The sequence below is a fragment of the Kitasatospora sp. NPDC101447 genome, assembly GCF_044767225.1.
Classification (GTDB): domain Bacteria; phylum Actinomycetota; class Actinomycetes; order Streptomycetales; family Streptomycetaceae; genus Kitasatospora.
In genome coordinates this window covers 78,835-136,505 of record NZ_JBIWNL010000024.1, presented here as the reverse complement: position 1 = coordinate 136,505, position 57,671 = coordinate 78,835, and the positions used below count along the sequence as shown (strand labels likewise).

The 57,671-nt window shown below is 73.8% G+C and carries 48 protein-coding genes and 2 riboswitches (1 of these 50 running past the window's edge); of the genes, 27 read left to right on the top strand and 21 right to left on the bottom strand.

Annotated elements, in window-relative coordinates:
* The 10 genes from ACIRST_RS28715 to ACIRST_RS28670 all read left to right on the top strand — a co-directional run.
* Window positions 1–1,936 carry the 3' portion of a mannose-1-phosphate guanyltransferase gene (locus ACIRST_RS28715; RefSeq protein ID WP_350526591.1) on the top strand. 560 nt of this gene lie to the left of the window's left edge, so only the last 1,936 of its 2,496 coding nucleotides appear in the window; the start codon falls outside the window, past its left edge; the stop codon is at window positions 1,934–1,936.
* A gap of 195 nt (window positions 1,937–2,131) precedes the next feature.
* Entirely contained in the window at window positions 2,132–3,223 is a 1,092-nt protein-coding gene (locus ACIRST_RS28710) for a DUF881 domain-containing protein (protein ID WP_350526590.1), read from the top strand.
* Window positions 3,220–3,552 carry a small basic family protein gene (locus tag ACIRST_RS28705; protein ID WP_030062488.1) on the top strand — a complete coding sequence of 111 codons (333 nt, stop codon included), beginning with the start codon at window positions 3,220–3,222 and terminating at the stop codon, window positions 3,550–3,552. The genes ACIRST_RS28710 and ACIRST_RS28705 overlap by 4 nt, the downstream gene beginning before the upstream one ends.
* Window positions 3,553–3,913: 361 nt before the next feature.
* Window positions 3,914–4,825, top strand: a complete 912-nt coding sequence (locus ACIRST_RS28700) for a DUF881 domain-containing protein (protein WP_402805438.1) — start codon at window positions 3,914–3,916, stop codon at window positions 4,823–4,825.
* 226 nt (window positions 4,826–5,051) lie between these two features.
* A complete protein-coding gene (locus tag ACIRST_RS28695) occupies window positions 5,052–5,933 on the top strand; it encodes an FHA domain-containing protein (protein ID WP_396546177.1) in 882 nt (293 codons plus the stop codon).
* A 179-nt stretch (window positions 5,934–6,112) separates the two neighbouring features.
* Window positions 6,113–6,808: a MerR family transcriptional regulator gene (locus ACIRST_RS28690; protein ID WP_350526594.1), complete on the top strand. Its 696-nt coding sequence runs from the start codon at window positions 6,113–6,115 to the stop codon at window positions 6,806–6,808.
* A gap of 97 nt (window positions 6,809–6,905) precedes the next feature.
* Window positions 6,906–7,382 (top strand): bifunctional nuclease family protein, encoded by a 477-nt coding sequence (locus ACIRST_RS28685; RefSeq protein ID WP_030062493.1) that lies wholly within the window; start codon window positions 6,906–6,908, stop codon window positions 7,380–7,382.
* 224 nt (window positions 7,383–7,606) lie between these two features.
* A complete protein-coding gene (locus tag ACIRST_RS28680) occupies window positions 7,607–8,248 on the top strand; it encodes a MerR family transcriptional regulator (RefSeq protein ID WP_402805424.1) in 642 nt (213 codons plus the stop codon).
* Between the two features lie 93 nt (window positions 8,249–8,341).
* The gene (locus tag ACIRST_RS28675; RefSeq protein WP_402805421.1) at window positions 8,342–9,070 is read left to right on the top strand and encodes a vancomycin high temperature exclusion protein; all 729 of its coding nucleotides are present in this window, start codon (window positions 8,342–8,344) and stop codon (window positions 9,068–9,070) included.
* A gap of 66 nt (window positions 9,071–9,136) precedes the next feature.
* Window positions 9,137–10,582, top strand: a complete 1,446-nt coding sequence (locus ACIRST_RS28670; protein ID WP_350526588.1) for a DNA polymerase IV — start codon at window positions 9,137–9,139, stop codon at window positions 10,580–10,582.
* A 194-nt stretch (window positions 10,583–10,776) separates the two neighbouring features.
* On the opposite strand, the gene ACIRST_RS28665 is transcribed toward ACIRST_RS28670, so the two are convergent.
* Window positions 10,777–12,273 (bottom strand): MFS transporter, encoded by a 1,497-nt coding sequence (locus tag ACIRST_RS28665; protein WP_350526587.1) that lies wholly within the window; start codon window positions 12,271–12,273, stop codon window positions 10,777–10,779.
* A gap of 214 nt (window positions 12,274–12,487) precedes the next feature.
* Window positions 12,488–13,606 carry a PRC and DUF2382 domain-containing protein gene (locus tag ACIRST_RS28660; protein WP_402805417.1) on the bottom strand — a complete coding sequence of 373 codons (1,119 nt, stop codon included), beginning with the start codon at window positions 13,604–13,606 and terminating at the stop codon, window positions 12,488–12,490.
* Between the two features lie 223 nt (window positions 13,607–13,829).
* Window positions 13,830–13,932: riboswitch (glycine riboswitch) on the top strand.
* Window positions 13,933–14,171: 239 nt separating this feature from the next.
* Between ACIRST_RS28660 and gcvP the strand changes: the two genes are divergently transcribed.
* Complete coding sequence (gene gcvP / locus ACIRST_RS28655) at window positions 14,172–17,072, top strand: aminomethyl-transferring glycine dehydrogenase (protein WP_350526585.1); 2,901 nt, start codon at window positions 14,172–14,174, stop codon at window positions 17,070–17,072.
* Between the two features lie 121 nt (window positions 17,073–17,193).
* Here the strand turns inward: gcvP and ACIRST_RS28650 are convergent, their stop codons facing one another.
* A complete protein-coding gene (locus ACIRST_RS28650) occupies window positions 17,194–17,385 on the bottom strand; it encodes a DUF5999 family protein (protein ID WP_030256473.1) in 192 nt (63 codons plus the stop codon).
* 536 nt (window positions 17,386–17,921) lie between these two features.
* Window positions 17,922–18,494 (bottom strand): hypothetical protein, encoded by a 573-nt coding sequence (locus tag ACIRST_RS28645; protein ID WP_350526584.1) that lies wholly within the window; start codon window positions 18,492–18,494, stop codon window positions 17,922–17,924.
* A 382-nt stretch (window positions 18,495–18,876) separates the two neighbouring features.
* On the opposite strand from ACIRST_RS28645, the gene ACIRST_RS28640 reads away from it, so the two are divergent.
* Window positions 18,877–20,382, top strand: coding sequence for a glutamate--cysteine ligase (locus ACIRST_RS28640; RefSeq protein WP_350526583.1), 1,506 nt, complete (start codon window positions 18,877–18,879; stop codon window positions 20,380–20,382).
* A gap of 175 nt (window positions 20,383–20,557) precedes the next feature.
* Window positions 20,558–21,346, top strand: coding sequence for a CPBP family intramembrane glutamic endopeptidase (locus ACIRST_RS28635; protein ID WP_350524810.1), 789 nt, complete (start codon window positions 20,558–20,560; stop codon window positions 21,344–21,346).
* Here the strand turns inward: ACIRST_RS28635 and ACIRST_RS28630 are convergent.
* The 6 genes from ACIRST_RS28630 to ACIRST_RS28605 all read right to left on the bottom strand — a co-directional run bounded on the left by ACIRST_RS28630 (window position 21,324) and on the right by ACIRST_RS28605 (window position 27,056).
* Window positions 21,324–21,854, bottom strand: coding sequence for an HAD domain-containing protein (locus ACIRST_RS28630; protein ID WP_396546173.1), 531 nt, complete (start codon window positions 21,852–21,854; stop codon window positions 21,324–21,326). The genes ACIRST_RS28635 and ACIRST_RS28630 overlap by 23 nt on opposite strands.
* 98 nt (window positions 21,855–21,952) lie before the next feature.
* Window positions 21,953–23,221 (bottom strand): MFS transporter, encoded by a 1,269-nt coding sequence (locus ACIRST_RS28625; protein ID WP_402805411.1) that lies wholly within the window; start codon window positions 23,219–23,221, stop codon window positions 21,953–21,955.
* A 140-nt stretch (window positions 23,222–23,361) separates the two neighbouring features.
* On the bottom strand, window positions 23,362–24,063 hold the full coding sequence (locus ACIRST_RS28620) for a dienelactone hydrolase family protein (protein WP_402805409.1): 702 nt from the start codon (window positions 24,061–24,063) through the stop codon (window positions 23,362–23,364).
* Window positions 24,064–24,120: 57 nt separating this feature from the next.
* Entirely contained in the window at window positions 24,121–25,533 is a 1,413-nt protein-coding gene (locus ACIRST_RS28615) for a sugar porter family MFS transporter (RefSeq protein ID WP_350524805.1), read from the bottom strand.
* Between the two features lie 118 nt (window positions 25,534–25,651).
* Complete coding sequence (locus tag ACIRST_RS28610) at window positions 25,652–26,371, bottom strand: FMN-binding negative transcriptional regulator (protein WP_402805406.1); 720 nt, start codon at window positions 26,369–26,371, stop codon at window positions 25,652–25,654.
* A gap of 13 nt (window positions 26,372–26,384) precedes the next feature.
* A complete protein-coding gene (locus ACIRST_RS28605; RefSeq protein ID WP_350524803.1) occupies window positions 26,385–27,056 on the bottom strand; it encodes a pyridoxamine 5'-phosphate oxidase family protein in 672 nt (223 codons plus the stop codon).
* Between the two features lie 34 nt (window positions 27,057–27,090).
* Between ACIRST_RS28605 and ACIRST_RS28600 the strand changes: the two genes are divergently transcribed.
* Together ACIRST_RS28600 and ACIRST_RS28595 are read left to right on the top strand one after the other, a co-directional pair.
* Complete coding sequence (locus ACIRST_RS28600) at window positions 27,091–28,428, top strand: aminotransferase class I/II-fold pyridoxal phosphate-dependent enzyme (protein ID WP_402805403.1); 1,338 nt, start codon at window positions 27,091–27,093, stop codon at window positions 28,426–28,428.
* Between the two features lie 293 nt (window positions 28,429–28,721).
* Window positions 28,722–29,924, top strand: coding sequence for a GDSL-type esterase/lipase family protein (locus ACIRST_RS28595; RefSeq protein WP_402805400.1), 1,203 nt, complete (start codon window positions 28,722–28,724; stop codon window positions 29,922–29,924).
* Between the two features lie 122 nt (window positions 29,925–30,046).
* Here the strand turns inward: ACIRST_RS28595 and ACIRST_RS28590 are convergent, their stop codons facing one another.
* Window positions 30,047–31,405: an NAD(P)/FAD-dependent oxidoreductase gene (locus ACIRST_RS28590; RefSeq protein ID WP_350524800.1), complete on the bottom strand. Its 1,359-nt coding sequence runs from the start codon at window positions 31,403–31,405 to the stop codon at window positions 30,047–30,049.
* Between the two features lie 167 nt (window positions 31,406–31,572).
* Here ACIRST_RS28590 and ACIRST_RS28585 point away from each other — a divergent pair, with 167 nt between their 5' ends.
* The 3 genes from ACIRST_RS28585 to ACIRST_RS28575 all read left to right on the top strand — a co-directional run bounded on the left by ACIRST_RS28585 (window position 31,573) and on the right by ACIRST_RS28575 (window position 33,375).
* Window positions 31,573–32,328, top strand: a complete 756-nt coding sequence (locus tag ACIRST_RS28585) for a HipA family kinase (protein WP_402805398.1) — start codon at window positions 31,573–31,575, stop codon at window positions 32,326–32,328.
* The gene (locus ACIRST_RS28580; protein ID WP_350524798.1) at window positions 32,325–32,741 is read left to right on the top strand and encodes a DUF3037 domain-containing protein; all 417 of its coding nucleotides are present in this window, start codon (window positions 32,325–32,327) and stop codon (window positions 32,739–32,741) included. The genes ACIRST_RS28585 and ACIRST_RS28580 overlap by 4 nt, the downstream gene beginning before the upstream one ends.
* A 178-nt stretch (window positions 32,742–32,919) precedes the next feature.
* On the top strand, window positions 32,920–33,375 hold the full coding sequence (locus tag ACIRST_RS28575) for a MarR family transcriptional regulator (protein ID WP_350524797.1): 456 nt from the start codon (window positions 32,920–32,922) through the stop codon (window positions 33,373–33,375).
* Window positions 33,376–33,471: 96 nt separating this feature from the next.
* Here ACIRST_RS28575 and ACIRST_RS28570 read toward each other — a convergent pair whose 3' ends face one another.
* On the bottom strand, window positions 33,472–35,613 hold the full coding sequence (locus tag ACIRST_RS28570) for a HelD family protein (protein ID WP_402805396.1): 2,142 nt from the start codon (window positions 35,611–35,613) through the stop codon (window positions 33,472–33,474).
* A 109-nt stretch (window positions 35,614–35,722) separates the two neighbouring features.
* Here ACIRST_RS28570 and purB point away from each other — a divergent pair, with 109 nt between their 5' ends.
* Window positions 35,723–37,162, top strand: a complete 1,440-nt coding sequence (gene purB / locus ACIRST_RS28565; protein ID WP_350524795.1) for an adenylosuccinate lyase — start codon at window positions 35,723–35,725, stop codon at window positions 37,160–37,162.
* 39 nt (window positions 37,163–37,201) lie between these two features.
* On the opposite strand, the gene ACIRST_RS28560 is transcribed toward purB, so the two are convergent.
* Window positions 37,202–38,740 carry an MFS transporter gene (locus ACIRST_RS28560; protein WP_402805394.1) on the bottom strand — a complete coding sequence of 513 codons (1,539 nt, stop codon included), beginning with the start codon at window positions 38,738–38,740 and terminating at the stop codon, window positions 37,202–37,204.
* 312 nt (window positions 38,741–39,052) lie between these two features.
* Window positions 39,053–39,233: riboswitch (cyclic di-AMP (ydaO/yuaA leader) on the top strand.
* A 2-nt stretch (window positions 39,234–39,235) separates the two neighbouring features.
* Between ACIRST_RS28560 and ACIRST_RS28555 the strand changes: the two genes are divergently transcribed.
* Complete coding sequence (locus ACIRST_RS28555; RefSeq protein WP_402805391.1) at window positions 39,236–40,219, top strand: peptidoglycan DD-metalloendopeptidase family protein; 984 nt, start codon at window positions 39,236–39,238, stop codon at window positions 40,217–40,219.
* Between the two features lie 291 nt (window positions 40,220–40,510).
* Here the strand turns inward: ACIRST_RS28555 and ACIRST_RS28550 are convergent, their stop codons facing one another.
* The 4 genes from ACIRST_RS28550 to ACIRST_RS28535 form a co-directional block, all read right to left on the bottom strand.
* The gene (locus ACIRST_RS28550; protein ID WP_402805389.1) at window positions 40,511–41,230 is read right to left on the bottom strand and encodes a DUF2470 domain-containing protein; all 720 of its coding nucleotides are present in this window, start codon (window positions 41,228–41,230) and stop codon (window positions 40,511–40,513) included.
* A gap of 126 nt (window positions 41,231–41,356) precedes the next feature.
* Window positions 41,357–41,821 (bottom strand): RidA family protein, encoded by a 465-nt coding sequence (locus ACIRST_RS28545; RefSeq protein ID WP_402805386.1) that lies wholly within the window; start codon window positions 41,819–41,821, stop codon window positions 41,357–41,359.
* Window positions 41,822–41,886: 65 nt separating this feature from the next.
* Entirely contained in the window at window positions 41,887–42,636 is a 750-nt protein-coding gene (locus ACIRST_RS28540) for an IclR family transcriptional regulator (protein ID WP_350524790.1), read from the bottom strand.
* Between the two features lie 31 nt (window positions 42,637–42,667).
* Entirely contained in the window at window positions 42,668–43,861 is a 1,194-nt protein-coding gene (locus ACIRST_RS28535; protein ID WP_402805382.1) for a sugar kinase, read from the bottom strand.
* 202 nt (window positions 43,862–44,063) lie between these two features.
* On the opposite strand from ACIRST_RS28535, the gene ACIRST_RS28530 reads away from it, so the two are divergent.
* The 5 genes from ACIRST_RS28530 (at window position 44,064) to ACIRST_RS28510 (ending at window position 50,874) form a co-directional block, all read left to right on the top strand.
* Window positions 44,064–45,395 (top strand): amino acid deaminase, encoded by a 1,332-nt coding sequence (locus tag ACIRST_RS28530; RefSeq protein ID WP_402805379.1) that lies wholly within the window; start codon window positions 44,064–44,066, stop codon window positions 45,393–45,395.
* Between the two features lie 71 nt (window positions 45,396–45,466).
* Entirely contained in the window at window positions 45,467–47,110 is a 1,644-nt protein-coding gene (locus tag ACIRST_RS28525; protein WP_402805376.1) for an amidohydrolase family protein, read from the top strand.
* Window positions 47,107–47,727, top strand: a complete 621-nt coding sequence (locus ACIRST_RS28520) for a bifunctional 4-hydroxy-2-oxoglutarate aldolase/2-dehydro-3-deoxy-phosphogluconate aldolase (protein WP_402805373.1) — start codon at window positions 47,107–47,109, stop codon at window positions 47,725–47,727. The genes ACIRST_RS28525 and ACIRST_RS28520 overlap by 4 nt, the downstream gene beginning before the upstream one ends.
* 272 nt (window positions 47,728–47,999) lie before the next feature.
* A complete protein-coding gene (locus ACIRST_RS28515) occupies window positions 48,000–49,613 on the top strand; it encodes an alpha-amylase family glycosyl hydrolase (RefSeq protein ID WP_402805370.1) in 1,614 nt (537 codons plus the stop codon).
* Between the two features lie 208 nt (window positions 49,614–49,821).
* Entirely contained in the window at window positions 49,822–50,874 is a 1,053-nt protein-coding gene (locus tag ACIRST_RS28510; RefSeq protein ID WP_402805367.1) for a hypothetical protein, read from the top strand.
* Between the two features lie 111 nt (window positions 50,875–50,985).
* Here the strand turns inward: ACIRST_RS28510 and ACIRST_RS28505 are convergent, their stop codons facing one another.
* Together ACIRST_RS28505 and ACIRST_RS28500 are read right to left on the bottom strand one after the other, a co-directional pair.
* Entirely contained in the window at window positions 50,986–52,227 is a 1,242-nt protein-coding gene (locus ACIRST_RS28505; protein WP_402805365.1) for a CaiB/BaiF CoA transferase family protein, read from the bottom strand.
* Complete coding sequence (locus ACIRST_RS28500; RefSeq protein WP_402805363.1) at window positions 52,224–53,855, bottom strand: APC family permease; 1,632 nt, start codon at window positions 53,853–53,855, stop codon at window positions 52,224–52,226. The genes ACIRST_RS28505 and ACIRST_RS28500 overlap by 4 nt, the downstream gene beginning before the upstream one ends.
* A gap of 266 nt (window positions 53,856–54,121) precedes the next feature.
* Here ACIRST_RS28500 and ACIRST_RS28495 point away from each other — a divergent pair, with 266 nt between their 5' ends.
* Window positions 54,122–54,874: a FadR/GntR family transcriptional regulator gene (locus ACIRST_RS28495; RefSeq protein WP_396546147.1), complete on the top strand. Its 753-nt coding sequence runs from the start codon at window positions 54,122–54,124 to the stop codon at window positions 54,872–54,874.
* A gap of 51 nt (window positions 54,875–54,925) precedes the next feature.
* Complete coding sequence (locus tag ACIRST_RS28490) at window positions 54,926–55,681, top strand: hypothetical protein (protein WP_402805359.1); 756 nt, start codon at window positions 54,926–54,928, stop codon at window positions 55,679–55,681.
* A gap of 93 nt (window positions 55,682–55,774) precedes the next feature.
* On the opposite strand, the gene ACIRST_RS28485 is transcribed toward ACIRST_RS28490, so the two are convergent.
* A complete protein-coding gene (locus ACIRST_RS28485) occupies window positions 55,775–56,563 on the bottom strand; it encodes a (2Fe-2S)-binding protein (protein WP_402805357.1) in 789 nt (262 codons plus the stop codon).
* Between the two features lie 199 nt (window positions 56,564–56,762).
* Entirely contained in the window at window positions 56,763–57,317 is a 555-nt protein-coding gene (locus ACIRST_RS28480; RefSeq protein ID WP_350524778.1) for a hypothetical protein, read from the bottom strand.
* Between the last annotated feature and the right edge of the window lie 354 nt (window positions 57,318–57,671).

Here is a 57,671-nt window from a genome sequence, read left to right as displayed (position 1 = left end):
TGAGTCCGTCGACTGGTCGAGCGACGTCTTCCCGCAGCTCCTGAAGGAGGGCAAGCGGGTCTACGGCTACGTCGCCGAGGGCTACTGGGAGGACGTGGGCACGCACGAGAGCTACGGCAAGGCCCAGGCGGACGTCCTGGAGGGCAAGGTCGAGGTCGAGCTGGACGGGTTTGAGATCTCGCCCGGCGTGTGGGTCGCCGAGGGGGCCGAGGTGGACCCCGAGGCGGTGCTCCGCGGGCCGCTCTACATCGGGGACTACGCCAAGGTCGAGGCCGGCGTCGAGATCCGCGAGCACACCGTGCTGGGTAGCAACGTCGTCGTCAAGCGCGGTGCGTTCCTGCACAAGGCCGTGGTGCACGACAACGTGTACGTCGGGCCGCAGAGCAATCTGCGGGGCTGCGTGATCGGCAAGAACACCGACGTGATGCGGGCCGCGCGGATCGAGGACGGGGCGGTGATCGGGGACGAGTGCCTGGTCGGCGAAGAGTCGATCATCGGGGCGAACGTCCGCGTCTACCCGTTCAAGACCATCGAGGCCGGCGCCGTCGTCAACACCTCGGTGATCTGGGAGTCGCGCGGTCAGGAGCACCTCTTCGGCGTCCGTGGCGTCTCGGGGATCCTGAACGTCGAGATCACCCCGGAACTCGCCGTCCGGTTGGCCGGGGCGTACGCGACGACGCTGAAGAAGGGGGCGACCGTCACCATTGCGCGTGACCACTCGCGTGGTGCGCGTGCGCTCAAACGGGCGATGATCTCGGCGCTGCAGACCTCGGCGATCGACGTCCGCGACCTGGAGAACGTGCCGATGCCGGTGGCGCGGCAGCACACGGCCCGGGGGAGTGCGGGCGGGATCTTCCTGCGGACCACGCCGGGGGTGCCGGACTCGCTGGACATCCTCTTCTTCGACGAGCGCGGTGCGGACCTGTCGCAGGGCGGGCAGCGCAAGCTGGACCGCGTGTACGCGCGCCAGGAGTACCGGCGGGCCTTCCCCGGCGAGATCGGGGACCTGACCTTCCCGTCCAGCGTCTTCGACTCCTACGCGGGCAACCTGCTGCGGACGGTGGACACCACCGGGGTCCGGGAGGCCGGGCTGAAGGTGGTGGTGGACACCGCGCACGGCAGCGCGGGCCTGGTCCTGCCGAGCATCCTCGGGCGGCTCGGGGTGGAGGCGCTGACCGTCTCCAGCGGGCTCGACGAGGCGCGGCCGACGGAGGACGCCGAGACGCGGCGGGCGGGGCTGGCCAGACTCGGTGAGCTGGTGGCCTCCTCGCGGGCGGCCTTCGGGGTCCGCTTCGATCCGGTCGGCGAGCGCGTCGCGTTCGTGGACGAGCTGGGCCGGGTGATCGACGACGACCGGGCGCTGCTGGTGCTGCTGGACCTGGTGGCGGCCGAGCGCCGCAGCGGGCAGGTGGCGCTGCCGGTGACCACGACCAGGATCGCCGAGCAGGTCGCCGCGTACCACGGCACCCAGGTCATCTGGACCACGACGACGCCGGACGACCTCGCGAAGGCGGCCTCCGCGGAGGGCACGGTGTTCGGCGGGGACGGACGCGGCGGCTTCGTGGTGCCCGAGTTCAGCGGAGTGCTGGACGGCGCCGCGGCCTTCGTCCGGCTGGTCGGCCTGGTCGCGCGGACCCAGCTCACGCTGAGCCAGATCGACGCGCGGATCCCGCAGGCGCACATCCGGCGCCGCGACATCGCGACGCCGTGGGCGGCGAAGGGCATGGTCATGCGCTCGGTGGTGGAGGCGGCCGGCAGCCGGCGGCTGGACACCACCGACGGCGTCCGGGTGGTCGAGGCGGACGGGCGCTGGACGCTCGTGCTGCCGGACCCGGCCGAGGCGATCACCCACCTCTGGGCGGAGGGCCCGGACGACGAGGCCACCGAGGCGCTGCTTGACGAGTGGGCGGCGGTGGTCGAGGGCGCCGGGCGGTGACGGCCCGGGTCTGAGGACCGAACCGGCCCGAGGACGGAACGACCCCGATCGGCGGGGCGCACGGCATCGTTCGTGCGCCCCGCTGTCCGTTTTCACATCAATCGGAACAATTCGTCACTTCCGCCTTGTGTGCAGCGTGTGTGCAGCTCAGGGGCCGTGCACGGACCCCCTCGCCGTCATGGGACGATGGTCCGCATGCCAGCGACGCCGACACCGAGTACCCCGAACGGGCGGTACAACCGCCCGGACGCCTCGATGTCCCTGCTGACCAACGTGATGGACCACAGCCTGGACGAGGGCTACGCCGAGGCGGCCGCGGCCCGCGGTGGCGCCCGCGACAGCCGGATACCCGGGACGCTCCAGGGCCTGCTCACGCTGGGCGCCGGTCTGGCGCTGGTCGGAGCGGTGGTGACGGTGGGCGCGGTGAACGCGCACAAGGCCGAGCCGACACTGGCCAAGGAGCGGGACGCGCTGATCCACCGGATCAACGACAGCAACACCTCGGCCGACCAGCTGCAGAAGCAGGTGCAGGAGCTGCGGCGGAAGGTCGACAACACGCAGCAACAGGCGCTCGCCTCGGGGGACGGTGACACGGGGGGTCTGAGCGGCGCCGTGGGCCTGGGCGAGGTCACCGGGCCGGGAGTGAAGCTGGTCCTGGAGGACGCCGCGGGGACGGGCCTGGGCGGCAACGTCGACCCGCGGGCGGGGCAGGGCTTCTCCAACAGCGGCCGACTGCGGGACCGCGACCTGCAACTGGTGGTGAACGGCCTCTGGGGATCCGGTGCCGAAGCCCTCGCGATCAACGGCCAGCGGCTCACCGCGCTCTCCGCGATCCGGGCCGCCGGCGAGGCGGTGCTGGTGGACAACCGGCCGCTGGTGCCCCCGTACACCATCCAGGCGATCGGGGACGGGCCGAAGCTCCTCACCGCCTTCGAGAACGACATGGCCGGGCAGTACCTGCGGCTGCTCCAGGAGAAGTACGCCATCAAGTCGACGCTCTCCACGCAGAAGAGCCTGACGCTTCCGGCGGCGGTGGGGGTGACGCTGCGGACCGCGCAGCCGGTCACGCCCGAGCCCTCGCCGCCGGCGACACCGTCGGCCACGGCCACGGCGAGCGGAACGGCCTCGCCCGGCCCAGGAACCCCGGAGGGCCCGGGCGCGTCCGTCTCACCGTCGGCCTCATCGAGCCCTTCACCATCCGCGACCAGCGGTGGTCAGAACCCCAAGCGGCGCCCGTCGACCGGATCCGCCAAGACCACGACAGGGACAGGAGCAGCCAGACCGTGATTGCCGTACTGGGTCTTGTGATCGGGGTGGTCGTCGGCCTGTTCGTCCAACCCGAGGTGCCGGACGCCGTCGTGCCCTACCTGCCGATCGCGGTGGTCGCGGCCCTGGACGCGGTGTTCGGCGGCGTCCGGGCGATGCTCGACGGGATCTTCAACGACAAGGTCTTCATCGTCTCGTTCCTGTCGAACGTGGTGGTCGCGGCCCTGATCGTCTTCCTCGGTGACCAGCTGGGCGTCGGCTCGCAGCTGTCCACGGGTGTGGTCGTCGTCCTCGGCATCCGCATCTTCTCCAACGCGGCTGCGATCCGGCGCCATGTCTTCCGTGCCTGAGCAGGGCCGCGAGGAGGCGGCACAGGAGCAGCGGGACGCGGCGGTGGCCGAGCGGGCCGCTGTGCGGACCGTCGCCGGGCCGGCCGCGGAGCCGACCGTGGAGTCGGACGGCAGGACTTCCGAGGAGTCCGTCGTGACGGCCGCCGAGGCGCCCGAGCCGGAGTCGGGCGGGGAGGCCGGGCCGGACGGGTCGGCGGAGCCGGACGAGGCTGCTGAGGAGGCCGGAGCGGCCGTCCCGGCTGCGCGGGCCGAGCCGGTCGGGGATGCCGCGGAGGAGCCGACGGAGGACCCGGCCGAGGAGAAGTCTGACGCTGAGGCCGAGCTTGAGGCCGACTCGATCCCGGAGCCCACGCTGCGGCTGGTGAAGCCGGTCCGGCCGGAGCCGAAGGCCGTCCCCGCGCCACAGGCCGAGCCGGCGCCGCCTGCCGCCCCGACGTCGAAGGCGATCCCGGCGCCGCAGGCCGAGCCGGAGTCCGAACCGGAGCCTGAGGGTGAGCCCGGCCCCGCAGCGGCGGAGCCCGGCGAGCAGGAGCCCGCCGTGGACGGGAGCGCCGGCCGGCGGCGTCTGAAGGCGGCGCTGTGGCCGCCGCGACTGTCCCGCGGGCAGCTGGTGGTGGCACTGCTGCTGTTCTCGCTCGGCCTGGGGCTGGCCATCCAGGTGCGGTCGACCAACGACCACCACAGCCAGCTGCGCGGCGCCCGGCAGGAGGACCTGGTCCGGATCCTCGACGAACTGGACAGCCGTCAGCAGCGTCTCCAGCAGGAGAAGGCGGAGCTGGAGCAGTCCCTGGCGAAGTTGGAGAACAGCTCCAACCAGGCCAAGGAGGCCCAGGAACAGACCAGGAAGAAGGTGACGGAACTCGGCGTGCTCGCCGGTACCGTCAGAGCCACTGGTCCGGGCATCGTACTCACGGTCGATGATCCCCAAGGGCAGGTGAAGGCAGATATGCTGCTGGACACCCTGCAGGAACTTCGAGCGGCGGGGGCGGAGGCGATTCAGATCAACGATGTGCGCGTGGTGGTCAACACCTACTTCACCGACCTCTCGGGCGGTGGGGTGCAGATCGACGGGAAGAAGGTCTCGCAGCCCTATCGGTTCACCGTCGTGGGGAACCCGCAGGATCTGACACCCGCGCTGAACATCCCGGGAGGGGTCGTCCGCACGCTGGAGAGCCACCAGGCGCGGGCGACGATCACCCAGCAGCAGAAGGTTGTCGTGGACGCCCTCGTGGATCCGAAGACGCCGCAGTACGCCAAGCCGGCTTCGAAGTGACGAGGCGTCCGACGAACGGCCCGTCACGGGCCGGCGGCACCCGGTGCGGGGCGCCGCCGCCACGTGGGCGAGACTGGTTCGCACCAGTACGCTCCGGATCAAGAACCGCAGCACCAACTGTCGGAGTACCACTCAAGCGGGCCCGAGCCGCAACCGGGCTCGCAGCCTGTCCGAGGTTCTCACCCTGCCCCGCGGGCGGGTCTGTCACACGCAAGGGGATTCGCCCGTGAGTTTCTTCTCGAAGTTGTTCGGTCGCAACAAGGACAACGACGCGGCCGCCGTTGAGGCGCCGACCGCGCGGCACCGCCGGCCGGAGGACGAGCCCGCCGTGCCGGGCATGCGACCCGCCCCCGAGGCCGCGCCGTACGCCGGCCAGCAGCTGTTCCGGGACGGCGGCGCCGCCCAGTACGCCGGGAATCCGGCGGGCTACGGCGCGTCGGTTGACCCCTCCGGTGACCCGCGCATAGGTTTCCCGTCAGCACCCTCAACCTCTGGTGGAGGGTTTGCCCCGGACCCGTACGCCGGGCACAACCCGTCGGGTGTGCCGCGCCAGGAGGCTGTGAACATGGCTGGCCCCTCTCCGTGCCCCAGGTGCGGCAACCAGAACCCGGCCGCGGCCCGGTTCTGCTCCAACTGCGGTACGGCGCTGCGCGGCGGTCTGCTGCCGGAGGGGGCGGCGGAGACCACGTCGACCATCTCCATCTCCGGCCTGGAGTCGTACGACCCCAACACCACGACCGGCACCGGCGCCACGCCGGCCCTGTCGGCCGAGGTGCTGTCGGCGATCGACGCCCTGCCGCCGGGCTCGGCCCTGCTGATCGTGCAGCGCGGCCCGAACTCGGGCAGCCGTTTCCTGCTGGACTCGGACGTCACCACGGCGGGGCGCCACCCGCAGGGTGACATCTTCCTGGACGACGTGACGGTCTCGCGCCGCCACGTGGAGTTCCGCCGCACCCCGGCCGGCTTCAGCGTCGCGGACGTGGGCAGCCTGAACGGCACCTACGTGAACCGGGAGCGGATCGACGAGGTGTCGCTGAACAACGGCGACGAGGTCCAGATCGGGAAGTACCGGCTGGTGTTCTTCGCCGGCCACAACCGGGGGTACTGAAACCAACGTCGGCAGGAGCCCGAGTGAATACGAATACCCCTTCCTCTTCTCTCGGGGCGGCCACCCCAGCTCCGTCCGGTCCGCAGGCGGACCGCGGCGGGCGCGGGGTGGTCGCGGGCCCCAGGCAGCCGGTCCGCACGGACCGGCCCGCCGGGCGGCGGCGCGGCGGTGACGAACTGCTGAGCATCGGCGCGGTGCTGGCCTTCCTGCGCGACGACTTCCCCGAGGTCACCATCTCCAAGATCCGCTTCCTGGAGGCGGAGGGACTGGTCGAGCCGCAGCGCACGCCCTCGGGGTACCGCAAGTTCAGCCCGGCCGACGTCGAGCGGCTGGCCTACGTCCTGCGGATGCAGCGGGACCACTACCTTCCGCTGCGGGTGATCCGCGAGCACCTGGACGCCATCGAGCGCGGCGAGAGCCCGCCGGCACTGCCCGCCCCGGCCGACAGCCGGCCCGGGCCGTTGGAGGAGGCGGACCGCGAGCTGGTGGCCTCCGCAGACGTCCCCTCCGGGGTCCGGCTGGGCCGTGCCGAGCTGCTCGCCGCCGCCGAGGCCGGGGAGCGGGAGCTCGCCGAGTGGGAGTCCTACGGGCTGGTCGCACCGGGCCAGGACGGCGGGTACGACGGCGAGGCGCTGCAGGTGGCCCGGCTGGTCGCGGAGCTCGGTCGGTACGGCCTGGAGCCGCGGCACCTGAGAGCCATGAAGGCGGCGGCCGACCGCGAGATCGCGCTGGTGGAGCAGGTGGTGGCGCCGCTGCGCCGGCACCGGAACCCGCAGACCAGGGCCCATGCCGAGGCCACCGCGCGGGAGCTCGCGACGCTGTCCGTGCGGCTGCACGCGGCAATGGTCCAGGCCGGTCTGCGGACCCGCGGGTAGCCTCCCGGGCGGCCTCCGGGCAGCGGTGGCACCGCGCTGACCAGCGGCGTCCGCTCTGCGCTTTCATATCCGGGACCGGAGCCATAGGGTTGCCTGTGTGAATGAGCTCGACGTCGTGGGTGTCCGAGTGGAGATGCCTTCCAACCAGCCGATCGTGCTGCTGCGGGAGGTCGGGGGAGATCGCTACCTGCCGATCTGGATCGGCCCCGGCGAAGCGACCGCGATCGCTTTCGCCCAGCAGGGCATGACGCCGGTGCGCCCGCTGACGCACGACCTCTTCAAGGACGTCCTGGAGGCGCTCGGCCAGCAGCTCACCGAGGTGCGGATCACCGATCTGCGGGAGGGCGTGTTCTACGCCGAGCTGGTGTTCGCCGGCGGGGTCGAGGTGAGCGCCCGGCCGTCCGACGCGATAGCGCTGGCGCTGCGGACCGGTACGCCGATCTACGGGAGCGAGGAGGTGCTCGCCGAGGCGGGCATCGCGATCCCGGACGAGCAGGAGGACGAGGTCGAGAAGTTCCGGGAGTTCCTCGACCAGGTGTCGCCCGAGGACTTCGGGGGCGGCGGCCCGCAGTAGTGGGGAACCGGCTGAGCGGGCATTCGGCTTATCGTTTTGCCAAAAACCGTCGACCTACCCAGACTAGGGGCACGAAAAACCACTCTCCTGAGTGATGTGGTTTGTCTGGCCCGGCGTGGCGATCGTTGACGGGTCATAGGGGACTGCCTACCGTCAGGAGTGGCTGTCCGGGTGGCCGATGCCCGCAGTCGGGTTGCCCGCAGCACAAGTGGACGGAGGCAGGCATGAGCAGCACCGGCGATGACGCCGTGGGAGGCCTGTGCGCCGTGCACGTGCCGCGCACCGCCCGCACCGTCACGGACCTTCCCCGGGTGAGCAGGTTCCCCGCCGTACAGCCGGGTCAGCCGGCCATCGAGCGGCTGGCCCCGACATCGGAACTGATCGGCTTCCGCGGCCCGACGGCCTGTGCGGCAGCCGGCATCACCTACCGCCAGCTGGACTACTGGGCCCGCACGGGCCTGCTGGAGCCCAGCGTCCGGACGGCCTACCCGGCGACCAGCCAGCGGCTCTACAGCTTCCGCGACGTCCTGCTGCTGAAGATCGTGAAGCGGCTGCTCGACGCGGGTGTCTCGCTGCAGAACATCCGGGTGGCCGTCGCCCACCTGCAGGCCGCCGACCAGAGCGGCCTCGCCGGGATGACGCTGATGTGCGACGGCGCGACGGTGTACGAGTGCACCACGCCGCAGCAGGTGGTGGACCTGCTGAAGGGCGGTCAGGGGGTCTTCGGCATCGCGGTGGGAGCGGTCTGGCGGGAGCTGGAGCTGACCCTCGGCCGGCTGCACGCGGAGCGCACGGACACCGGCGAGACCGTGGTCGGGCAGGACCCGGCCGACGAACTGGCCCAACGGCGCAACCGGGCGGTCTGAGCAACGATTCGACGGGGCCGCGGGCCCGGACGGGGAACCGTTCGGGCCCGCGGCCCCGTCGTGTTGGCTGGCGAAACGATCGAGGGAGGGCACGTGGGGGTCGGCACGGGGATGGCGGGGCTGCTGCGGCGCAGGGCCGTACTGTCGGGGGCACGGCTGCGGCAGCGCAGGACGCAGCGCAGGGTCTTCCAGGTCGGGGCGCTGCTCTGTTCGCTGGCACTGGCGCCGAGCGCCTGGGTGTGGTTCTCCGCGGGTGACCGGGTGGGCACGGTGGAGAGCGCTCCGTCCGCGCCGGTCGCGGTGGTCTTCGGCGCCGGGCTGGACCAGGGCAAGCCCTCGCCGTACCTGGAGCACCGGCTCGTGGCGGCGGTGGACCTGTACCGGGAGGGCAAGGTGCAGGCGATCCTGGTGACCGGGGACAACGGGCGGACCGAGTACGACGAGCCCGACGCGATGTTCACGTACCTGACCACGCACGGGGTGCCCGCGGAGCGGGTGGTGCGGGACTACGCGGGCTTCGACACCTGGGACTCCTGCACCCGGGCGCACCGGATCTTCGGGGTGGACCGGGCGGTTCTGGTCAGCCAGGACTTCCACGTCCGGCGGGCGCTGGCGCTGTGCGAGGCGGCGGGCATCCGCTCGTACGCGGTCGGGGTGCCGGAGTTCCACGACGAGACTTGGCTGTACGGCGGGGCGCGGGAGGTGGCCGGGGCGGGCAAGGCGGCGGTCAACGCGTGGCTGCGGCCGGACCCGGTGTTCCTCGGGCCCAAGGAGGACGGCATTCCGAAGGCGCTCGCGGACGCGGCGAGGACGCAGCCGTAGGCGGCCGCCCGCCGGGCCGCGGCCGGGTTCGCACGCACTGTCGGACCCGTGCGCGATGATCGGCGGGTGCGATCACTGCCGAGCATCATCCACCTCGACATGGACGCCTTCTTCGCGGCGGTGGAGCAGGCGGCCAAGCCGAGCCTGCGCGGCAAGCCGGTGATCGTCGGCGGGCTCGGCGGGCGCGGGGTGGTCTCCACGGCCTCGTACGAGGCGCGGAAGTTCGGGGTGCACTCGGCGATGCCGATGGCGCAGGCGCGGCGGCTCTGCCCCAACGCGGCCTTTCTGTCGGGCCGTTTCGAGGCCTACCGGCACGTCAGCGAGATCGTGATGGGCCTGCTGCGGGAGCTGTCGCCGCTGGTGCAGCCGCTCAGCCTGGACGAGGCCTTCGTGGACCTGGAGGCCGGTCCGTACGGCCCGGTGCTGGCGGAGACGGACCACGAGACCGGCGAGCGGCTGGTGCTCGCGCTGGCGGAGGATCTGCGGGCGGACATCGAGCGGCTCACCGGGCTGACCGGCTCGGTGGGGGCGGCGGGGTCCAAGCTGATGGCCAAGATCGCCTCCGAGCAGGCCAAGCCGGACGGCCTGGTGCTGATCGAACCCGGGCAGGAGCGCGCGGTGCTCGGGCCGATGCCCGTCCGGGCCCTGCCGGGGATCGGGCCGGCCACCGAGCAGGTGCTGCGGCGGGCCGGGCTGAACACCGTGGCCGACCTCGCGGAGGCCGGCGAGGCGGAGCTGGTGCAGCTGCTCGGGCGGGCGCACGGCGCCGGGATCCACCACATGTCGATAGGGCTGGACGAGCGGCCCGTGGTGGCCGACCAGGACGCCAAGTCCGTCTCGGTGGAGGACACCTACGAGGTGGACCTGGCCGACCGGGACCGGGTGCTGCGGGAGGTGGAGGCGCTGGCCGCGCGGTGCGTGCGGCGGCTGCGGGCGGCCGGGCGCTCGGGCCGGACCGTCGTGCTCAAGGTCCGCCGGTTCGACTTCTCGACGCTGACCCGCTCGGAAACCCTCGGCGGGCCCACGGACGACGAGGCGGTGATCACCGCGACCGCGCGCCGACTGGCCGAGCAGGTGGACATCACCGGTGGGGTCCGGCTGCTCGGTGTGGGCGTCGCCCAACTCGCCGACTACACCCAGGAGGACCTGTTCGCCCAGGCCCTGCGGGAGGAGGCGGCGGAGCACGCGGAGGCGGCGGCCGAGGCCGAGCAGGCCGAGGAGGAGCCGGAGGCCGTCGTGGTCCGGCGCTGGATGCCCGGACAGGACGTCCGGCACACGGAGTTCGGGCCGGGCTGGGTGCAGGGCAGTGGGGTCGGGAGGGTCACCGTACGGTTCGAGACGCCGTGGAGCGGGCCGGGGCGGGTGCGGACCTTCGCGGTGGACGACCCGGCGCTGGAGCCGGCCCGGCCGCTGCCGCTGCGCCGGGACGCGGACCCTGTCGGGGGCGTGGATCCGGGCGGGGGCGCAGGCCGGGACCCGGACGCGGACGGCGGGGCGGGCGAGCGGGGCTGAGAGGGGGCGCGGGCGCCGACCGGGAGGGCGGGCGCGGGCGGACGGGGCCGGGACACGAAAACGGCCCCACCCGGTGGGGGAGTACCGGGTGGAGCCGCATCACCGTGCCGGACTCCGTACGTTCGTGATGCCCTCGCGACGTACGGGGACCGGGGCCCCGCGCCCTGTCCCTGAGCGCGGGGCCGGACGCCTCGTCAGGCGTCGGTCTTCACCAGCTTGTCGCTGGAGTCCTGCTGGGCCGAGCCCTCGACGACGGTCAGGGGAGCGGCCGGCTTGACGGTGCGGATCAGGAACGGGACGACACCGGCGACGATGCAGACCACGGCCGCCGTCCAGAACGCGTGCTTGTAGGCGTCCAGGGTGGGCAGCGTCAGCGGGATCTGCGGCGGCAGCTTCATGGTGTCGCCGGTCAGGATGGCGGCCATCACGGCGGTGCCGATCGCGCCACCGACGGTGCGCAGCACCGAGTTCATGCCGTTGGCGATGCCGCTCTGCTCGACCGGCACGGCGCCGTTGATGTAGGCCGGCATCGCGGCGAACGCGAGGCCGACGCCCAGGCCGAAGATCGCCGAGGCGGTGTAGATGTCGCCCTCGTGGCTGTGCCGCAGGGCCAGGTAGGCCATCGCGATGGCGCCGAGGACACCACCGAGGACCAGCGGCAGACGCGGACCGCGACGGGCGATCAGCACCGCGCCGAGCGGGGCGGCCACCATCGAGCCGATCGCGGACGGCAGCAGCATGACACCGGCGTGCAGGACGGTGGCGGTGAAGCCGTAGTGGGTCAGCTTCTCCGGGGTCTGGGCGAAGTTACTGATGACCATGAAGGAGCCGTACATGCCGAAGCCGATGAGCAGGCCCGCGGTGTTGGTGAAGGCGACGGCCGGGCGGGACATCATCTTCATGTCCACGAGCGGGTGCTTGACCTTGGTCTCGATGATGCCCCAGACCAGGGCGACGACGGCGGCGACGGCGAAGAGGCCGAGGGTCTTGGTGGAGGTCCAGCCCCAGTGGTTGCCCTGGCTGACCGCGACGAGCAGTGCGGAGAGCCAGCCGGCCAGGGTGATCGCGCCGAGCGGGTCGGCGCCGCCCTCCTTGTCGGTGACCGGGTCGGACGGGACGCGGAAGGCGACCAGGGCGACGGCGATCAGGCCGAAGACCAGGCCCATCCAGAAGATCGACTTGTAGTTCCAGTGCTCCAGCAGGAGACCGGTCGCGACCAGGCCGAGGCCGGAGCCGACGCCCATCGAGGCGCTGATGGCGGCGACGCCGCCGGTCACCTTCTGCTTGGGCAGCTCGTCGCGGACGATGCTGATCGCCAGCGGCATCACGCCACCGCCGGCGCCCTGCAGGACGCGGGCGACGACCAGCCACGTGAAGGAGTGGGTGGTGACCGCCAGTGCCGAGCCGGCGACCAGACCGGCCAGCGAGATCAGCAGCATCGGCTTACGGCCCCGGAGGTCGCCGAAGCGGCCGAGGAGGGGAGTCAGCACTGCGGCGGAGAGCAGGTTGGCGGTCATCAGCCAGGTGATGCTGGAGCCTGAGACGCTCAGTTCCTTGGCCAGCGAGGGCAGGATCGGGACGACCGCGGTCTGCACCACGCTGAACGACAGCATCGCCAGGATGAGGGCCGGCAGGACCCGGGTGCTGCTCTGCTTCTCGGCCGCGGTGGTGGGCTGGGGTGCCTCACTCACGGTTGCTTCCTCCCGTACATAGTGAATGAACTGAAGTAACCATGCAGGGAGATACTTCAGAGTGTCAAATATCGAGTGGTTAAGCTTTGGCAAAGGCGGAGTGTCGGGCGTCCGTCGGGCGCCTGTGGCGGGCCGGGGGTGGCCGTCGCAGCGGGTGCCCGGGCATGGGAAAAGGGCCCCGGCCGGGTGGTCGGGGCCCTCGGTGGGGTGCTGGTCAGACGAGGGGGCGCATGGCGGCGGGGCGGGAGGTCTCCGGGGCGGGAGCGGCCGGTGACGGGCGTGGGCCCTCGGCGATCTCGGCGGGGGTGTCGTCGTGGACCTCGACGTGTTCGCGGCGGACTTCGTCCCGGATCACCTCCTCGGCGGTGTAGCGCTCGACGACGAGGCGGACGCGCTCGACGGGGGCGAGGTACTTGTGCACCACCGGACGCTCCTCGCGGAGGGTGACCTCCTCGACGGCCTCGGCGATCTCCTTCTCGGTGAGGGAGGCGCGCTCGGCCTCGCCGACCGGAATCCGCTCGACCCGGACGCGCTCGCGGACCACCGGGACCCGGCGCTCGATCTGCTCGGTCGTCACGTACTTGCGCAGCTTCGCGGTGCCCACGGTGTGCCACTCGGTGGTGACCTCCAGTCGCTCCTCGCGGCAGGTGATCTCGACCGGGTCGGTGGGGGCGGGAGCGGCGGCGCCCACGGTGCTCTCGGCCGGCTGCGACTGCGGGTGCGGGTGCGGTTGCGGCTGCGGTTGCGGCTTGGGCTCGACGGGAGGCGTGACGGCGGGAGCGGGAGCGGGAGCGTGGGCGGGTGCGGGGGCACTGAGGGTGCGCACGTGGGCCTCCGGGGCGGTGCTGGTGTCGGTCGGGGCGGGCTCGGGCGAGCGGAGGGCGAGCGGCTTGGTGGTGGTGGCCGTGGCCGTGGCCGCAGCCGCCGCAGCCGTCGCGGGCGCGGCGGCCGGGGCGGTGCCGAAGTCGAGGTCGGACTGCGCGGCGTGGCCGCCGCTCTCACCGGCCGGGTCGTCGCTCCCCGGGGTGTCGAGGCCGTAGTAGCGGTAGAGCTGGAGTTCCTGGGCGGGGGACAGGTGCTGGCCCACACCGAAGTCCGGGGACTCCTTGACCAGCGACTTGTCGTACGGGACCCGGAGCTCTTCGCCGGAGAAGTCGCTCGTGGTGAGCGGGACGAAGGCGTCCCGGCCGAAGATGCCGGTCCGGACGGCGGCCCACTCGGGCCGTCCGGTGGCATCGTCCAGATAGACCTCGTCGACCGTGCCGATCTTGTCTCCGTTGCGGTCGACCGCCTTGTGGCCGATGAGGTCCCGGGGGTCGATGTCGGTCTGCACTCATTCCTCCAGGGCGCTGGGCCTGCGGAACCCCCGCAGGAAGGCGGCCGGAGCACCCGTTCCGTCCGCCACTTCACACCAAATGCCATGAATCGGACGGGCGCGACCGGGGTGCGCCGGACGGGCTGCGTGCTGCGCCGTCCGGGGGACGCGCGTAGACCCGGCGTGACCTGAAGCACCCGTGATCGGAAGGCCTCCCGCTGGTACCCTGGGCGGCGACCGCAGAGCCCGCTCGGGAGAGTCTCCGCCGCGAAAACCGCTGGTCGGAGCGCCGAAGGAGCAACTCCTCCCCGGAATCTCTCAGGCATCCGTACCGTGTGGGGTAGGTCACTCTGGAAAGCAGGGCAGGAGTGTCGGCACGGAAGCCGGCGACCACCACCCTCACCGACGGTGCAAGCCGACGGAGCGCTCACAGCGCGCTCCGTGCGGGCGAAGCTCTCAGGTCCCGATGACAGAGGGGGAGGCCTGTCGGGTTCGCCCGCCACGGCTGAGTTCGCTGTCCGCAGCGGGAAGGTCGGCCGGCGTGCGTACCCCCGCCGGTCCGTGACCAGGAGGCCTCGACCACATGAACGCCCAGCCGAACGCGGGACGCCCCACCGGCGCCTCGACCCTCACCGAGCTTGAGCTGGCCAGCCCCTTCGAGAACCGCCACATCGGCCCCGACGCCGCCGCGCAGGAGAAGATGCTGGCGTCCGTCGGCTACGGCTCGCTGGACGAGCTCGCCGCCACCGCCGTGCCCGAGGCGATCCGCTCCATCACCGGCCTGGACCTGCCCGCCGGCCGGTCCGAGGCGCAGGTCCTCGCCGAGCTGCGCGAGCTGGCCGGCCGCAACCAGGTGCTCCAGCCGATGATCGGCCTGGGCTACTACGGCACCTTCACCCCGCCGGTGATCCTGCGCAACGTCATGGAGAACCCGGCCTGGTACACCGCCTACACCCCGTACCAGCCGGAGATCTCCCAGGGCCGCCTGGAGGCGCTGCTCAACTTCCAGACCCTGGTCTCCGACCTGACGGGCCTGCCGACCTCCGGCTCCTCGCTGCTGGACGAGGGCACCGCGGCCGCCGAGGCGATGGCGCTGGCCCGCCGCGTCACCAAGGTCAAGGGCGGCGTCTTCCTGGTCGACGCCGAGACCCTGCCGCAGACCATCGCGGTGATCAACACCCGCGCGGTGCCGACCGGTGTCGAGGTCGTCGTCGCCGACCTGTCCGAGGGCATCCCGGCCGAGATCGCCGAGCGCGGCGTCTTCGGCGTGCTGCTGCAGTACCCGGGCGCCACCGGTGTGGTCCGCGACCTCACCCCGGTGATCGAGCAGGCGCACGGCCTGGGCGCGATCGTCGCCGTCGCCGCCGACCTGCTGGCGCTGACCCTGCTCAAGTCCCCCGGCTCGCTGGGCGCCGACATCGCCTGCGGCACCTCGCAGCGCTTCGGCGTGCCGATGGGCTTCGGCGGCCCGCACGCCGGCTACCTCTCGGTGCGCGCCGAGTACGCCCGCTCGCTGCCCGGCCGCCTGGTCGGCGTCTCCGTCGACTCCGACGGCAACCGCGCCTACCGCCTGGCGCTGCAGACCCGCGAGCAGCACATCCGCCGCGAGAAGGCCACCAGCAACATCTGCACCGCCCAGGTGCTGCTCGCCGTCATGGCCTCGATGTACGCCGTCTACCACGGCCCGGACGGCCTGGCCGACATCGCCCGCCGCACCCACCGGTACGCCGCCGCCCTCGCCGAGGGCCTGCGGGCCGGCGGCGTCGAGCTGCTGCACGGCGAGTTCTTCGACACCGTCACCGCCGTCGTCCCGGGCCGCGCCGCCGAGATCGCCGCCGCCGCCCGCGCCAACGGCATCAACGTCCACCAGGACGGCGCGGACCGGATCTCGATCTCCACCGACGAGACCACCACCCGCGAGCACCTGGCCGGCGTCTGGGCCGCGTTCGGCGTCGAGGCGGTCGAGGTCGCCGAGACCGCCGACGCGCTGCCGGGCGCCCTGCTGCGCGAGGACGAGTACCTGACCCACCCGGTCTTCCACAGCCACCGCTCGGAGACCGCCATGCTGCGCTACCTGCGCCGCCTGTCGGACCGGGACTACGCGCTGGACCGCGGCATGATCCCGCTGGGCTCCTGCACCATGAAGCTCAACGCGACCACCGAGATGGAGGCCGTGACCTGGCCGGAGTTCGGCCAGCTCCACCCCTTCGCGCCGATCGACCAGGCCCAGGGCTACCTGACCCTGATCCGCCAGCTGGAGCAGCAGCTGGTCGAGGTGACCGGCTACGACGCGGTCTCGATCCAGCCGAACGCGGGCTCCCAGGGCGAGCTGGCCGGCCTGCTGGCCGTCCGCGCCTACCACCACGCCAACGGCGACACCCAGCGTGACGTCTGCCTGATCCCGTCCTCGGCGCACGGCACCAACGCGGCTTCCGCCGTGATGGCCGGCATGCGCGTGGTCGTGGTGAAGACCCTGGTCGACGGCGACGTGGACGTCGAGGACCTGAAGGCCAAGATCGAGCAGCACCGCGACAGCCTGTCGGTGCTGATGGTCACCTACCCGTCGACCCACGGCGTGTACGAGACCGAGATCACCCAGATCTGCGCGATGGTGCACGAGGCCGGCGGCCAGGTCTACGTGGACGGCGCCAACCTGAACGCCCTGGTCGGTCTGGCCAAGCCGGGCAAGTTCGGCGCGGACGTCTCGCACCTGAACCTGCACAAGACCTTCTGCATCCCGCACGGCGGCGGCGGTCCGGGCGTCGGCCCGGTCGCGGTGCGCGCCCACCTGGCGCCGTACCTGCCGAACCACCCGCTGCAGGCGGAGGCCGGTCCGGCCACCGGTGTCGGTCCGATCTCGGCCGCGCCGTGGGGCTCGGCGGCGATCCTGCCGATCTCCTGGGCGTACGTCCGGCTGATGGGCGGCGAGGGCCTCAAGCACGCCACCCAGGTCGCGGTGCTGAACGCCAACTACATCGCCAAGCGCCTGGCGCCGCACTTCCCGGTGCTCTACACCGGCCCGGGCGGGCTGGTCGCCCACGAGTGCATCATCGACCTGCGCCCGCTGACCAAGGAGACGGGCGTGACGGTGGACGACATCGCCAAGCGCCTGATCGACTACGGCTTCCACGCGCCGACGATGTCCTTCCCGGTGGCCGGCACGCTGATGATCGAGCCGACCGAGTCCGAGGACCTGCACGAGATCGACCGCTTCTGCGACGCGATGATCGAGATCCGGGCCGAGATCGACAAGGTCGGCTCGGGCGAGTGGGCGGCCGACGACAACCCGCTGCGCAACGCCCCGCACACCGCCGCCGAGCTGGCCGGCGACTGGGCACACGGCTACTCGCGGCAGGACGCGGTCTTCCCGGCGGGCGTGAACCCGGCGGACAAGTACTGGCCGCCGGTGAGCCGGATCGACGGCGCGTACGGCGACCGCAACCTGGTCTGCTCCTGCCCGCCGCTGGACGAGTACGGCGTCTGACGGATCCGGCCGCCACGGCGGCCGGACGCACGGCAGGGCCCCGGCGGAACTCTCCGCCGGGGCCCTGCCCGTACGGCGATCGATCCGGCGGCCGCGCCCGCCGTACGGTCGGACCGCGCGGTCAGGCCGCGTGGGCGACGGGGCGGCGCGGGGCGATCACCCGGCCGTCCGGCAGCAGCTCTCCGGTGTCCTCGAACAGGACGACGCCGTTGCAGAGCAGGCTCCAGCCCTGCTCCGGGTGGCAGGCCACCGACACGGCCGCTTCGCGGTCCTCGGACTCGGCCGATGGGCACTCAGGACGGTGCTGGCACATACGCGTACCCTCGCTTCGCTCTGCGATCCTCCCCGTGGTGCGGTCGCCGGAGGTCGTACCGTCCGGAGGCCGCCGCGGTAGTCGGATCCTGTCCGCACGCCGACCAGGTGTTGACCGGCGCTCAAGTGGGTAGGACAGGTGGTCCTTCCACGCTGGTTCCCAGTGTCGGCATCTGCGGACGTGCTCGCAGGCATTTCGTGACATGCGCCACAACTCCCGGGCAGAGATCACCCGTTCAGGTGGGGCCGGCGGGAAATCGCGCACCGGTGGATCAGGTGGGGGATGGCCCGATCGGGCCATGGCGGATGCCCCGTTCGGGTGGCACCCGGCTGTCGCCCGGTGGGCAGCCCGTTCGGGTGACGTGTTCCGACCCCGGCTGCGGGCGCGGACGTGGGCGCGGGGCGGAGGGTCGTCGGGGCCGTCGGCGGCGCGGGAGGGCGGGCCGGTGCGCGGGCACGGGGAGTGCCGGCCGGCGCGCGGGCACGGCGGAGGGCCGCCGGGCGGGTGGTCCGGCGGCCCGTACGGATGCGGGTGCTTCAGGGGGAGCCGAGCAGCAGCGGCCTGACGAGCGGGGCCCGGGCGAGCAGCGGCAGGAGTTCGGCGGCGGGGTAGGCGCGGTGGGCGGTGACGCCGAGCGGGGCCGGGGCCAGCGGGATCAGCAGGTCGGCGGCCGGGCCGGTGTCGGGGCTGTGCAGCCAGAGCGCCGTCGCGTACTGGCCGGGGAAGGTCAGCAGTCGGGGCTGCTGGCGGATCCGGGAGCTCTGGGCGAGCTGCCAGGCCTCGCGCAGCGCCCGGACCGTGGAGTCGAGGTAGGGGCCGGCGGTGAAGTGGGAGAAGGTGTGGCCCTCGACGGCCTGCACCACCTCGGCGGCGGCGGCCACGTCGGCGCCGTCCTTGATCAGGAAGCGCCACCCGGTGCGGCGGGCGGCGGGGAGTTCGGGGCGCGGGCCGTCCAGGACGTGCACCGCGAGCGGATGCGCGGGGACCAGGGGGCCGGCCGGATGACGCAGCGCTGCGGCGGCGGGCTGGCGCAGCGCGGTCTCCGAGTCGAGTGCACCCAGGACCGCGCGCAGGGCGCTCGGCGGGGGCTGGGGGGTCTGCAGAGTCATGGCGGGGTCCGCCTCTCCAAGCGAGATCGGCGTGCGAGTGCGGCATACCGGCATGGCGCGGCGCGTCATCGGTGACGGGGCCTGGCCGTGTCCGGTTGTGCAGGATCGCGGTGCCGGCGCGGTCGCCGCCGTCGACGAGGGGTTCCGAGGCGGGAGCCGACCGGCCGGAGGGCTGTGCGAATTCCATCGAACAGAAGCGCAGGGTGATCTGTTTATCACAGGCGGTGGCGCCGGGCAAGTCTGCAGATGGTCTGATATTCCGTCAGTTGCCTTGCATTGCAAGCCAGTACAAGCATTCGGGTATCGATCTTCGAGGTGGGCATGATGCTTCCACGGTCGGTCGGCCGGGTGGCTCAACGGGGTGTCTCAGAAGGAGGGGACCGTGGGCGAGAAGGTCGTGGCGACTCGGGCGGATCTGGCGGACCGGCAGCTGTACCGGCGCAAGCTCCAGGCCTGTCAGGAGGCACTGGGGCGGATGCTGCGGGAGGACCGCTTCGACCGGCCGCGGGCCGTGATGGGGCTGGAGATCGAGCTCAACCTGGCCGACGAGCAGGGCCTGCCGGCCATGAACAACGCCCAGGTGCTGAGCGAGATCGGCTCCAGCGACTTCCAGACCGAACTGGGCAGGTTCAACATCGAGGTCAACATCACGCCGCACCGGCTCTGCGGCCACGTCTTCGAGGATCTGCGCGAGGAGATCGACACCGGGCTGCGCTACGCCGACCGGCGGGCCGCCGAGGCGGGTGCCCGGATCGTCATGGTGGGCATCCTGCCGACCCTGGAGCACGCCCACACCGGGCTCGACGCGATGAGCCACAACCAGCGGTACAGCCTGCTCAGCGACCAGATCCTGGCCGCGCGGGGGGAGGAGATCACGCTCGACATCGAGGGCGTGGAGCACCTCCAGCTGGAGTCCATCACCATGGTCGCCGAGGCCGCCGCGACCTCCCTGCAGCTGCACCTGCAGGTGACCCCGGAGCGGTTCTCCTCGGTGTGGAACGCGGCCCAGGCGCTCTGCGGGCCGCAGCTCGCGATCGGCGCGAACTCCCCCTTCCTGTTCGGGCGGGAGCTGTGGCGGGAGACCCGGCCGGTGCTCTTCCAGCAGGCCTGCGACACCCGTTCGGCCGAGCTCAAGGCGCAGGGCGTGCGCCCCATCACCTGGTTCGGCGAGCGCTGGGTGGACTCGGCGTACGACCTGTTCGAGGAGAACCTGCGGTACTTCCCCGCGCTGCTGCCGATCTGCGACGACGAGGACCCGCTGAAGGTGCTGGCCTCCGGCGGCGCGCCCAAGCTCGCCGAGATGCGGCTGCACAATGGCACCATCTACCGCTGGAACCGGCCGATCTACGACGTCTCGGGCGGGGTGGCGCACCTGCGGGTGGAGAACCGGGCGCTGCCGGCCGGGCCGACGGTGGCCGACACGCTGGCCAACGCCGCCTTCTACTACGGGTTGGTCCGGGTGCTCGCCGAGCAGCCCCGGCCGGTCTGGACCCGGCTGCCGTTCGAGCGGGCGGACGAGAACTTCCGGCAGGGCGCCCGGTACGGCATCGACGCGGTGTTCCAGTGGCCGCGCCCCGGACGGGCCGGGCGCGGGGGCGGGCTGCAGACGGTGTCCGCGGTCGACCTCGTGCTGGGCGAGCTGCTGCCGATGGCCTACCAGGGCCTCGACGAGTGGGGCGTGGAGCCCGCCGACCGCGACCGCTACCTGGGCATCATCGAGCAGCGCTGCCTGCGCCGCACCAACGGCGCGGCCTGGCAGAGCGCGACCTTCCACCGGCTGCGCGAGCAGTACGGGATGGACCGGCCGACGGCGCTCGCCGCGATGACCCGGCGCTACGCCGAGTACATGCGCGGCGGGGAGCCGGTCCACACCTGGCCGGTCGGCTAGCCGGAGCGCACCGGGCCGCCGGAGAGCGCCCGGTGATGCAGGCGCACCCGGTGCTGCAGGCGCACCCGGTGACGGAGGCGCACCTGGCCGGTCGGCCGACCGGGCCGCTGTGTCAGGATGATCGCTCCGGCGGTCGGCCGACGGCCGGAGCGACCGCCCGTCCGCTGGAGCGCCCGTGACCACCCGCCCGACCGCGTCGGAGACCGAGCAGCCCACCCGCCGCCTGTTCGGGGCGGAGCTGCTGATCGTCCTCGGCCTCTCGCTCGGGGCCAGCGGGATCAGCGCGCTGATCAGTTTCGCCGGCTCGCTCACCGAACCGATCAAGCTCGGCCAGCAGGTCGCCACGCTGAACGGGTCGCGGGCGCCCGGCCGGCCCTGGCTGGACCTGGTGTGGCAGCTGTACTACATCGGGCGCGGCCTGATGCCGGTGGTGCTGGTCGGGTACCTGCTGGTGCGCGAGGGTGTCACGCTGCGGGTGCTGGGCTTCGACCTCGGGCAGAAGCTGCGCGACCTCGGCCGGGGCGCGGCCGTCGCCGCGGCGATCGGCGGTTCGGGGCTGGCGTTGTACCTGGCCTCGCAGGCGGCCGGGTACAACCTGACGGTGGCGCCCTCGGGGCTGCCGGACGTCTGGTGGCGGGTGCCGGTGCTGGTGCTGTCGGCCTGGCAGAACGCCATCCTGGAGGAGGTCGTCGTCCTCGGCTACCTGCTGCGCCGACTGGGGCAGCTGGGCTGGTCCTGGCCGGCGGCGGTGGTGGCGAGTTCGGTGCTGCGCGGCTCGTACCACCTGTACCAGGGGGTCGGCGGGCTGGTCGGCAACATGGTGATGGGGGCGGTGTTCTGCCTGCTGTACCGGCGCTGGGGGCGGGTGATGCCGCTGGTGGTGGCGCACGCGCTGATCGACACCGTGGCCTTCGTCGGGTACGCGCTGCTCGCCGGGCACGTCAGCTGGCTGCCGACCCCCTGAGCGCCCTGCTCGCCCGGCCGCGCGGCGGGCGGGCGAGCAGCCGGTCGACGTGCCGGCGTTCCAGTCCCTGGCCGGGGTCGATCGGCAGCAGCAGGCGCCCGCGGCGCCAGCGGGACCGGCGGACCAGCCGGGACGGGATGACGTCGTCCACCCAGGCGAACGGGCGGCTCCCGGCGTAGCGCAGCAGCGGGGCCCACTTGGCGGCGGAGAACAGCTCCATCAGCGGGACGCGCGGGTCGCCGGGCTGCGGGACGTAGCCGCTGAAGCGGACCACCGGGAGCGGGTCGAGCCCGATCACCGGGGCGATGTGGGTGTTGGCGTGGTCCTCCCAGGTGGTGGCCCAGACCAGCTCGTACGTGCCGGCGAGTTCGCGCAGCCACTCGCCGTGCCGGGTGGACAGCAGCACGGCGTGGCCGAACAGGGCGTGGGTGTCGAACCCGGCGTCCGGATGCGGGCAGACCGGGTTCAGGACACCGTCGACGTCCAGGAACAGCAGTGGCTTCGGCACCGGTGGCCCCCAGGGCGGTCGTGTCTCCTACCCGCTCGGACGACCCGTCCGTCCCACCGGTTGCGACCGGGTGGGCGCACGCACGGCGCACGGGGCGCTCAGGACGCGGGTACGGGCTCCGTGGCGGGCACCGGTGCGTCGGTGGTGCCCCGGCGGGTCAGCCGGCGCACCTGCGGCTCCAGCAGGACCGCCGCGCTGAGGACCAGGCAGACGACGGCACAGGTCCAGAGCGCGCCGCTCAGGCCGAGCACCACGGCGGCCGGGCCGGCCAGTGCGGTGCCGACCGGGGCCAGCGAGTAGGAGCCGAGCTCGTCGTACGCGGAGACCCGGGAGAACATCTCCTCCGGGATCTCCTGCCGGAGCGCGACCATCCAGTTGACGCCGAAGACGGTGACGCCGACGCCGGAGAGGAACATGGCGGCGACCAGCAGGGGCAGCGGCGCGGCGGCGGCGAGGGCCAGCGCGGGTACGCCGAACAGGAACACCCCCCAGTTGCCGACCAGCAGGATCCGCCGCGGCCGCCAGCGTGCCATCAGCAGGCCGGTGGCGACCAGGCCGACGCCGTAGGCGGACATCGCCAGGCCCCAGGCACCCGCGCCGCCGAGCCGCTCCTTGGCGATGGCGGGCCCGTAGACCGACTCGACCGCGCCGATGCAGGCGACCAGGACGGAGAACTGCAGGACGACCACCCAGAGCCAGCGGCGGGAGACGAACTCCCGCCAGCCCTCCCGCAGGTCGCGCAGCATGCTGCTGCCCGCGGGGGCGGGGGCCTGCTCCGGCTCCAGGAAGAAGCGCAGCACGGCGGCGATCAGGAAGCAGAGGGCGTCCAGGGCGAGCACCCAGCCCGGGCCGAGGGCGGCGGTGAGGGCTCCGCCGAGGGCGGCGCCGCCGATCTGGGCGGCGCTCTGGCCCATCCGGAAGACCGAGAAGGCGCGGGCCGCGTGCTCCTGGGGGACGGCCTGCATGATCATGCCGCCGGAGGCGGGGGAGTAGAGCGCGTAGCCGGCGCCGCCGGCCGCGGAGAGCAGCAGGAGCTGCCAGAGTTGCGCGTCTCCCACCAGGACCAGCGCGGCCAGCACGGCCTGGGAGGCACCGCTGAAGACGTTGGCGGCGACCATGATCCGGTGCCGCGGCATGCGGTCGGCGAGGGCGCCGCCGAGCACCAGGAGCAGCACGGTCGGCAGCAGGCGGGCGGCCGTGACGTAGCCGACCTCGGTGGTCGTGCCGCCGTTGCCGAGGACGGCGAAGGCGGTGGCGATGGGGGCGCCGGCATTGCCCAGGCCGCTGATCACGGTGGCGGCGGTCTGGATGCGGAAGTCGCGGCTCGCCCAGGCGAAGCGGCGGGGGCGTGGCGGTCGGGTCGGCACCTGGCGACTATCGCCGGACTTCGGACAGGTGTCCATCGGGTTTTTGCACCTGCCGGGACGGCCCGGTCGGCCGGGGCGGGAGTCGGGGGATCGGCCGGGGCGCGGGCCGGGGGATCGTCGGGGGCGAGGGTGGGGCGGGATCAGCCGAGGTGACCCTGGAGGAAGGTGACCGTGCGGCCCCAGGCGATCCGGGACTGGAGGGGGTCGTAGGTGCCGAGCGGGTTCTCGTCGTTCATGAAGGCGTGCCCGGCCGGGTAGAAGTGGATCTCGGGGCGGATGTCGGTGGCCTCGCCGATCCGGATCGCGGCCTCGTCCACGGCGGCCATCGGGATCGAGCGGTCCCACTCGCCGAAGTGGCCGAGGACGTGGGCGGTCAGGCCGCGGTAGTCGAAGTCCGGGTCGGGCGGGAGGCCGTAGAAGGGCACCGCGGCGGCCACCCGGTCACCGGCCCGGGCTGCCAGCAGCAGGGCGAAGCCGCCGCCCATGCAGAACCCGACCACCCCGACGGCGTCGCCGACCACGCCGTCCAGCGAGAGCAGGTGGTCGACCGCCCCGGAGAGGTCCTCGACGGCCCGCTCGACCGGGAGTTCGCGCTTGAGCCGGGCCGCCTCGGCGCTGTCGTGGGTGGTCGCGCCGCCGAAGAGGTCGGGGGCGAGGACGGTGAACCCCTCGGCGGCGAAGCGGTCGGCCATGCTGGCGACGTGCGAGGTGAGCCCCCACCACTCCTGCACCACCACCAGGCCCGGCCCGGCGCCCAGCGGAGGGCGGGCCAGGTACCCGTGCGCCGTGCGGCCGTTGCTCGGGAAGGTGACGTTCTGCCGGGAGCCGCCCTGGTCGGACATGGCTTCCTCTCGCTGGGTCGGGCCGCGTGCGGCGGGGATTCGGTGGGGCGGGACGGGTCAGCCCATCTCCTCCAGGGCGCGGCCCTTGGTCTCCTTGATGCAGAAGGCCACGAACGGGATGGAGAGCAGTGCGAAGAACGCGTAGATGACGTACGTCGCCGAGAGGTTCCAGTCGGCGAGGTCCGGGAAGCTGACGGTGATCGCCCAGTTGGCGATCCACTGGGCCGAGGCGGCGACGGACAGGGCGAGCGCGCGGATCCGGTTCGGGAACATCTCGCCGAGCAGGACCCAGACCACGACGCCCCAGGAGAAGGCGAAGCAGAACACGAAGACGTGCGCCGCGACCAGGGCGACGACGGCGTGGGTGTTGTCCAGCGTGGCGCTGTCGCCGGTGCCGTGCCGGTAGGAGAACGCCCAGGCGGCGGTGCCGAGCGAGGCGGCCATGCCGACCGAGCCGGCCAGCGCGAGCGGTTTGCGGCCGATCCGGTCCACCAGCACCATCGCGACCACCGTGCCGATCACGTTGACGATCGAGGTGGAGAGGCTGATCAGGAGCGAGTTGGCCTCGTTGATGCCGACCGACTGCCAGAGCAGGGAGGAGTAGTAGAAGATCACGTTGATGCCGACGAACTGCTGGAACACCGAGGCGCCGATGCCGACCCAGACGATCGGCAGCAGGCCGAAGCGGCCACCGAGCAGGTCCTTGAGCCGCGGCTTGTGGGCGGACTCCAGCACGGCGCGGATCTCGGTCACCCGGAAGTCGAGGTCGACGCCCTCGCCCTCGACCTCGACCAGCACCTTGCGGGCCTGCTCCTCGCGGTGGTCGGCGATCAGGAAGCGCGGCGACTCCGGGATGGCCAGCGCCATCAGCCCGTAGACCAGGGCCGGGATGGTCTCGACGCCGAGCATCCACTGCCAGGCCTGGATGCCGCCGAGGTGGTTGGTGGACTCGCCGCCGGCGGCCTGGTTGAGCGCCCAGTTGGCGAGCTGCGAGACGGTGATGCCGAGCACGATCGCCATCTGCTGGAAGGAGGCGAGCCGGCCTCGGTAGGCGGTGGGCGCGACCTCGGCGATGTAGGTGGGCGCGATCACGGAGGCGATGCCGATCGCGACGCCGCCGATCACGCGCCACATGGCGAGCACCTCGATGTTCGGCGGGAACATCGAGCCGATGCCGCTGGCCGCGAACAGCACGGCGGCCAGCAGCATCGTGCGCACCCGGCCCATGTGGTCGGCGAGCCGGCCGGCGATCACCGCACCGGCCGCCGAGCCCAGCAGCGCGATCGCCACCACGAAGGCGGTGGTGCCGTGGCCCACCGCGAAGTGCTTCTGGATGCCCGTCACCGCACCGTTGATCACTGCGCTGTCGTAGCCGAACAGGAAGCCGCCCATGGCGGCGGCCGCCGAGATGAACACCACGTGGCCGAGATGGGCCTCGCCGGCCGCCCGTTGGCCGTTGGCTGTGGACACGCGCGCTCCCCGGGGTGGACGGGCCTGCTCTGACGCGGAGTGGGCAGGGCTCGTGTCACATTGCAGCAGCGCCGGGGCCGCGCCGCCCGTGTTGCGGGGCCGAACGGGTGACGCGCAGTCAGCCGTCGGCGCGCGGTGCGATGGTGCCCGGCGGGGTGGCGCGCGCCGCGGCGGTGCGCGGGCCGACGCTGCGCGGCGCGGTGGTGCGCCGCTGGTGACGGCGGAGCAGCTGGACGCGGGCGGCGGCGTACTGGTCGCGGCCGCGCCCGCCGCCGTCCGCCCGCTCGGCGAGCCGGTCGGCCATCGCGTGCTGCGTCTCGGCGGGCTTCTTGTCGTCGTACTTGAACTTGGCCCGCACCTCGTTCACGGTCAGCCGGAGCCCGCGCAGCCCGGGCAGTTGCCGGGCCAGCTCGCCGTCGCCGGGCACCACCCGGACCTCCGGCGTCTCGGGCTGGAAGTGCGCCAGCTGGCGATTGAGGATCTCCGCCTTGCCGGCGGCGGACTCCACGACCTCGGCGGTGCAGTGGAAGTGCACCGAGGCGTAGTAGCTGGTCGGTGTGCCGGGGGCGCCGCGCCAGTGGCCCGGGGCGAAGGCGTAGCCGTCGGTGACCGCGAGGGTGACCTGCGGGTCGGAGCGGACGGCGGCGAGCAGCGGGTTGGGCGCGGCGAGGTGGAGCAGGATCTCGCCGCGGTCGGCGTCCAGCAGGAAGTGCGTCGGGACGAGGACCGGGCCCTCGCCCGGGCCGCCGTTGGCGGCGAGCAGGCCGAAGTCGCGGCCCTCGGCCAGCCAGGCGCGCCACTCGTCCTCGTCGCCGCGGTCCCAGGACCTGATCAGCATCGGGTGTTCCTCGTCAGCGGGGGTAGCCGCGCAGGTGCGCGGGGAGCGGGATGGTGCGGTCGTCGTGCGGAACGGGCGTGCCGTGCACGGTGGTGACCGGTATCAGGCCGGACCAGTACGGGAGGTCGACGTCCGCCGGGTCGTCGCCGGCGTCGTCGTCGCGGGTCTTGGCCGAGACCTCGTCCAGCTCCAGCCGCAGGACGGCGGTCGCGGCGAGCTCCTTCGCGTTGGCCGGGCGGACCTCGGCGGAACGGCCGGGGATCGCGTGGTCGACCAGGGCGGCCAGCGCGACGTCCAGCTCCTCGGGGTCGGTGACCTGGTGGGCGGTGCCGTGGGCGACGACCGAGCGGAAGTTCACCGAGTGGTTGAACGCGGACTTGGTCAGCACCAGCGCGTCCACCTGGGTGACGGTGACGCAGACCGGCATGCCCTGCTCGCCGGAGGCGCCGCGCATCGGACGGCTGCCGGTCGAGCCGTGGACGTAGAGCCGGCTGCCGACCCGGGCGTAGATCGTCGGCAGGACCACGGGCGCGCCGTCGGCGACGAAGCCGAGGTGGCAGATGTAGGCGCTGTCGAGGATGGCGTGGATCGCCTCCTGCTCCCAGGTGGCCCGGTCCTTGTAGCGGGTGGGGGTGGTCCTGGGGGTGCGGGAGTAGGTCGGCGAGCCTTCCGTGCTGTCTGACATGACAACCTCTATGTACTAGTGCATAATTTGGTTTGTGCTAGGAGACTATCCGCTGAAAGGGCGACGCGCCAGCGAAATCGCGGCGCACATCGAGCAGGGCGTGAGCAGCGGGCTGCTCGCCCCCGGAACCGCGCTGCCCCCGCTGCGCGACCTCGCCGCCGAACTGGGCGTCAACCCCAACACCGTCGCCGCCGCCTACCGGCTGCTGCGCGACCGCGGCGTGATCGAGACGGCCGGCCGCAAGGGCAGCCGGATCCTCCCCAGGCCCGCCCTCACCCCGCGGGACCAGATCCGCATCCCCGTCCCGCCGCACGCGCGGGACCTGTCCACCGGCAACCCCGACCCGGCGCTGCTGCCCGACCTCGGCCCCGCCCTCGCGGCCGCCGCCGAGGCCGCGCGCGCCGAACCGGTCCTGTACGGACACCCGGCCGCCGACCCGCAGCTGCTCGCGCTCGCCCGCGCCTCCTTCGAGGCCGACGGCCTGCCCGGCGGCCCGATCGCCGTCGCCTCCGGCTCGCTCGACACCATCGAGCGCATCCTCGGCGCCCGGCTGCGCCCCGGCGACGCAGTGGCCGTCGAGGACCCGGGCTGGGGGAGCCTGTTCGACCTGCTGCCCGCGATGGGCCTGAAGCACCTGCCCGTCCGGCTGGACGACGAAGGGCCGCTGCCCGACGCGCTCGCGGCGGCGCTGGCCGAGGGCGCCCGGGCGGTGGTGGTCACCAGCCGGGCGCAGAACCCGACCGGCGCGGCGCTCACCGCCCGCCGGGCCGAGGAGCTGAGGGCCGTCCTGGCCGAGCACCCCGGAGTGCTGCTGATCGAGGACGACCACGGGCACGGCATGGTCGACCAGCCGTACCACCCGCTGGCCGGCGCCGGCTCGCGGCACTGGGCGGTGGTCCGCTCGGCGGCCAAGGCGTACGGTCCGGACCTGCGGGTGTCGGTGGCGGTCGGCGACGCGGAGACGGTCGGACGGGTCGTCGGGCGGCTGCGGCTGGGCGCCGGCTGGGTCAGCCACCTGCTGCAGCGCACCGTGGCCGAACTGTGGCGCACCGACGCCGCGCCGGTCGCGCACGTGGCCGCCACCTACCGGGCCCGGCGGGACGCGCTGCTGGACGAGCTGGCGGCGCGCGGGATCGAGGCGCACGGGCAGAGCGGGCTGAACGTCTGGGTGCCGGTGCCGGACGAGACCTCGGCGCTGGCGGCGCTGGTGCAGCGCGGATGGGTCGCGGCGCCCGGCGCGCGGTACCGGATCCAGTCGCCGCCCGGGCTGCGCTTCACGACGGCCCGGCTGGAAGCGGCGCAGGCCAGGGGTCTGGCGGAGGACCTGGCGGCGGTGCTGGGGACGGGCGGGGGCGGCTCGCGGCTGGTGTGACCGTCGGCGTGGTGCGGAGGGCGGTCGGAGGGGTCGTCGGGGGGTCGTCGGAGGGGCGGTTCGTGGGACGGGCGGGGTGGGTGTGGCGGGTGTGAATCGCGGGCGGCATCCGGGCGTCGTTGCTGGTCTGGTCTGAACCCGCCGGTAACAAAAGCGGAAACCTGCTGCAGATACCTAGCGGTAACGGGAGAGGGCATGTCATCTTCATCGCGCCACCGGCCGGCGGCCCACCCTCACTTACGCGTCTTCCCGTTCCCCATGCCACGGGGAGACCGAGCCGCAGGAGTTCCGCAGTGCCCGATATCCGTTCGAGCATCACCCGCAGCACGCCTCGACTCGGCCGACGGCTGCTCACCGCAGCCCTCGCCCTCCCGCTCGCCGTCGCAGGCCTGGCCGTCGCCGCACCGGCCTACGCCGCCCCGTCCGCCCTGACCGCCGTACCGTCCGGGCCCACCGCCAGCGTCACGCTCGGCGACAGCTACATCTCCGGCGAGGCCGGTCGCTGGAAGGGCAACTCCGCCGGCACCAGCGGCAGCCGCAACGGCTCCGACCGTGCCTGGACCGGCAGTTCGTACGACCCCTCGCGGGTCTACGGCGCCACGGCGTCCAGCGGCTGCGACCGTTCCGACGTCGCCGAGGTGCTCAGCGCCTCGACCGGCGCCCAGAACGAGATCAACCTGGCCTGTTCCGGCGCCGTCACCGACAACGTCTTCCGCGCCTCCAACGGCGGCCAGTCGTACAAGGGCGAGGCCCCGCAGGCCGACCAACTCGCCACCGTGGCACGGCAGAACAACGTCAAGCTGATCACCCTGTCGATCGGCGGCAACGACCTGGGCTTCGCGGACGTCATCTCCAGCTGCGTCCAGGACTACCTGATCTGGTACTCGTACTGCCACGACTCCGCGCAGTCCCAGATCGACGACAAGATGCCCACCGCGATGGCCGGCGTCGGCAAGGCGATCGACGAGATCCGTGCCGTGATGGCCGGCGCGGGCTACGCGCAGTCGGACTACCGGCTGGTGCTGCAGTCCTACCCGTCGCCGATCCCGCGCAGCGCCGAGATGCGGTACCCGGAGAGCGGATGGACCCGCTCCAACACCGGTGGCTGCCCGTTCTGGGACGGGGACGCCGACTGGGCCCGCGACTCGATGGTGCCGCAGATCTCCCAGGCGCTGGCGGGCGTCGCCGCGTCCAAGGGCGCGCAGTTCCTGGACCTGTCGGACATGCTGCAGGGCCGCGAGGTCTGCTCGACGGCCACCAAGCAGCCGACCGCGAGCTCCGGCCCGTCCGCGACCACCAGCGAGTGGGCGCGCTTCCTGGACGGCGGGCTCAACTCCACGCAGGGCGCGCTGCAGGAGTCGATGCACCCCAACTACTACGGCCAGCAGGCGGTCGGGCGCTGCCTGACGCTGCTGTGGGGCCGTCCGAGCGGTGACTACTCGTGCCACAACACGGCCGGGCAGGACGCGAGCGGGATGTACCTGACCGCGCGCTGACCGCAGCACGCCGACCGCAGCACGCCGACAACGCGCTGACCGCACGCCGACCGCGTGCCGACCGACCGCACCGCTCCGGTGCCCCCGCGGACCTGACCGCGGGGGCACCGGCGTCGGCTCGCTCAGCCCTTGGCGAGCAAGGACTGGGCGTGGGCGCGCACCTGATCCTTCGTCAGATAGGCGTCGGTGTACTCGAAGTCGCGCAGCCGGGCAGGCTGGCGGGCCAGGAATCCGGTGCGGACGAAGTCGTCCCCGGCGGTCGCGTTGAGCAGCCAGTTGGCACCCACCCGGAACTTGGCCACATTGGTGCGCATCGCCATCAAGTGGTAACCGCGCGCCACCAGTTGGGCCGGTACGCCGCGCAGCTCCACCCCGAGGGGCTTGGAGACCGCGTCCTTGCCGCCGAGGTCCACCACCAGGCCCAAGTCCTTGTGGTAGTAAGGCTCCAGGGGCTGGTTGCGGAGCGAGGCGATCACGTTGTTCGCCACCACGCGGCCCTGGCGGGCGGAGTGCTGGGCGGTCGGCGGGCAGACCGCGCCGTCGCCCTTCGCGAGGTCGGGAACGGCGGCGGCGTCGCCGAGCGCGAACACGCCCTCGAACTGCGGCACCCGCATCTCCGCCGTCACCGCCAGCCGTCCGCGGACGGTCTCGGCGTCCAGGGTGCCGATCAGCGGGCTCGCGGCCACGCCGGCGGTCCAGATCAGCGTCCGGCAGGGGAGCACCCGTCCGTCGGTGAACTTGACCGACTCGGCGCCGACCTCGGCCACCGACACACCCAGTGACACCTCGATGCCGCGCGCCCGCAGCACCTCCAGGGCGGCCTCGCCGAGCGGGTCGCCGAGCTCGGGCATCAGCTTCGGGGCGATGTCGATCAGGTGCCACTTGATCTGCCGGGCGTCCAGCCGCGGGTAGCGGTGCGAGGCCGCGGTGGTGAGACGCTGCAGGCAGGCGGCCGTCTCGGTGCCCGCGTAGCCGCCGCCGACGACCACGAACTGCAGCCGGGACTCGCGCTCCCGCTGGTCCAGCGACGTCGAGGCGAGGTCGAGTTGGGCGATCACGTGGTCGCGGACGTAGGCCGCCTCGGCGAGCGTCTTCATGCCGCGGGCGTAGTCGGTCAGGCCGGGGATGTCGAAGGTGCGGGTGACGCTGCCCGGAGCGAGCACCAGGATGTCGTACCGCTGCGCGATCACCTCGTCGGTGATCTTGCGGACGACGCACACCTTGGAAGCCGGGTCCACGCCGATGGCGCCGCCGGGGACGATGTGGGTGCGGCGCAGCGAACGGCGCAGGGAGACGGCCACGGACTGCGGGGTGAGGACGCCGGCGGCGACATGGGGGAGGAGGGGGAGGTAGAGCTGGTAGCTGAACGGCGTGACCAGCGAGATCTCGGCCTCCGACGGTGACAGCTTGTGTTCGAGACGGCGGGCGCACTCCAGGCCGGCGAAGCCACCGCCCACGATCAGGATCCGAGGTCGTTCCATCGCTCATCCCTTTGCCGTGAAGGTCCCCGTTACTGTCCGCCACACTCGCACGGAGCAGCGGGGGCTGCCACTGGGGTGGGGTGGATGGGGGAGACGGGGTGGGAGGGGCCGTCCGTGCAGCTGGGGGCGGCGGGTGTGCGGGTGGTGGCACCGATAGGGTGGGAGGCGTGCTACCCGAGGTGACGGCGATCCGGTACGTGACGCCACTGCGAGAAGGCGGCTCGATGCCGGGCCTGGTCGAGGCCGATGATCGGCGGCTCTACGCGCTGAAATGGGTCGGTGCGGCGCAGGGGCGCAAGGCGCTGGTCGCGGAGGTGCTGGCCGGGGAGCTGGGGCGGCGGCTGGGGCTGCCGGTGCCGGAGCTGGTGACCGTCGACCTGGACCCGGTGCTCGCACGCAGTGAGCCGGACCACCAGATCCAGGACCAGATGCGGGCCAGCGGCGGGACCAACCTCGGGATGGCCTTCGTCAGCGGTGCGCTCAACTTCGATCCGCTCTGCTTCGAGGTGGATCCGGAACTCGCGGGGCAGGTGCTCTGGTTCGACGCGCTGATCGGCAATGTGGACCGGTCCTGGCGCAACCCCAACCTGCTGGTGGCGACCGGCGGGCTGCGGCTGATCGACCACGGTGCGACCCTGATCTTCCACCACAACTGGCCCGGCGCCGCCGCCTGGGTGCGCCGCCCGTACGACGCGTCCGACCATGCGCTGCTGGGCGCCCGGCCGGACCTGGAGGCGGCGGACAAGGCGCTCGCCCCGCTCGCGGAGGCGGCGATCGAGGCGGCCGTCGCGGAGATCCCCGAGATCTGGCTGACGGACGAGTTCGGCTTCGACTCGCCCGACGAGGTGCGCGCCGCGTACCGTGCCCAGCTGACCGAGCGACTGGCCGGTCCGCGTGACTGGCTCCCGGAGGTGCCCGCATGACCGGGTCGTCGACGTCCGCGCTGCCGGCCATCGTCGAGCTGCACGACTACGAGTACGCCGTGATCCGCGCGGTGCCGCGGGTGGAGCGGGGCGAGTGCGTGAACGTGGGGGTGCTGCTGTACTGCCGGCAGAGTTCGCACCTGGCCGCGCGCACCCACCTGGACCAGGCGCGGCTGCTGGCGCTGGACCCGGTCGCGGACGTGCAGGGCGTGCGGCGGGCGCTGCACGGGATCGAGGCGGTCTGCCTGGGCGGGCCGCAGGCCGGTCCGGCCGCGGGGGACAGCCCGGGGCAGCGGTTCCGCTGGCTGACCGCGCCGCGCAGTGCGATCGTCCAGCCGGGGCCGGTGCACACGGGGCTGACCGCGAACCCGGACGCGGAGCTGCGGCGGCTGTTCGACCAGCTGGTGCTCTGAGCGGCGCTGCTGCGCGCCTGCCCGCCTGCCCGGCGGACGGGGCCGGCCTGCCCGACGGGCCGGACCGGGGGCGGACGGGCAGGACCGGGGGCGGACGGGCGGCGGCGTGAGCAGGCTCGCGGACGGTTGCCCTGGTCAAAGCTTGAGTTGCTGAAGCACCTGGTCGTACCCTGACCCCATGGGTTCGACAGCGACGACGACCGTACCGACCAACGCCGAGCTGATGGAGGTGTTGGCCGCCGTCGGTGCCGCCTACTTCCAGGACTTCGCGGCGGCCGCGGCCCGGCACGGGCTCTCCTCCTCGCAGGCCAAGGCACTGGGCGCGGTGCAGGAGCCGGTGCCGATGCGCGCGCTGGCCGGGCGGCTGGGCTGCGACGCGTCGAACGTCACCGGGATCGTTGACCGGCTGGAGTCGCTGGGCCTGGCCAACCGGGCGGCGGCGGCCGGTGACCGCCGGGTGAAGATCGTGGTGATCACGGACGAGGGCCGGGAGATCCTGGCCCGTATCCGCGGCGAGATGGCCCGCACCCACCAGGCCTTCCAGGAGATGACCGACGAGCAGCGGATCGCCCTGCACTCGATCTGCTCGCAGGTTCTGCCGGTGCTGGCCGGCCGGACGGGCGGCGCGCAGTAGGTCCCGCGCCGCCCGTGCCGCCGGCGCCGCCGTGCCGCCGGCGCCGCCGTGCCGCCGGCGCCGCCGTGCCGCCGGCGCCGGGTGGACCCGCCGTCGTCAGAGCAGTGCCGCGAGTTCCGGCGGCAGGGGCCGGTGGTGGAGCAGGGTGAGCGTGCGGGTGGCCCGGGTGAGGGCGACGTAGCGGTCGCGCGGGCGGAGTGCGGCCGGCTCGACCACGACGACCGCGTCGAACTCCAGCCCCTTGGCGGCCGCGACGGTCAGCGCGCCCAGCTCCGCGGCCAGGTCGTCCGGGGCGATCACGCCCAGGGTGCCCGGCGTTCCGGGGAGCCGGGCGAGCGCGGTGGCGAAGTCGGCGTCCGGGACGGGGACCGCGCGCGGGCGCTCGGTGCCGGGGCGGATGGACTCGGGCGGCTGCCGGTCGGGCGCCACGGTGCGCAGGACGGCTGCGGCGAGCGCCATGATCGGCTCCGGCGTACGGTAGTTGACGGTCAGGCGTTCCTCGCGCCAGCGGCCGGGCAGGTGCGGGTCGAGCATCTCGGCCCAACTGCGGGCCCCCGCCGGGGAGCCGGTCTGGGCGAGGTCGCCGACGATGGTGAGCGAGCCGGCCGGGACGCGGCGCAGGACGGCGCGCCAGGCCATCGCGGACAGCTCCTGCGCCTCGTCGACGACGACGTGGCCGTACGCCCAGGTGCGGTCGTCGGCCGCGCGTTCGGCGGTCGAGCGCTGGGGGCCGTCGTCCCGGAAGCGTTCGGCCAGGGCGGCGGAGTCCAGCAGGACGTCGTCGGTCTGCCCGGTGATGGTCAACACGCCTTGGGCGAAGGAGAGTTCGTCGGCATCGTTGTCCGTCTGCCGGTCGGTGGTCGCGGACGGCCGCTCCTCGCCGAGGAGTTCGGCGGCCTCGTCCAGCAGCGGGACGTCCTCGGCGGTCCAGGGGCAGCCGGGCGGGCGGAGCAGGGCGGCGGCGTGCTCGGGGGCCGCTTCGGTGAGCAACTCGCCGTCGGTGAGCAGTCGTTCGACCAGCCCTTGGGGGGTGAGCAGGGGCCAGAGCGGGTCGAGGGCGGCGCGGACGTCCGCCCGGGCCCACAGCTCGCGCGGGGCGTAGTGGGCCTCCTCCGCGTCGTACGGGCGGCCGAGGGAGAGCGCCTGGGCGATGGCGAGGGCGTCGAGCAGGGTGCGCAGGTAGAAGGCGCGGGCCCGGTTGTGCGGCACGCGCAGGCCGCGGGCGGCGTCCCGGGCCTGGGCGCAGGCCCGGGCGGAGACGGTCAGTCCCTCACCGAGGTCGAGGCCCTCGGCGGGCGCCGACTGGTGCGCCGCGAGGGCGCGGCGGAGGACCCCGGCCATCCAGGGGCCGCCCTTGGCGACCGCCGTGGCGGGGGCGTCGGTGCCGGCGGCGGTGACACCGGGGTAGAGCTCGCCGACGGTGCGCAGCACCACCTCGGTCTCGCCGAGGGCGGGCAGCACCTCGTCGATGTACCGCAGGAACCCGGGGTTGGGGCCGATCAGCAGGACGCCGCGGCGCTCCAGCGCGGCGCGGTGGGTGAACAGCAGGTAGGCGGCGCGGTGCAGGGCGGCGAGGGTCTTGCCGGTGCCGGGGCCGCCCTGCACGACCAGGGCGCCGCGCAGCGGGGAGCGGATCACCCGGTCCTGCTCGGCCTGGATGGTGGCGACGGCGCTGCCCATCCGGCCGGTGCGTTCCCGGTCGAGGGCGGCGAGCAGGGCGGCCTCGCCGACCAGACCGCGGCGGCCGGAGTCGTCGAGCCCGGCGAGGTCGAGCGCCTCGTCGTCCAGACCGGTGAGGGTACGGCCGCGGGTGTGCAGGTGGCGGCGGCGGACGACGGTGCCGGGGTCGGCGGGGGTCGCGGTGTAGAACGGGCGGGCGGCCGGGGTGCGCCAGTCGAGCAGCAGCGGTTCGTACGCGTCGTCGGTCAGGCCGGTGCGGCCGATGTAGCGGATGGTGCCGTCGCGCTCGTCGAGGCGGCCGAAGCAGAGCCCGCGTTCGACGGCGTCGAGCCGGGCGGCGTGGCGGGTGGCCTCGCGGGCGCGGACCTCGCGCTCCAGCCGGGCCTGGTGGGTGCCGCCGGGGGCGGCTGCGTCGTGGGCCCCGGCGGCGGTGCGGCGGGCGCGTTCGCGGACGGTGTCCAGCCGGTCGTAGAGCCGGGTGAGACGGTGCTGTTCGGTGCGCAGGGCCTCGGCGAGGACACCGCTGGAGTCTCGGGCGGTCGGTGGAAGTCCGTTCATCGATGTGGTATCCTTGCGGTGAGAAGGTTGTGGTGCGTCACCTGAAGGGTGCTCAATTGACCCAGCCTACCCCATCCGCCGACGTCCGGCGTGACCTCGGCTGTTACTCTTGCGAAGCGTGAGCGCGAAGCCCCAGATCCCCAATGTCCTGGCCTCCCGGTACGCCTCGGCGACCCTGGCCCAGCTGTGGTCCCCCGAGCACAAGGTGGTCCTTGAGCGCCACCTGTGGCTGGCCGTCCTGAAGGCCCAGCAGGACCTCGGTGTCGAGGTGCCGGCGAACGCCGTCGCCGACTACGAGCGGGTGATCGACCAGGTCGACCTCGGCTCGATCGCCGCCCGTGAGCGGATCACCCGCCACGACGTGAAGGCCCGGATCGAGGAGTTCAGCGAGCTCGCCGGCCACGAGCAGATCCACAAGGGCATGACCTCGCGGGATCTGACCGAGAACGTCGAGCAGCTGCAGATCCGCCAGTCGCTGGAGCACGTGCGCGACCGCACGGTGGCCGTGCTGGTCCGCCTGGCCAAGCTGGCCGCCCAGCACTCCGAGCTGGTCATGGCCGGCCGCTCGCACAACGTGGCCGCGCAGGCCACCACCCTGGGCAAGCGCTTCGCGTCGATCACCGACGAGCTGCTGGTCGCCTTCCGCCGTCTGGAGGAGCTGATCGCCCGCTACCCGCTGCGCGGGATCAAGGGCCCGGTCGGCACCGCCCAGGACATGCTGGACCTGCTCGGCGGGGACACCGAGAAGCTCGCCGAGCTGGAGCGCCGGGTCGCCGGGCACCTCGGCTTCGACAACGTGCTGACCAGCGTCGGCCAGGTCTACCCGCGCTCGCTGGACTTCGAGGTGCTCACCGCCCTCGTCCAGCTGTCCGCCGCGCCGTCCAGCCTGGCCAAGACCATCCGCCTGATGGCCGGCCACGAGCTCGTCACGGAGGGCTTCAAGGAGGGCCAGGTCGGCTCCTCGGCGATGCCGCACAAGATGAACACCCGCTCCTGCGAGCGCGTCAACGGCCTGGCCGTCATCCTGCGCGGCTACGCCTCGATGACCGGCGAGCTGGCCGGCGACCAGTGGAACGAGGGCGACGTCTCCTGCTCGGTGGTGCGCCGGGTCGCGCTGCCGGACGCCTTCTTCGCCTTCGACGGCCTGCTGGAGACCTTCCTGACCGTTCTCGACGAGTTCGGCGCCTTCCCCGCCGTGATCGAGACCGAGCTGGACCGCTACCTGCCGTTCCTCGCCACCACCAAGGTGCTGATGGGCGCGGTGCGCGCGGGCGTCGGCCGGGAGACCGGGCACGAGGTCATCAAGGAGCACGCCGTCGCCTCGGCACTGGCGATGCGCGCGGGCGCCCGGGAGAACGAGCTGCTGGACCGCCTGGCCGCCGACGAGCGGATCCCGCTGGACCGCGCCGCGCTGGACGCGCTGCTGGCCGACAAGCTCTCCTTCACCGGTGCGGCCGGCGCCCAGGTCGCCGAGGTGGTCCGCCTGGTGGAGGCCGTCGCGGCCGCCTACCCGGAGGCCGCCAAGTACGCGCCGGGTGACATCCTCTGAGGTCGATGTCCCGTGACGTCCCGGTGAGGTGACGTCGCGTCAGCTCTCGGGCGTGGGCCCCGCCGCCGGACCGGTGGCGGGGCCCTCGCGCGTGTGGACGTGGCCCGGGTCGAAGGGCGGGGTGGTGGTGCCGCAGGGCCAGTCGCAGTTCGGCTCGGCGACCGGCTTCTCCTCGGGCGCCAGCACGTTGCCCCGGATGGTGGCGAAGGCGATCATCCCGCCGGTGGCCAGCAGGCCCGCGCAGATCAGCATCGCCGTGTGGAAGGCGGAGTCGACCTCGGAGGGCACCTGGTAGGCGTTGCCGCTCAGCCCGGCCAGGGCCGGCAGGGCGGCCACCGCGAGCAGGCCGGCCGCGCGGGCGGCGGCGTTGTTGACCCCGCTGGCGATGCCCGCGTGCCGGACCTCGACGGCGGCCAGCACCGTCGCCGTCAGCGGCGCCACCAGCAGGGTCATCCCGCAGCCCATCACCGTGACGGCGGGCAGCACGTCCGTCCAGTACGACGAGTCGGAGCCGATGCGGAGCATCAGCAGCACCCCGGCGGCGCAGATCAGGGGGCCGACGGTGAGCGGGATCCGCGGGCCGATCCGCTTGCCGAGCCGGCCGGCGCGCGCCGACAGCAGCAGCATCAGGATGGTGATCGGCACCAGCGCGAAGCCCGAGACCAGCGGTGAGAACCCGGCGACGATCTGCAGCTGCACCACCAGCAGGAAGAACACGCCGCTGAACGCCGCGTACACGCAGAGGGTCACCAGGTTCACGGCGGTGAACAGCCGGGAGGAGAAGAGGCCGAGCGGCAGCATCGGTTCGGGCGCGCGGCGCTCGACGGTGACGAAGGCGACGCCGAGCACCACGCCGATCACGCCGCTGACCCAGACCGCGGGGGACAGGCCCTCGCCGGCCGCGGTCAGCGCGTAGGTGATCGCGCCGAGCGCGAGCGCGGCGAGCGCCGCGCCCAGCACGTCGAAGCGGCCGGTGGCGCTCTCGTCCCGGCTCTCCGGTACGGACCGGGTGGTGACCGCGATGACGGCGGCCGCGAGCGGCAGGTTCAGCAGGAAGATCCAGCGCCAGCCGGGGCCGTCCACCAGCCAGCCGCCGAGGAAGGGGCCGACCGCGGCCGACACCCCGCCGAGGCCGGACCACAGGCCGACCGCCGCCGAGCGGTCGTCAGGGTGGAAGACGGCCTGGAGCATGGCGAGCGAGCCGGGCGTGAGCAGCGCCCCGCCGATGCCCTGGACGGCGCGGGCGGCGATCAGCACCTGGATGTTCGGCGCGGCGGCGCACGCCGCGGAGGCGACGGCGAACCAGACCACGCCGATCAGGAAGACCCGGCGTCTGCCGTACCGGTCGCCGAGCGCGCCGCCGAGCAGGATCAGGCCCGCCAGGGTGAGCAGATAGGCGTTCAGCGTCCATTGCAGGGATGCCAGGGAGGCGCCCAGGTCGGCGCCGATGCGGGGCAGGGCGACGTTCACCACGGTGCCGTCGAGCATCGCCATGCTGGATCCGAGCACCGTTGCCAGGAGTACCCAGCGACCCTGCGCGGTGCCCAGGCGCAGGGTGCCTGCTTCGGAGGTGGCCACGGCCCGATCCTGGCCCTGTGGGGCGTACGTGACAAGGCTCACCGGTGGGTGTGTTGGAGGCTGTCGGTGCGTGAGCGGACGACTGCGCAGCGCCGTCGTCGTCGGCGCAGGGTCGTGGATCAGTGGCACGGGGTGAATGGATTGTGTACAGACCGTGCCGCGGATCATTCGGAGGGTGACCGGATCCCCGGGGGTCGTTGCGGATTCAAGAGATCGACATTGCTTCACCCGAACGGATGGGTTTTAGTTCAGCGACCGCCCGGCCAGCCCGGACGGATCCACCGGGTGGAACGCCGAGTCCTGCCGCTGCCCGGGTGGTTCGAACTGAACTCTGTACGGCAGGAGCGGGGGACCCACAGGTAAGTCGCCGGACCGGAGTTCGCGCCTCAGGGCGCGGGCGTCCAGGGCCGGCTTGGGGTGAAGCCGCGCATGCGGCCGGGCAACTCCAGCCCGAACCCGACAGCTCACCTCGCAGGCGTCGGAGAGGAAACTTCCATGCCTGCTCAGGCTCGTCGTATCGCCCTGCCCCGCGCCGCCCGCATCGGCATCGCCACCGCCGTCACCGGCGCCTCCTTCGCCCTCCCGCTCGTGACCGCGATCAGCGCCCAGGCCCACACCGCCCCGGCTGCCCCGGTCGCGCAGGCCGCCCCCGCCGCTGCTGCCGCCCCCGCCCCCGCCGCCGACGCCAAGCCGGCCGCGCAGGCCGCTCCGGCCGCCGCGCACGAGAGCTACCGCGTCGTCAGCGGTGACACCCTGTCCAAGATCGCCGACGTCAAGAACGTCGACGGCGGCTGGCACGCGCTGTACGAGCAGAACCGCTCGGTCGTCGGCGCCAACCCGAACCTGATCTTCCCGGGCCAGCAGCTCACCATCGCCGGCCACGCCGTCGCGCCGTCCGCCGACGCCGCCCCGGCGAAGCCGGCCGCCCCGGCCAAGCCCGCCACGCCGGCCAAGCCGCAGGTCAAGGTCCAGGTCAAGACCGAGGCCGCGAAGCCGGCCGCCCCGGTGCAGACCCAGGTTCAGACCGCCGCTCCGGCCCCGGCCGTGACCGCCGCTCCGGTCGCCGCCACCGCCGGTTACGTCGCGCCGCTGGCCAACCCGGTCCTGGGCGAGGCCTACGGTGTCGCCGGCTCGATGTGGGCCTCCGGCCACCACACCGGCCAGGACTTCGTCTGCTCCACCGGTACCCCGCTGCGCGCCGTCGCCAACGGTGTCGTGGTCAAGGCCGGCAACGGCGGCGCCTACGGCAACGAGGTCGAGATCAAGCTCGCCGACGGCAAGTACGCGCAGTACGCGCACCTCTCGTCGATCGGCGTGAAGATCGGTCAGACCGTCACCGCCGGCCAGCAGCTCGGCCTCTCCGGCGCCACCGGCAACGTGACCGGCCCGCACCTGCACTTCGAGATCCGCACCACCCCGGAGTACGGCTCGGACATCAACCCGGTCACCTACCTGCGCGCGCACGGCGTCGCGCTCTGACCCTTCCGGGGTTTCAGGAACCACCGCTGCTGCGGAGCGAATCGATCCTCCGGGATGGTCATGTCGGGTGACCGCTCGACCGGGTGATCGCCGCACAGTGGACATGGGCGCGGGACACGCCCAGGCCGGCCCGGCTCGCGGGACACACCTCCCTCGCGAGCCGGGCCGGCCGGTGCCTTTTCCGGGGCCGGTACGGCACGGGGGTTCGCTCCGGGGTGGTCGGTTCGGCCGGACGGTGGGTCAATCCGTTCGCACGGTCTGCCTGCTGAACGCGCTGAAGGGGATCGGGAGTCAGCCGCGGTGGGCGGGCTGGCCGTACCGGGCGGCGGTCAGCAGGTCGTGCATCCGGTGGCCGAAGTCCTCGACGTCGCGGGCCGGTTCGGGGAAGACCAGGCGGACGTCGCGGTGCCCGTCGGGGTGGTCCAGGCGCAGCACCAGGCCGTGGCGGTCCAGGGCGAGCGGGCGGACGTCCGGGTTCCGGGCGAGCAGCGCCGGGTCGAGCAGGCGGGTGAGGACGTCGAGCGCGTCGGCGTGGTCGTCGGCGAAGTGGGTGAGCATCGCGGCCTCGTGGCGGGCCATCGGGTCGGGGGTGGCGTGGGCGAGGTCGGCGGCGGTGACCGCGCCGGTGCCGTACGGGGTGGCGAGGACGGCGTGGGCGACGTCCACGCGCAGGTGGACGCTGAGGCCGTCGTCGGCGAGGTGGGCCAGCCGGAGCCGGCCGGCCAGGGTGAGGCGGGCGCGGACGCGGTCGCGGACGGCGACGGGGGAGACGTCGGTGACGTCGAGGACGACGGCGAGGCCGTCGGTGGCCCGGGCGGCGGCTGCGGTGAGCGGGGCGTCCAGTGGGGCGCGCAGTCGCAGGCGGGAGCCGTGGACGGAGACCGGGGTGTCCAGGTCGTGGTGCTCGCCCAGTGCACGGACGGCGAGCGAGGAGGTCGTGCCGAGCAGGCTCAGGATCCGTTCGGCGGTGGTGGGCTCGGGGACCTCGGTGTCGCCGGGGGGCAGGCTCATGGACGGACCTCCAGTTGGTTAGGTGAGCCTAACCTAATGTTGCTGTCCGGGTGTGGCAAGCGCGCAGGGCCCGGACGCGCGGGAGGCGTCCGGGCCCTGCGGTGGGTGCGGTCGGGGACGGGAGCGTCAGACGACGACGGCCTGGGCGTCGATCTCCACCAGCATCGGCTCCTGCGGGAGCTCGACGAAGACGGTGGTGCGGCAGGGCTTCACCCCGCCGGGCTTGACGTTCTCCTCGATGAACTCGGCGTAGACCTCGTTCATCAGCGGGAAGTCGGCGCGCTTGGTGAGGTAGACGCGGAACATCACCACGTCCTCGATGGTCGCGCCGCCGGCCTCGACGACGGCCTTGACGTTCTCCAGGGTGCGCCGGGTCTGCGCCTTCACGTCACCGTGGTGGAGGTACTCGCCGGTCGCCGGGTCCTGCGGGCCCTGGCCGGAGACCTGCAGGATCGGACCCTTGCGGACGCCCTGGGAGAACGTCCAGGCCGGGGCGGGGGCGCCGTCGGTGCGGATCTCGACCTTCTCGGCGGGCCGGGTGGGCTTGGCGGCCTGGGCGGTCTCGGCGGGCTGGGGGCGCTCGGCGGGCATGGGGCTCCTTGGCGTGAAGTACGTGAAGTACGTGAAGTGCGTGAAGTGCGTCAGGTGACTGTCCGTCAGTTGTGGTCGGGGCGGCCGCAGTCGGCCGAGACGGCGCGGGCGGTGGCGAGCAGGTGCGGGAGGAGGTCCAGCACCTGCTCGTACGGGAGGACGACGTCCGGGACGGAGATGGAGGCGGCGGCGACGACCCGGCCGCTGGCGTCCCGGACGGGCGCGGCAACGCAGTTGATGAAGGACTCGTGCTCGGCGTGGTCCTGCGCCCAGCCCTGGGCGGCGACCTTCTCCAGCTCCGCGAGCAGCGCCTCGGGCGTGGTGAGGGTGCGTTCGGTGTGCGGGGTGAAGTCGATCCCGGCCACCACCCGGCGCCGCTCGGGCAGCGGGAGGTCGGCCAGCAGAACCTTGGAGACGGCGGCGCTGTGCAGCGCGGCGCGCAGGCCGATGCGGGAGTACATCCGGACCGGGTGACGCGAGTCGAACTTGTCGATGTAGACCACCTCGCCGCCCTCGTACGCGGCCAGGTGCACGGTCTGGCCGGTGGCGGCGTTCAGCTCGGCCAGGTGCGGGGCGGCGATCCGGCGGATGCCGCGCTGCTCCAGGGCCAGGCCGGAGAGGGCGAAGAGGCCCGCGCCCAGGTGGTAGCGGTAGGCCGCGTCGCGATAGACGAATCGTTCCTCTTCGAGGCTCTGGAGCAGCCGGAGAACGGTCGTCTTGTGGACGCCGAGCACCTCGGCGAGCTGGTCGAGGGAACGTTCGCCCTCGCCGAGCTGGGCGAGGATGCGCAGGGCGCGGGTGACGGTCTGGCTCATCGTGCTCCGCTTCGAGGGCCGGGGTTGCTGCTCATTGTGCCCGGGTGCGGTCGGCGGGCGGGACGTGGTCGGCGAGGCCGGTGGGGTCGGCCGGATCGGTGGGGCCGGCCGGGCCGGCGAGGTGCGTGCGGCCGGCGGGCAGGGCGGGGCCGGTGATGCCGCCCGCGGTGACCCGGGTGGCGGCCCAGTCCGCGGGCGAGGCGTCGAGCAGCGCCGCCACCACGGCGGCGGGCGGCGGCGTGGCCTGGTCGCCGTGGGCGGTCAGGGCGCAGGCGGCGCTCAGGTGACCGAGCCGCAGGCGGCGGCGCCGGTCCAGGCCCCGGACGGTGCCGGCCAGGTAACCGGCCGCGAAGGCGTCGCCCGCGCCGGTGGCCTCGACCACCTCGACGGCGAGAGCCGGTTCGGTGACCGCCGTGCCGTCGCGCCCCAGGGCGGTGACGTGCCGGGCGGAGTCCTTGACGACGACGGTCGCGGGGGACGGGAAGCGACGGCGCAGCGCGGCCGGGTCGCCGGTGCCGAACGCGGCCTGCGCCTCGTCCGCGCCGAGCAGCAGCAGGTCGGCGGCGTCCAGCAGTGGGGGCAGCACGGCCGGGTCGCGGTCCCGCCACAGCGAGGGGCGCCAGTTGAGGTCGAAGCTGACCAGCCCCCGGCCCCCGCCCGGCCGGGCCCCCGTGGTGTGGCGGCGCTCGACGACGAGGGCGCGCAGCAGGGCGAGGCAGTCGTCGGAGAGCGCGGCGGTGATGCCGGACAGGTGCAGCAGTCGGGCGTCGGCCAGCAGCCGGGCGGCGTCCGGGTCGGCGAGCAGTGCGGGGGACAGTGCGGTGGCCGCGGAACCGCGCCGATGGTAGTGCAGCCGGCTGCGCCCGGGGCCGAGGTCGTGGTCGTGGCCGGTGGAGCCGCCGACCTCCTTGAGGTAGAGGCCGGTCGGGCGGTGCGGGTCGACCGCGACCGCCGAGACGTCCACGCCGCGGGCGGCGAGCTCGGCCAGCAGTCGTCGGCCGAAGCCGTCGGCTCCGACCCGGCTGATCCAGGCGGTCGGCACGCCGAGTGCGGCCAGCACGCCGGCCGTGTTGGACTCGGCGCCGCCGACGGAGAGCCGGAAGGTCTCCACCGACTCCAGCGGGCCGGGGTGGTCCGGGAGCAGGACGGCCATCGACTCGCCCACGCACACGGCCGTCGGAGGAGGGCCCGGGCGGGCCGGGCCCGGGGTGTCCTGTCGCGGCATGTGCGGGGCTCCTCGTCTGTGGCCGTTGCGTCGAGAGCGGGCCCACTCCGTCGATCGACCGTCCGCCTGGTCGGGTGCGGGCCTGGTCCGTTGAGCGTGAGTCAGTTCCGTTGACCGTGATCCGGCGCCGATGCTAGAACCGTGCTGCCAGCATGCGCAACCCTCGTTGCACATGTTGCAATCTGGCGGATGGAGGAGGAGCGTGCAGCAGACCTTCGCAAGCAGCGGCACCGGGCCGGGCATCGCCCGCGACGCGGTGGCGGCGCTGGCCGACGAGCCGCTGGACCGGCGGTTCAAGGCCGCTCCGCCGGACTCCCACCCGGACCGGCGGCCGGGAGCCGCCACCCGGGGCCGCACCGTGCGGGAGTGGCTGGCCGGCGGCCCGACCCTCTCCTCGTTCGGCACCCCGCTGCTCACCCTCGACGGCGCCGCACTCGCGCACAACGTCCGCACCATGGCCGACTGGTGCGCCAAGGCGGGCGTCGCGCTCGCCCCGCACGGCAAGACCACCATGGCCCCCGCCCTGTGGCAGGCGCAGCTCGACGCCGGGGCCCACGGCATCACCCTCGCCAACCTGCCCCAGGTGCGGGTCGCCCGGGCCTTCGGGGTGCAGCGGATCCTGCTCGCCAACACCCTGCTCGACCCGGCCGGACTGGCCTGGCTCGCCGACGAACTGGCCGCCGACCCGGACTTCGCCTTCCTCTCCTGGGTCGACTCCGCCGAGAGCGTGCGGCTGATGGACGCGGCCCTGCGCGCCGCCGGGGCCGAGCGGAAGGTCGAGGTGCTGGTCGAACTCGGCGGCCCCGGCGGGCGCACCGGCGCCCGCGGCGAGGACGCCGCCGTCGAGGTCGCCGCCGCCGTGCTGCGCGCCCCCACCCTGCGCCTCGCCGGCGTCGGCGGGTACGAGGGCGCGCTCGCGCACGACGCCTCGGCCGCCGGACTGGCCACCGTCCGCGGCTACCTCCGGGCCCTGGCCGGGCTCCACGGCCGGCTCGCGCGCGCCTACCCGGACGACGCGCCACCGGTGGTCACGGCCGGCGGCAGCGCCTACTTCGACCTGGTGGCCGAGGAGACGACCGGCCTGCCGGACGCCCTGGTCGTCCTGCGCTCGGGCGCGTACGTCGCCCACGACGACGGCTTCTACCGCGGCGTCTCACCGCTCGCCCGGGCCGACGGCGTGGCGCCGTTCCGCAGCGCGCTGCACGGCTGGGCCCGGGTGGTCTCCCGGCCCGAACCGCAACTCGCCCTGCTGGACGCCGGAAAGCGCGACCTGCCCTTCGACGAGGGCCTGCCCGAGCCGCAACGGGTGCGCGGCGGAGCCGAGTTGACCGGAACGGCGGCCCGGATCGGCGCGCTCAACGACCAGCACGCCTTCCTGCGGGACGCGGGCGACCTCGCGCCGATCGGCGCGGTGCTGCGCCTGGGCGTGTCGCACCCGTGCACCGCCTTCGACAAGTGGACGGCGATCCCCGTGCTGGACTCCGCGGACGCGGCCGAGCCGAAGGTCACCGGCCTGGTCAGGACGTTCTTCTGATGGCCGGGGAGAGAGCGGCAGGGGCGGTCGGGAAGAGCGCGACGAGCAGTGTGAGGACGGCGAACGGTGTGATGACGGCGAGCGCGAGGACGGCGAACCGGGTGAACCCGGCGGGCCCGACCGTCTTCCGGGGCGCCACCGTCGTGGACGGCACCGGTGCGGACCGCTACCGCGCGGACGTACGGATCGCCGACGGCCTGATCACCGACGTCGGCGACCGCCTCGACGCGCCCGAGGTGGTGGACGCCGACGGGCTGGTCCTGACCCCCGGCTTCATCGACATGCACGCCCACTCCGACCTCGCCCTGCTGCTCGAACCCGAGCACCCGGCCAAGGTCACCCAGGGCGTCACCTGCGAGGTCCTCGGCCAGGACGGCCTGTCCTACGCCCCGGTGGACGACACCACACTGCCCGCGCTGCGCCGTCAACTCGCGGGCTGGAACGGCGATCCGGCCGACCTCGACTGGGACTGGCGCGACGTCGCCGGCTACCTCGACCGGATCGACCGGACCGGCGTCGCCGTCAATACCTGCTACCTCGTCCCGCACGGCACGCTGCGCACCCTCGTCATGGGCTGGGCCGACCGGCCGCCCAACCCGGCCGAACTCGACCGGATGCGCCAGGTGTTGGCGAAGAGCCTGCTGGACGGCGCGGTCGGCATGTCCAGCGGCCTCAGCTACACCCCCGGCTCGTACGCGGACACCGCCGAACTGGTCGAGCTGTGCACCATCGTCGCGGCCTACGGGGGCTTCCACGCTCCGCACCAACGCTCTTACGGTGAGGGAGCGTTGGAGGGCTACGCGGAGATGGTGGAGATCTCCCGGCGGAGCGGCTGCGGGCTGCACCTGACCCACGCCACGATGAACTTCGGCGTCAACCGGGGCAGGGCCGGCGAGCTGCTGGAGCTGGTCGACCGGGCGCTCGCCGACGGCGTCGACCTCACCCTGGACAGCTACCCCTACCTCCCCGGCTCCACCACCCTCGCGGCCCTGCTGCCGAGTTGGGCCACCGAGGGCGGACCGGAGGCGACACTGGCCAGACTGACCGACCCGGCGCAGTGCGCCCGGATCCGGTACGAGGTGGAGGAGAAGGGCAGCGACGGCTGCCACGGCGTGGTCACCGACTGGGCGACGATCCAGGTCTCCGGCGTCCGGTCGGCGGAGCTGGCCCCGGCCGTCGGCCGGACCGTCGCCGAGATCGCCGACGAGGAGCGACGCACCGGCACCGAGGTGTTCCTCGACCTGCTGCGCCGGGACGAGTTGGCCACCACGATCCTCCAGCACGTCGGGCACGAGGAGAACGTCCGGGCGATCATGCGCCACCGGGTACACACCGTCGGCAGTGACGGACTGCTGGTCGGCGCCCGGCCGCACCCGCGGGCCTGGGGCACCTTCCCGCGCTACCTCGGCCACTACAGCCGGGAGTCGGGCGTGCTGACGCTGGAGGAGGCGGTCGCCCGGATGACCGGCCGGCCCGCCGCCCGGCTGGGCCTGCACCGGCGTGGCCGGATCGCCCCCGGCCACCACGCCGACCTGGTGCTCCTCGACCCCGAACGGGTCCGGGACACCGCGACCTTCGAGCACCCCCGGCGGCCCGCCGAGGGCATCGAGGCCGTGTACGTCAACGGCACCGCCGTCGTCCGGCAGGGTCGCACCACCGGCGCCCGCCCCGGGCGCGCCCTGCGCCGCACCGACCGAGGAACCCGAGCCGCATGACACCCCTCGCCTCCCTGCAGACCGACCGGGTGATCGCGGTGGTCCGCGCACCGAGCATCCCGGACGCTCCAGCGCTGTGCGCCGCACTCGCCGCCGGGGGCATCCGGTGGACCGAGTTCACCTACACCACACCGGATGTGACGAGCCATCTGCGGCACGCCGCGCAGGCCGGGCACCGGGTCGGCGTCGGCACCGTGCTGACCGCCGAGCAGGCCGAGCGCGGGGTCGCGGCCGGCGCCTCCTTCCTGGTCACGCCCGGCTGCCGGCCCGAGGTCGCGGCGGCGGCGAAGGGCGCCGGGGTGCCGGTGGTGCTCGGGGCGCTCACCCCGACCGAGGTGGCCCGCGCGGTGGACCTGGGTGCCGCCGCCGTCAAGATCTTCCCGGCCCGGGCGTTCGGGCCCGGCTACTTCAGGGACCTCCGCGGCCCGTACCCGGGCGTGCCGCTGGTGGCCTCCGGCGGGGTGAACGCGGGCAACGCCGCCGAGTTCCTGGGGCAGGGCGCGCTCGCGGTCTGCGCGGGGACGGACGTGGTGCCGCCGGAGGCGGTCGCGGCGGGGGACTGGGCGGAGATCACCCGGCGGGCCCGGGCGTTCACGGAAGCGTGCGGCAAGGCGTAGCGGCGCCGTGCCGCGACGCGCGGCGGTACACCGCGGCGGAGGGGCGCGGAGGGACGCCGGGAGGTGTGCCGGGAGTGGGCCGCGACGCGCGGCGGAGACACGCCGGGAGGCGCGGGGGCCGGGAGCGGCGGTGGCGGGGCGAGGCGGACTGTCGGGACGGCCGGGAACGGACGAGAATCGGTGGCACCCGGTTCGGCCCCCGGCCGAGTCCGGCCCGGCTCAGCCCCGCCCGGTGCACCCCGGGCCCCGGACCCGGTAGGAGGAACCCACCCATGACCTCGACCCGCCCCGGCCCCGACTGGCTCGCCGACGCCGTCCTCTACCAGATCTACCCGCAGACCTTCGCCGACTCCGACGGCGACGGCATCGGCGACTTCGCCGGCATCGCGGAGCACCTCGACCACCTCGCCTGGCTCGGCGTCGACACCGTCTGGCTCAACCCCTGCTTCGCCTCGCCGTTCCGCGACGCCGGCTACGACATCACCGACTACCTCGCCCCGGCCCCGCGCTACGGCAGCACCGAGGACCTGGTCGGGCTGGTCGAGGCCGCCCGCCGCCGCGGCATCAGGATCCTGCTGGACCTGGTCGCCGGGCACACCTCCGACCGCCACCCCTGGTTCCTGGCCGCCGCCGAGGACGCGTCCGACCACCGCTACATCTGGTCCGACCGGCCGGTGGACGGCTTCGTGGCCTCACCCGGCAGCCGCCCGGGCTGCTACCGGCCGAACTTCTTCGACTGCCAGCCCGCCCTCAACTTCGGCTACGCGCGCAGCAGTCCGGCCGAGCCCTGGCGTCAGCCGGTGGACGCCGAGGGGCCGCGCGCCAACCGGGCGGCGCTGCGCGACATCATGGCGCACTGGCTCGGCCTCGGCGTGTCCGGCTTCCGGGTGGACATGGCGTACTCGCTGGTCAAGGACGATCCGGGCAAGGCCGAGACCGCCAAGCTCTGGACCGAGCTGCGGGACTGGCTGGACCGTGCCCACCCCCAGGCCGCCCTCCTCGCCGAGTGGGGCGAGCCGGCCGCCGCCGTCGCGGCCGGCTTCCACGCGGACTTCTTCCTGCACTTCGGCGGCGAGGACCACGGCCTGCCGCTGCGCTCCCTGTGGAACAACAACGGCGGTACGGTCGAGGAGTTCTGGCAGCAGGAGGCCTGCTACTTCGAGGCCGAGGGCCGCGGCACCCCGCAGCCCTTCCTGGACGCCTGGCGCTCCGCCGCCGAACTCACCGAGGGCAACGGGCACATCGTGCTGCCGACCGCCAACCACGACTTCTCGCGGCTGGCCGCCGGCCACCGCACCGCCGAGCAGCTCGCGCCCGCCTTCGCCTTCCTGCTCACCTGGCCCACCCTCCCGGCCGTCTACTACGGCGACGAGATCGGCATGCGCTACCTGGCCGGCCTGCCCGACACCGAGGGCAGCGTGCTCGGGCCGCGCTTCAACCGGGCCGGCTCGCGCACCCCGATGCAGTGGACGCCCGGCCCCACGGCGGGCTTCTCCGGTGCGCCGGCGGAGCGGCTGTACCTGCCGGTGGACCCGGACCCGCACCGCCCGGACGTGCTCTCCCAGCGCGCCGACCCGACCTCGCTGCTGCACACCGTCCGGCGGCTGATCGCGCTGCGCCGGGCGCACCGGGGGCTGGGCTCCGCCGGCGGGGTGGAGGTCCGGCAGGCCGGCTACCCGCTGGTGTACACCCGGGCCGGGCGGTACCTGGTGGCGGTCAACCCGCGCCGGGAGCCGGGGGCCGTACGGCTGTCGGACGTGCTGCCGGAGCAGGTGCGGGGCGTGGTGCCGGCAGGCGTCCGGCCGTTGCAGGTACAGGGCGTGCGGGTGGCGGACGGGGAGCTGCGGGCGGACGGGTTCTCCTACGGGGTGTTCGACCTGGGCTGATCGCGGTCGGCGGGGGCCGGTCCCGGGAACCGGTCCCTCGGGCCGGTCCTGGGGGCTCGTCCTCGGGGCCGGCCCCGAGGCCGGCTTCCGTCCGATGTCGGGTGGTTGTAAGCTACATCCATAGATGGTTGCATTTGCCACCTGCATTGGTTGCATTTACCACCCTCTTGCCCCGTGCGAGACACCACCGGAGGACGGTACGAACGCCATGAGCACACCCCAGAACCCCGCCGCGGCGCCCACCCCGGGGCACTCGCTCAAGCACCTCGCCGTCCATCTGATCACCCCGCTGCTGATGTGCCTCGGCATGGCGCTCGCCTACCAGAGCGCGTTCCACCAGCCCGAGCCGCACCACCTCAAGGTCGCCGTCGTCGGCACCACCGACCAGGCGCACGGCCTGGCGCAGACGATCCGGGAGAAGGCCGGTGACGCGCTCGACGTCCGCACCGTCGACGACCGGTCCGCCGCCGAGCGGCAGCTGCGCGACCGCGACCTGGTCGGCGCCTTCGTCCCGGACGCCAGGAGCCCCGAGCTGATCGTGGCCAAGGGGAACTCGGACACCTCGGTGGTCGCCGCCACGGCGGTGTTCACGAACGTCACCGACCGGCAGGGCGTCCCGCTGCACGTCACCGACCTCACCGCCCCGGCCGAGGGCGACCCGACCGGCCAGGGCCTGTTCTTCCTGCTGGTCGCGCTGAGCATCGGCTCGTACGCGAGCGTGGCGGTGATCGGCGCCGCCGGGGCCGGGCTGGGCATGGCGGTCCGGGCGCTCGTCGGGGTGGCGGTCTCACTGGTGGTCAGCGTCATCGGGATCGTCACCGCCGGGCCGGTGTTCCACGTCGTCGACCACGACCTCGCCGCGGTCTGGGCGCTGGGCTGGCTCTACTCGGCGGGCATCGTGCTGGTCGGCATCGGCCTGCACAGCTTCCTGAAGAAGTGGACCACGCTCGCCCTGATGGTGCTGTTCGTGATGCTCAACTTCACGTCCTCGGGCGGCATCTACCGGCCCGAGCTGCAGAACGGCTTCTTCGGCGCCCTGCACGGCTTCTGGACCGGCGCCGGCTTCCTGGAGGGCGCGCGCAGCCTCCTGTACTTCGACGGCGGCGCGGGCCTCGGCGGCCACGTCGTGACCCTGCTGGTCTGGCTGCTGCTGGGCGGGGCCGCCCTGGTGGCCGCGGCGGCGTACGAGCGACGCGGTCGCCGTCCGGTGGAGACGCCGGCGGAGGCCGAGGAGGAGATGGCGGAGGCGGTCGCGGTCTGACCCCGCCCCCCGGAAGGCTTCACCCGGCGCCAGGGCATCGGCACGGGTGGGGATTCGCGGCCCGCGCCCGGCCCTGGACAAGCCGGACGCGGGCCGACGCGCGGGCCGTGCTCAGGCCGGTTCCCCGGGGTCCGCGGGGCCTTCGGGGCTTCCGGGGGCCTCGGGGTCGGTGCGGGCCATCCGGCCCCCGGGTGGTGCGGGGGTCACGGGGGCGTCCAGCCAGGCGGTGAGCTCGGCCGTGTGCTCGCCGAGCCGGGGCGGGGGCAGCTGGTAGCGCGGAGGGGTGCGGGACAGGCCGATCGGGTTGGCGACCAGGTCCAGCGGGCCGCCGTCCGGGCCGGGCAGCGGGGCGCGCGGATCGAGGCCGAGGGAGTCGGCCAGGGCGAAGGCCTCGGCCACGTCGTTGACCGGGCCGCAGGGCACGCCGAGCGGGGTGAGCACCGCGAACCACTCGGCGGCGGTACGGCGTTCGAGCCGGGCCGTGAGCTCGCGGGCGAGCACGGACACGTGCGCAACCCGCTCGGAGTTGGTGGCGAACCGCGGGTCGTCGGCCAGCTCGGGCGCACCGACACCCCGGCAGAGGGCGGCGAACTGGCGGTCGTTGCCGACCGCGACGACCAGCGGGCGGTCGGCGGCAGTGAACACCTCGTACGGGGCGATCGAGGGGTGGCGGTTGCCGAGGATGCCGGGCACGGCGCCGGCCAGGGTGTAGCCGGCAGACTGGTTGACCAGACCGGAGAGCAGGGTGGACAGCAGGTTCAGCTCCACCAGCTGGCCCCGCCCGGTGCTCTCGCGCTCGCGCAGCGCCGCCAGCACGCCGACCGCCGCGTGCAGCCCGGTGAGCACGTCCACCAGTGCGACCCCGGCCTTCACCGGCTCGCCGGGCGCCGGGCCGGTCACCGACATCAGGCCGCCGACCGCCTGCACCAGCAGGTCGTAGCCGGGGAGTTCGGCGCCCTTGCCGGAGCCGAAGCCGGTGATCGAGCAGTAGACGAGCCGGGGGTTGAGGGCCTGCGCCCGGGCGGGGCCGAGGCCGTGCCGCGCCATCGTGCCGGGGCGGAAGTTCTCCACCAACACGTCGGCGCGGCGGACGAGTTCGACGGCGCGGGCGAGATCGGCCGGGTCGTGCAGATCGAGGGTGAGGGAGCGCTTGTTGCGGTTGACGGAGAGGAAGTAGGTGGCCTCGCCCTGGGCGTGGGGCGGGCCCCAGGCGCGGGTGTCGTCGCCGGTGCCGGGTTTCTCGACCTTGATCACGTCGGCGCCGAGGTCGGCCAGCAGCATGGTGAGGTAGGGCGCGGCGAGGACGCGGCCGAAGTCGGCGACCAGGACGCCGTCGAGGGGGAGCCCGGTCATGTGACCGGTCCCCGGTCGGCGGCGGGGCTGTTGGCGGCGGGGCTGTTGGCGGCCGCCGCGGGGCCCGTCGCGGGGCCCGTCGCGGGGCCTGTCGCGGGGCGTGTCGCGGAGTCCGTCTCGGGGTCCATTGCGAGGCCCGTCGCGTCGCCGGAGGGGGCGTCGCCGCGCAGGTGGGGGCGGGCCAGGAGGAGGTAGAGCCCGCCCGCGGCGAGCACGATCACCGCCGAGAGCAGCACGAGGTAGTCGTCGTACCAGGCGGCGTCCGGGGTGCGGCCCCAGCAGATGTTGACGATCGCGGCGACGCCGTAGACCAGCGCGCCGACGTTCACCGCGAGCCCCCAGCGCCCGAGCCGGAAGTCCCCGCTCGGGCGCCAGCCGCGCAGTCGGGCTCGCAGGGAGGCGAGCACCACCATCTGGAAGGCCAGGTAGATGCCGATGCTGGAGAAGGAGATGATCTTCGTCAGGGCTCCCCCGGAGAGAGCCGAGGCCCCCACGATGATCACGCCCGGCAGCGCCGCCGCGAGCAGCAGCGCGTACGGCGGCACCCGCAGCCGCACCGAGACGGTGGCCAGCAGGCGGCTGCCCGCGATCATCCGGTCCCGGGCGAAGGAGTAGGTCAGCCGGCTCGCCGCCGCCTGCAGGCTCAGCACGCAGGACAGGAAGGAGATCAGCACCACGCCGATCACCACCCGCGCGCCGGTCGCGCCGAACGCGTCGTGCAGCACCGCGGCCACCGGATCCTCGTCACTGCCGGAGACCACCGCGCCGATGTCCTTGATCGACATCACCAGGGCCAGGCTGACCCCGATCGCGGCCGCGCCGCCCACATAGATGGTGCGCCGCATCGACTTGGGGATCTGTCGACCCGGGTCGGGCACCTCCTCGGCGACGTCGCCGCAGGCCTCGAAGCCGAAGAAGAGGAAGACCGCGATCAGACCGGCGGCCAGGAACGCGTCGGTGTACGAGCCGCCGGCGCCCGCGCCGAAGCTGTCGAAGACCACGCCGAGGCCGTGGTAGCGGTGCGTCAGCAGCAGCCAGGCCCCCACGGCGAGCGCACCGAGCAGCTCGGCGGCGAAGCCGAACACCGCCGCCGCCGACAGCACCCGGGTGCCGCCGAGGTTGATCACGGTGGCCAGCGCCAGCAGGCCGAGCGCGCACCAGACGGTCGTCGCCGTGCTCGGCTCCACGCCGAGCAGCGCGGCCACGTACGGGCCGGCACCGTAGGCGACGGCCGCGATGGTGGACATCAGCGCCAGCAGGTAGACCCAGCCGGTCAGCCAGCCCCAGGTCCGGCCCCAGAGCCGGCGCGCCCACGGGTACACCCCGCCGGCGACCGGGAACTGGGCGACCACCTCGCTGAACACCAGCGCGACCAGCAGCTGGCCGACACCCGCGATCAGGAAGCTCCAGACCATCGGCGGGCCGGCGGTCCTGAGGGAGGAGGCGAAGAGCGTGTACACGCCGACGACGGGGGAGAGATAGGTGAAGCCGAGGGAGAAGTTCGCCCAGAGGCTCATGTCGCGTTTGAACTCGGAGGTGTACCCGAGGGCGGCCAGCCGTTCGGCGTCCGCGTCGGGGGCGCCGCCGGGTGGACCGGCGGCGGTGGCACGTGCACTGGCATCGGTCATGACCTGCTCCTGGGAACGTGTCGTGATGCGTCGGGGGAGTGCGTTGCGGGCGTGCGTCGGGGGAATGCTGTTCGGCGGTGCGGTGTCGTGCGGCGGTGCGGTGTTCTGCAGCAGGGCCGAGCGGGGTCGGCGCTCGGGCCGAGGCTGCGGGAAAACATACGAGATTGGGTTTCTAGCGGCAAGGGTGCGCGCCGACCGGCGGTACCCTGCCGGAAGCACCCGGCCGGGCGGTGTGCCGGCGGCGGCGATCGAGGAGGGGGTACGGCATGACGACCATCGGCAGTGCGACCCCGCTGCTCAGCGCCGTGCTCGCGCCGCTCACCGACCTCGGGCGCGCCGACGCCGTGGCCCGCCGGATCACCGAGGCGATCGCCCTCGGCCTGGTCGCCGACGGGGACCAACTGCCCAGCGAGAACGACCTGTCCGACCAGCTCGGCGTCGCCAACGGCACCGTCCGGGAAGCGCTCGCGCTGCTCCGCGAGGCCGGCCTGATCGAGACCCGGCGCGGCCGCAACGGCGGCAGCTTCGTCCGCACGCCCGTCGAGGGCTCCGAGCCCCTCCAGCTCGCCCGGCTGCGGGACACCGCCACGGTGGACCTGCGCGACCTGGGGGACGAGGAGCTGGCCGTGTTCGGCACCGCCGCCCGGCTCGCCGCCGAACGCGCCCCCGCCGACCTCGGCCCCCGGCTCACCCGCCTGGTGCACGAGCTGCGCGACGCCGCCGGGCCCGCCGAGCAGCGCCGTGCCGACGCCCGCTTCCACATCGAACTCGCCGTCGCCGCCCAGTCGGTGCGCCTCACCCAGCTCGCCGTCCGGCTGCAGGCCGAACTCGGCCCGCTGCTCTGGTTGCCCGCCCCGTACGGCCCCGACCAGGAGCGCCTGGCCGAGCAGCACCGGGAGATCCTGGTCGCCGTCCTGGCCGGCGACGCGGCCGGCGCCCGCTCCGCAGCCGAGGCGCACGTCATCGGATGCGTGCACCACCTGGTCCGGGGGCACCTGGAGTTGGCGGACGACGGCTGACCGGGCGTCGTGCCGTCGCACCCGGAACCCCAACCGCCCGCCGGAGCCGTCATGACCAGCACGTTCACCCTGCCCGCCACCGCCGAGGCCTGTGCCCGGCAGGTCGCCGCCGCCGTCGACGCGGTGCTCGCCGACCTGGACGGCCTGCGGGCGGCCACCGCCGAGTGCTGGGACCGGACGGCCGCCGCGGGGCGACGGCCCGTCGCGGCCGAACTCGCCGTGCTGCAGGGGCCGGTGCGCGAGCTGCTGGCCCGGCCGGGCTCGCGCTGGTTCGGCTGCGGCGCCGTCGTGGCGCCCGGCGCGCTCGCCGATGCCGAGCTGCACGCGGAGTGGTGGTACCGCGGCGGGCGGGGCGCCGGGGAGCGGCGGTTGCGGATCCCGCTGGACCCGGGGGACGCCGAGTTCTACGACTACCGGACGCTGCCCTGGTTCGCCCGGCCCCGGGACGAGGGGTGCGCGGTGGTCGCCGGGCCGCAGGTCGACCTGCTCTGCGCGGACCGCTACGTCCTCTGCTGCGCCCGGCCGGTGGCGGTTCCGGGCGTGGGCTTCGTCGGGGTGGTCGCCGGGGACGTCCCGCTGGCCGCGCTGGAGCGGCTGCTGGTGCAGCCGCTGCGGGCGCTGCCCGGCGGGGCCGCACTGCTCGACGGCGAGGGGCGGGTGCTGGCCGCCACCACCCCGGTGCTGCCGGTCGGTTCGCTGGCGCGGGCGCTCCTCGGCGGTCCGGCGGGTGAGCCGGTAGGTGGTCCGACGGTCGAGCGGGTGCGGGTGCCGTCGGAGGCGGTGGACTGGGTGGTGGTGCAGGTGTGACGGCCGGCGCGGGGTGGTACCGGTGCGGCGTCGAGTATGACATTCATTGGTAAAGGTATCGGGTGCTGCGCTCCTGGCCCGCTCCCGCTTCCACTACCTGTTCCGGCCGTCTTCCCGTCGCGTGGGCGGTGCGGTGAAGCAGCAGTCCCCGCAGAGCCCGGCACCCGGTCCGACCCGGTAGTAGAGGCAGCAGCTGTTCCGTCGGAACGCCGTGCCGCGCGGGCCCGTGCGCAGCGTGCCCGTTCCCGCCAGCGGCGGACGGTCCAGCAGCTCCGCGACCAACGCCCGTGCGGCGCCCGGCGCATGGGGGTCCAGCACCCGCAACGTGCCGGCCAGGGCGGAGGCGGCGTTGCCGAGCAGCAGGCGCGGCGAGAGCGGCGCCGCGGCCCGAACGGCCGCCGCCAACGGCTCCAACTGGCCCGTCAGCACGGCGGCGTGGAGCCGGTCGGCGAGCGTTCCGGCCTCCGGCCGGGCGGGCTCCGGCGGCGTCCAGAGGTCGAGCGGGCCCTGGTCCGGGATCCGCACCCAGGCGTGCTCCAGTGTCGGGACCGTCCCGAGCAGGACGGCCGAACCGAGGCCGACCGACCAGAACCGGGCGGCCAGCCCCAGGTGCAGGATCGAGGCGGCGACCCGGGGTTCGCCGGTGCCGAGCCGCCGGGCCACCACCCGCAGGCGGTCGGCCAGCGGTGCGTCCGGGCCGGTGCCGTACAGCTCGGGCAGCGGGCGGAAGCCCTCGGGCGGCGGTCCGGAGGAGGTGTCCAGCGCGAAGTACGGACCGACGGCGGCGAGTCGGCCGTAGTCGGGGACCGCTGGGCCGGGCGCGGGGACCGGCGATCCGGGCACCGGGCCGAGCGGGCCGGTCGGCCCGGGCGCGGGGTTCAACGGCCCTCCCCTGTGGGGTCGTTGAACCCCGCGCCGGCTTCGGGTGGCCCGGGTGCGGTCGGGCGGTCGGGCGACATCGGGGCCTCCAGGGTGTCCGGGTGCTCGGGGCGGCAGCGACCGGTCGGCGGCGTACGGCCCGTACGGACGGACGGTGGGCCGGGAGTCCCGGGAGGCTCGGAAGGCCCCGGCCGGGCGGGTGTCAGCCGCGCACGGTGAGGTCGCCGGCGGTCGTGCGGATGAACGGTACCGTGCCCTGGCAGTCCGCCACCGGCTGGCCCAGCGCGCCCCAGACCCAGCCGAGCCGGTCCCCGTGACGGCCGTTGTCCTCCACCGAGATCGAGACCTTCTGGCCGACCACCTCCAGGCCCGGGAACCACGGAGCCTCGCCCTTGGTGATCACGCCGGTGGCGATCGCCTCCCGTCCGCCGACGCCCAGGCAGGTGATGTCCCCCTCGAAGTCGGCGACCAGCCGGCCGTCGTTGTGCACGTGACGGACGTGGAAGTGGCCGCGGGTGGCACCGGGGTCCGTGTTGCCGGTGGCGCGGGCGTCGACCGAGATCCGGACCGGGTCGCCCGCGAAGCCGCCGAACGCGGAGGTGAGGACGGTGTCCCCGGTGCCGCGCACGCTCACCGCCCCGGCCCGGGCGTCGTCCGCGGCCGAGGCCGGTTCCGCGGCGGAGGCCGGCACGGTGGCGGTCACCGCCGCGACCAGCAGGAGGACCGAGGTCGCAGCGGTCGCGAGTCGACGGTTCATGACGGTTCGTTCTCCTTCGGGACGGGTGCTCCGGCGACAACGAGTCTGCTGCAGCAGGCCCGGCTGCACCTCACGCTGCGGAGGGGAGTTCGACGGTGCGCCCCTCCCTCCCGCGGAGGAGGCCCGCCTCCCCCTGGAGAGCTGCCCGTAGGCTCGGCCGGGTGCGCACCGAATCCCCGCCCCGCCCCGCCCGGCCCCGCCCTACCCGGCCGCGCTCGGTCCGGTTGCGGCGCCCGCTCGCCGTCGTCGCCGTCCTGGCCCTGACGGTGCCCGTCGTGGGGGCCCCCCGGGGGGGGCCCCCCCCGGCCCCCCCGCCCCCCCGGGCCGCCGCCCCCCCCCCGGGGGTGGGGCGGC

Bases quoted from the DNA above. Each gene is read 5' to 3' on its own strand.
- ACIRST_RS28710 (WP_350526590.1), top strand. From the start codon at position 2,132: ATGCCAGCGACGCCGACACCGAGTACCCCGAACGGGCGGTACAACCGC.
- ACIRST_RS28680 (WP_402805424.1), top strand. From the start codon at position 7,607: ATGAGCAGCACCGGCGATGACGCCGTGGGAGGCCTGTGCGCCGTGCAC.
- gcvP (WP_350526585.1), top strand. From the start codon at position 14,172: ATGAACGCCCAGCCGAACGCGGGACGCCCCACCGGCGCCTCGACCCTC.
- ACIRST_RS28650 (WP_030256473.1), bottom strand. From the start codon at position 17,385: ATGTGCCAGCACCGTCCTGAGTGCCCATCGGCCGAGTCCGAGGACCGC.
- ACIRST_RS28645 (WP_350526584.1), bottom strand. From the start codon at position 18,494: ATGACTCTGCAGACCCCCCAGCCCCCGCCGAGCGCCCTGCGCGCGGTC.
- ACIRST_RS28620 (WP_402805409.1), bottom strand. From the start codon at position 24,063: ATGTCCGACCAGGGCGGCTCCCGGCAGAACGTCACCTTCCCGAGCAAC.
- ACIRST_RS28610 (WP_402805406.1), bottom strand. From the start codon at position 26,371: ATGCTGATCAGGTCCTGGGACCGCGGCGACGAGGACGAGTGGCGCGCC.
- ACIRST_RS28605 (WP_350524803.1), bottom strand. From the start codon at position 27,056: ATGTCAGACAGCACGGAAGGCTCGCCGACCTACTCCCGCACCCCCAGG.
- ACIRST_RS28590 (WP_350524800.1), bottom strand. From the start codon at position 31,405: ATGGAACGACCTCGGATCCTGATCGTGGGCGGTGGCTTCGCCGGCCTG.
- ACIRST_RS28580 (WP_350524798.1), top strand. From the start codon at position 32,325: ATGACCGGGTCGTCGACGTCCGCGCTGCCGGCCATCGTCGAGCTGCAC.
- ACIRST_RS28575 (WP_350524797.1), top strand. From the start codon at position 32,920: ATGGGTTCGACAGCGACGACGACCGTACCGACCAACGCCGAGCTGATG.
- ACIRST_RS28570 (WP_402805396.1), bottom strand. From the start codon at position 35,613: ATGAACGGACTTCCACCGACCGCCCGAGACTCCAGCGGTGTCCTCGCC.
- ACIRST_RS28555 (WP_402805391.1), top strand. From the start codon at position 39,236: ATGCCTGCTCAGGCTCGTCGTATCGCCCTGCCCCGCGCCGCCCGCATC.
- ACIRST_RS28550 (WP_402805389.1), bottom strand. From the start codon at position 41,230: ATGAGCCTGCCCCCCGGCGACACCGAGGTCCCCGAGCCCACCACCGCC.
- ACIRST_RS28545 (WP_402805386.1), bottom strand. From the start codon at position 41,821: ATGCCCGCCGAGCGCCCCCAGCCCGCCGAGACCGCCCAGGCCGCCAAG.
- ACIRST_RS28540 (WP_350524790.1), bottom strand. From the start codon at position 42,636: ATGAGCCAGACCGTCACCCGCGCCCTGCGCATCCTCGCCCAGCTCGGC.
- ACIRST_RS28535 (WP_402805382.1), bottom strand. From the start codon at position 43,861: ATGCCGCGACAGGACACCCCGGGCCCGGCCCGCCCGGGCCCTCCTCCG.
- ACIRST_RS28525 (WP_402805376.1), top strand. From the start codon at position 45,467: ATGACGGCGAGCGCGAGGACGGCGAACCGGGTGAACCCGGCGGGCCCG.
- ACIRST_RS28520 (WP_402805373.1), top strand. From the start codon at position 47,107: ATGACACCCCTCGCCTCCCTGCAGACCGACCGGGTGATCGCGGTGGTC.
- ACIRST_RS28515 (WP_402805370.1), top strand. From the start codon at position 48,000: ATGACCTCGACCCGCCCCGGCCCCGACTGGCTCGCCGACGCCGTCCTC.
- ACIRST_RS28510 (WP_402805367.1), top strand. From the start codon at position 49,822: ATGAGCACACCCCAGAACCCCGCCGCGGCGCCCACCCCGGGGCACTCG.
- ACIRST_RS28505 (WP_402805365.1), bottom strand. From the start codon at position 52,227: ATGACCGGGCTCCCCCTCGACGGCGTCCTGGTCGCCGACTTCGGCCGC.
- ACIRST_RS28500 (WP_402805363.1), bottom strand. From the start codon at position 53,855: ATGACCGATGCCAGTGCACGTGCCACCGCCGCCGGTCCACCCGGCGGC.
- ACIRST_RS28495 (WP_396546147.1), top strand. From the start codon at position 54,122: ATGACGACCATCGGCAGTGCGACCCCGCTGCTCAGCGCCGTGCTCGCG.
- ACIRST_RS28490 (WP_402805359.1), top strand. From the start codon at position 54,926: ATGACCAGCACGTTCACCCTGCCCGCCACCGCCGAGGCCTGTGCCCGG.
- ACIRST_RS28480 (WP_350524778.1), bottom strand. From the start codon at position 57,317: ATGAACCGTCGACTCGCGACCGCTGCGACCTCGGTCCTCCTGCTGGTC.